We start from the raw sequence: 42458 nt of genomic DNA on the forward strand, positions 1-42458 counted from the left end.
CGCCGACCACGATCGGGGTCCGGCCCAGCTCGCGCGCCCGCATGGCGACCACGCCGCGCTCCGGATCCCCGTCCAGCACGCACCCCCAGCGGCCGCGGTCCACCGAGACCACCATGGCCGCTTCGGCATCCAGATGTTGCGGCCGGGTCTTGGTGCGCGGTCGCGAGCCCTTGCCCGGGCGCACCCGGACATCGGACTCGTCGTACTCGCGGCGCCTCAGCGTCCTGCTCCCGGCTCGCCGGCGTGGTCCGCTCCGGCCAGCATGCTCTCCCACAACTCGACGAATCCGGGCAGCGTCTTGGCGGTGGTGCCGATGTCCTCGATCTCGACACCCGGCGTCACCAGGCCGATGATCGCGCCCGCGGTGGCCATCCGGTGGTCGGCGTAGGAGTGCCACTGCCCGCCGGTGAGCGGGTTCGGCACGATGGCCAGCCCGTCCTCGGTCTCGGTGGCCTTGCCCCCGAGCCGGTTGATCTCGGTGGCCAGCGCCGCGAGCCGGTCGGTCTCGTGGCCGCGCAGGTGCGCGATGCCGCGCAGCCGTGACGGCGAATCCGCCAGGGCCGCAAGGGCGGCCACGGTCGGGGTGAGCTCGCCCACGTCGTGCAGGTCGATGTCGATGCCCGCCAGGCGTTCCGGACCGCGCACGGTCAGCACGTTCTCGAAGAAGCGCGCCTCCGCGCCCATGCGCACCAGGATCTCGCGGATCACGTCGCCGGGCTGGGTGGTAATCCGCGGCCAGTGCGGAATGCTCACCTCGCCGCCGGTGACGGCCGCCGCGGCCAGGAACGGGGTGGCGTTGGACAGGTCCGGCTCCACGTCCCAGTCCACCGCGCGGATCGGGCCGGGCGCGACGGTCCAGGTCTGGGCCTTGCGCGGATCGTTGGGGGCGTCGACGCGAACGTCGGCCCGGCGCAGCATCTCCACGGTCATCTCGATGTGCGGCATGGACGGCAGCGCCGCGCCGTCGTGGTTCACGGTGACGCCCTGCTCGAACCGCGCCGCCGACAGCAGCAGCCCCGACACGAACTGCGAGGAACCCGACGCGTCGATGGTGACCGGCCCGCCGCGCAGCGCCCCCGTCCCGTGCACCACGAAAGGCAGCCGGTTGCCGTCGATGTCGAGGCCCAGCGCCCGCAGCGCGTCCAGGATCGTGCCCAGCGGCCGCGCCCGCGCCTGCTCGTCGCCGTCGAAGGCGACGTCGCCGCGCGCCAGCGCCGCCACCGGCGGCAGGAACCGCATGACCGTGCCCGCCAGCCCGCAATCGACCATGGCGCTACCGAATTCGGCGGGCGGAGTCACCACCAGCGTGCTGCCGTCACCCTCGATCCCGGCGCCCATGGCCCGCAGCGCCGCGATCATCAGATCGGTGTCCCGGCTGCGCAACGCCCCGGTGATGGTGGACGGCCGATCCGCCAGCGCGGCGAGGATCAGCGCCCGATTGGTAATGGATTTGGACCCGGGCAGGGTCACGGAAGCGTGGACGGGAACTCGGACATGGGGCGCGGGCCAGAAAGTCACAATGCCCATCCTCCCAAATGACCGGGGTCTCGGGGGGCGCACGTCCCGTTCTCGCCCGGACCGCAACCCTCGACGTATACGTATACAAGTACGTATGCTGGGTGGGTGATCGATCCCATCAGCCTGGTAATCGGTGGCGCGCTCGTCGGCGGCGGCTGGCTCACGGGCCGATTCGGTTCCCGCCGCATCAAGCCCGAGCAGCCGAGTCCGGCGCTCTGCGGCTGCGGCCACGACCTGGCCCTGCACGACCGTGAAGCGGGCCACTGCCACGCCGAGAACTTCCGCAAGACCGGGGCGGGCATCAAAGCCTGGGCGCGTTGCAATTGCCGGCGCTACACCGGCCCGACCCCGCTCGAGGAGTTCTTCGCCGCACCGCCGTTGCCGCCGACCACCTGACGCACAACGCCGGTCCCCGTAGGGACCGGCGTTGTCGCGGTGGGTGTTTCGCTTACTTGGCCCGGCCGTGCACCAGGGGCACGATCTTGCGGAGCAGCTTCATGGTGCGGTCGGTGCGGGTGTAGGACAGCAGCGCCATGCCCGGAATCGTGAAGCGCTGCACCGCGATCGAGTGCGGGCGGGCGAATTCCAGCAGGCCGGGGGCGCCGTGGATGCGGCCGATGCCGGAATCGCGGACGCCGCCGAAGGGCAGGCCGGAGATGGCGGCGTAGGACAGCACCGAGTTCACCGAGGTGCAGCCGACCTGCAGGCGCCGGGCGATCTCCATGCCCTGCTTCTTGGAGTAGACCGCCGAGCCCAGGCCGTACTTGCTCTTGTTGGTGAGCTCCACGGCCTCGTCGACGCCGCTGACGGTGCGGATGGTGACGGTCGGGCCGAAGGTCTCCTCGCACACCGCTTCCGAGGACTCGTCCACGTCGACCAGGATGACCGGGTCGATGAAGGAGCCCTTGACGGACTCGGGGCCGCCGAGCACCGCGGTGCCGCCGTTCTTCAGCGCGTCCTCGATGTGCCGGCGCACGATGTCGACCTGGCTCGGCATGGTCATCGGCCCGTAGGAGGCCTTGTCGTCGGAGCCGGGCTTGATGTCGGTGAGGATGCGCTTGACCTCGGCCACGAACTCGGTGGCGATGGACTTGTCCACGTAGACGCGCTCGACGCCCGCGCAGGTCTGGCCGGAGTTGGCGGTGGCGCCCCAGGCGACGGCGTCGGCGGCGGCCTTGATGTCGGCGTCGGCGGCCACGATCACCGCGTCCTTGCCGCCGCACTCCAGCAACACCGGGGTGAGCGACTCGGCGGCCGAGGCCATGATCTTCTTACCGGTCGCGGTGGATCCGGTGAACGCCAGCTTGTCGACGCCGGACTTCACCAGCGCGGCGCCGGTGGCCCCGTAGCCGTTGATGGTGATGAACACCCCGTCCGGCAGTTCCGGATTCGCTTCGGCGAACGCCTCGGCCACGAAATTGCCGATGCCGGTGGAGAATTCGCTCGGCTTGAACACCACGCAGTTGCCCGCGGACAGCGCGTAGGCGATGGAGCCGTTGGGTGTGTAGACGGGGTAGTTCCAGGGGCCGATGATGCCGACCACGCCCAGCGGGCGGTACTCCAGGTGCGCGGCGAAGTTGGCCATGAACGCGCCCGGCGCGACCTTGCGCGGCTTGAGTACCTTCTCGGCGTTGGAGGCGGCCCACTTGATGTGCTCGAGCGCCAGCATGAGCTCGAGGAAGGCGTCGTCGACGGGCTTGCCGTTCTCGGCGTGGATGAGCTCGCACAACTCGTCGGACTTCTCGACGAGCTTGCTGCCCCAGCGCAGCACGTGCTTCTTGCGCTCGGCGTAGCTCAGCGCGCCCCAGGTGGCGGCGGCGCTGCGGGCTTTGGCGACGGCAGCGCGCACGGCCGCCTCATCATCGATCCGGTAGGTGGCGAGGGCCTCGCCGGTGGCAGGGTTGACGGAAGTCAGCGTCTCGGCCTGATCGAGCGGGGCGGCTTCGGTTGCAGTCATTGTGCGGCGATCCCTTGATGAGAGTTTGATGAGACGAACGTCTCACACCGTCCAAGTGATGTCAATTGCCATCACATCGATGTCGATTCGATTCGCGGGCGCGGTGGTCCTGGTGGGTGTCGGTGACCGGTGGCAGCATGGTCGGCATGTGCGGTAGATACGCGACCACGACGAATCCCGCGAAGCTGGCCGTCGAGCTCGACGCCATCGACGAGACCGGCGACAAGGGCTTCGACCCCAACTACAACGTGGCCCCCACCAACCAGGTGCTCACCGTCGTCGAACGCCACGACCGCGACCACCCCGAGGACCCGGCCGCCCTGCGCCTCCGGGCCATGCGCTGGGGATTGATCCCACCCTGGACCAAGACCGCCGAGCCGGGCGTCCCGGTGAAGGGCAAACCGCTCTTCAACGCCCGCGCCGACAAGGCCGCCACCACCGCCTCCTTCCGCGACGCGGTGAAGAAGCGCCGCTGCCTGGTACCGATGGACGGCTGGTACGAGTGGATCACCGAGGCGGGCGGCGCCGGCAAGGCCGTCAAGCGCCCGTACTTCATGTCCCGCGCCGACGGCGGCCGCCTCTATATGGCGGGCCTGTGGTCGGTCTGGCGCGACCGCGAGCTCGGTGACGCCGCACAGCCGCTGCTGTCCTGCACGATCCTGACCACCGACGCCGTCGGCGATCTCAGCAAGGTCCACGACCGCATGCCGCTGCCCATGCCGCGCGAACACTGGGCGGCCTGGCTGGATCCGGATCACCCGGCCCCGGAGGAACTGCTGGAAACGCCTGCCGCCGCGGCGGTTTCGGACATCGTGATCCGTGCGGTGCCGTCGCTGGTGAACAGCGTCAAGAACAACGGCCCGGACCTGTTGGCGACCGTCGACGAACAGGCCGGTCAGATCAGCCTGATCTGACCGGCTACCCGCGAGAGAGTCCCGAGCGGTCGGATCAGCCGCACTTCACCGTCGGGATGCCGATATTCAGCACGCACTTCAAGGTGTCGGCCATGGAGTCGATCATCTTGGTGACGATCCCGCCGCCGAGCTTCTCGGCCTTGTCGACCTTCTCATCCTTCTTGGGTGCGGCCCCTCCACCGGGGGCTCCCGGATCCGGGAAGCTCGGGCCCTGCGGCGCGACGGGCACCGGGACCGGCGCGGCCGTCGCGGTCACGATGGTCACCGGGCCCGCGCTCAGCGCCAGCGCGAGTACTCCGGCGGCGGCAATTGTGTGAATACGCCGATGGCGAGACATAAACCGCATCACATCCTCGGTTCGAATCGGACCTTGCGGACTGCACACGTTCACAACGATCTCACTGCTCGCTCCCCAGTAACTCACAGAAAACCGCGGGGATAGTGAAATGACAGTGCCCCCGCCGCGTCTCCGCGGCAGGGGCACTGTCGATTCGGTTGTCGCCGGTCAGACCGTCGCGGGATCCGCCTTCTCGGCGGCCTCGTCCCGGGCCTGGATGCCGCCCGCGGTCCGCAGCGGCACCTCCTTCCAGAACAGCACCAGGATGAAGGCGATCAGCGCGACGCCGGTGGCCGCCAGGAACACCCGGTCCATGGACTCGGCGAAGCCCTCCTTGAACGGATGCGCCAGGGTCGGGTCCAGCTTCTGGATGACCGAGCTGTCGTTGAGCACCTGGTTCGCGACCGCCGGATCCTTGGCGACCAGGCCCTGGGCGACCTGCTTGTCGACCGGGTTGTCGCTGGTCATGCCGTCCTTGATGGCCTGCACGTAGGCGGGCTGCTGGGCGGCGGACTCGAGCGAGGTGGTGATGTTCGGGGCGAGCTGGGTGAACAGCACCGACAGGAACACCGCCACACCCAGGGTGCCGCCGATCTGCCGGAAGAAGGTCGCGGCGGCGGTGGACACGCCCATGTCCTTGGGCGGCAACGCGTTCTGCAGCGCCAGGGTCAGCGGCTGCATCAGATTGCCCAGGCCGAAGCCGGTGATGGCCATGAAGATCATGACGATCCACAGCTTGGTATCGGCCGAGACCAGGTGCAGCAGGAACAGGCCCGCGGTGAGCAGCCCCGCGCCGACCGGCGGGAAGTACTTGTACCGTCCGGTCCGCGAGATCAGCTGACCCGCCAGGATCGAGCCGGTCATCATGCCCGCCACCAGCGGCAGCATCAGCAGACCCGCCTTGGTCGGGCTCGCGCCCTGCACCACCTGCAGGTACTGCGGCAGCAGGGTGATGCCGCCGAACATGGCCGCACCGACCACCACCGAGATGAGCACGCCCAGGGCGAAGGTGGAGTTCTTGAACATGCGCAGCGGGATCAGCGCGGCGTCGCCCTGCTTGGCCTCGACCGCGATGAAGGTCAGTACGCCGAACGCGCCGAGGGCGTAGCAGATGATGGCATGTCCACTGGTCCAACCCCATTCGCGGCCCTGCTCGGCGATCACCAGCAGCGGCACCAGGCCGACGATCAGCGCCGAGATACCCATCCAGTCGATGGCGACCTTGTTGCCGGGACGCTTGGGCAGCTTGAGCACGCGGGTCACCACGGCCAGCGCGAGGATGCCGACCGGCACGTTCACCAGGAACACCCAGCGCCAGCCGGTGACGCCCAGGATCTGGTCGGTGCCCGAGAGCAGACCGCCGATGACGGGTCCCACCACGCTGGAGGTGCCGAACACGGCCAGGAAGTAGCCCTGGTAGCGGGCGCGTTCCCGCGGGGACACGATGTCGCCCATGATGGTCAGCGCCAGCGACATCAGACCGCCCGCGCCCAGGCCCTGGAAGGCCCGGAAGGCGGCCAGCTGGTACATCGAGGTCGCCATGGAACAGGCCAGCGAACCGGCCACGAAGATGGTGATGGCGGCCAGATAGAACGGCTTGCGGCCGTACATGTCCGACAGCTTGCCGTAGAGCGGGGTGGCCAGCGTCGAGGTGATCAGGTAGGCGGTGGTGACCCACGCCTGCGCCGAATAGCCCTGCAGCTCATCGGCGATGGTGCGGATGGAGGTCGACACGATGGTCTGATCGAGGGCGGCCAGCAGCATGCCCATCATCAGGCCGCTCATGATCACCAGGATCTGCTTGTGGGTGAAGCCGGCCGAATTGAGTTCCGGCTCCGCCGCTGTGGCTTGGGTTGTCACGAATTGCTCTCCGCGGGTTCGTAATAGGATTTCAGGTCTTTGTGGGCCGCGATATCGGCCAGCATGCGCTGCCGGGTCCCTTCGTAGCCGTCGACGAAGCGATGCAGCAGCCGGGAGAAGACCTCCCGTTCGCCAGGGGTCCAGTCGGTGAGCATGTCGCGCAGCGAGTCGTTGCGGCGGGCCCGGATCTGGGCGGCCACGGTGCGTCCCGCGGGGGTCACGTCGAGCACGCTGGCGCGGCCGTCGGCGGGGTCGGCGCGGCGCTCGATGAGTCCGCGCTTGACCAGGCTCGCGACCTGGCGGCTGATGGTCGAGGCGTCGGAGTAGAGGGCCTCGGCGAGCGCGCCCGAGCGTTTCGGGCCGCCGTGGATCAGCTGGAACAGGATGCTGAACGCGGCCGGTTCGATCTCGCCCCCGGTGAGCGCCGAGATCTGCGCGTTGGTGCGATCGCGCAGCTTGGTGAGCCGGGCGATCTCGTAGGCGATGGCATCGACAAGGCCGTCGTCGATGTCGGTGGTGGTCGCCGGGTCATCGTCGGTCACGGTCGGTCTCACCTCCTTGCGTCGGGCAATTGCTTGTAAAAGGCAACTAGTTGTACGGCGCAAGTATTCCGACATAGTTGTCACTTGGCAAGGGGTTTCCGGAGGTTGTGTCTCCACTCACGGCCGAATCGGACAATTCGCCCATAAATCGGCAGGTCAGGCCACCGCGACCGCGGCGGTCACCGCCCCCGTCAGCCGCACCAGATCCGCAGGCGCGAGCTCGATCTCCAGTCCGCGCCTGCCCGCGCTGCACAGCACCCGATCCCACTCCAGCGCCGAGGAATCGACGATCGTCGGCAGGCGCTTCTTCTGTCCCAGCGGCGAAATCCCGCCCAGCACATAGCCGGTCGTGCGCTCGGCCTTCGCCTTGTCGGCCATCGCCGCCTTGCCGCCGCCCAGCGCCGCGGCCGCCGCCTTCAGCGACAGCGTGGTCGGCACCGGCAGCACCGCCACCGCGAGCCCGCCCGAACCCAGCTCGATCACCAGCGTCTTGAAGATCTGCCCGGCGCTCACCCCGACCTCGGCCGCCAGCGCGTCCACCGCCTCCGCGCCGTACGAATCACTGCGCGGGTCATGGGCATACGCGTGCACCCGATGCTCCACCTTCGCCTGAACCAGGGCTTTGATCGCGGGAGTAGAAGCGGCCATGCGGCTCACCCTAGACACCGCGCGCAAGCCGATTTCAGAGTGTGGGAACAGGCGGAGCGTTCACCCTGTTGCATGCGATACGCGCTTCTCGGCAACCGTCGGGCCCACGGACGGGAAGCACTCGATCCCATGACCAAGGAGGAGTCGGTGTCCGTTCTGCTCGAGGAGCGACCAACCGGTTTCCGGGCCGAATCCCTGTTCGCGGTAGATTCAATTGCTACGGCGATCGAAGGGATTAGCGTGACGAGCGACGACGACATGGTCGATCGCCGGCGTGATGACGATGCGGACAGCATCGACGCCGGTGACGACCAAGCGGTCGACTATGACGACGAAGTGAGCGAATCCGGTGCCAGGAGCTCCGAATCGACGGCCGAACTGGCCGCCCGGTTCGAACGCGACGCGCTGCCCCTGCTGGACCAGCTCTACGGCGCGGCCCTGCGCATGACCCGCAACCCGGCCGATGCCGAGGACCTGGTGCAGGAGACCTTCGCCAAGGCCTACCAGGGCTTCAAATCCTTCCGTGAGGGCACCAACCTGCGGGCCTGGCTGTACCGCATCCTCACCAACACCTACATCAACTCGTACCGGAAGAAGCAGCGCCAGCCCGCGCAGTATCCGACCGACGAGATCACCGACTGGCAGCTCGCCGCCACTGCCGAACACACCTCCCAGGGCCTGCGCTCCGCGGAGATGGAGGCGCTCGAGGCCCTGCCGGACGACGACATCAAGGCCGCTCTGCAGTCGCTGCCGGAGGAGTTCCGGATGGCGGTGTACTACGCCGACGTGGAGGGCTTCCCCTACAAGGAAATCGCCGAGATCATGGGTACTCCCATCGGTACTGTCATGTCCCGCCTGCACCGGGGCCGCAAGCAGCTCAAGGGCCTGCTCGCGGACGTGGCGCGGGAACGTGGATTCAACCGGTCGGGCAGCGATGCGGCGCGCGAGGAGGTAACCCAGTGAGCGAGCGCAGCGAGCGGAAGATGGGCACAGCCGACGCGTCGCTCGGGCCGGAGCGAAGCGGAGGCATGAGCGACGAGATGGAAGAACTGGATTGCTCGGCGGTGCTTGCCGATGTCTGGCTGCTCTTGGACAACGAGTGCGACGAGACCGTGAAGGCGCGGCTGCGTGAGCACATCGACCGCTGTTCGCCGTGTGTCGAGGCCTACGGCCTGGAGGAGAAGCTCAAGTCGCTGCTGAACCGCAAGTGCGGCGGCGACCGCGCGCCCGATTCCCTGCGTCAGCGCCTGACCATGGAGATCCGGACCAGCTACACGGTCATCCAGACCCGGGCCGAAACGGCTGAATAAGACATCCCGGATACAGCTGAGCGGCACCCTTCCCGAGTGGGAAGTGGTGCCGCTCAGCAGTTTTCGAGCTTATCGAAGCAGCTCAGGCGTTCGGCCGCTTGCCGTGGTTGGCGGCATTCTTCTTGCGGCCACGCTTCTTACGTCCACGCTTACCCATAGGTAATCTCCCTTCAGTCGGTCGCCATTCTTTCACGGGTGATCTGCTGTACCTTCAGGGGCTACAGGTCACTCGAAACGAGAGGTGTTCATGGCTGAGGAAGTGCTGGCCGAGATGGTGTCGACCGTTCAGGAGATCCTGGTCTCCGTCGGCGACGAAGTGAAGGCCGACGACCCGGTGGTCATGCTCGAGTCGATGAAGATGGAGATCCCGGTCATCGTCGAGGGCCCCGGCACCGTGGCCTCGATCAACGTCAAGCCCGGCGACGTCCTGCAGCCCGGCGACCTCATCGCCGTCATCTCCTGAGTGAGAGCCCCCAGCCGCTCCTGACGCATCCTTGCCGTGTCGCATGGGAACATACACGCGACGTGGGAACAGAGGAGTGTGGGTGAATGTCGACCCTGAGTGAGCTACTGGCCGAGCACACCGATCTACCGGGCGCGGCTGTCGACCATTTGCAGCGGGTGGTGGGGGATTGGCAGCTGCTGGCGGATCTGTCCTTCGCGGATCTGCTGCTCTGGGTGGGGACCGGACCGGTGACCGAGGGCGCGGAGGTGGTCTGCGTCGCCCAGTGCCGCCCCACCACCGCCCCCACCGTGCATCCGGAGGACCTGGTCGGCGGCTACGCCACCAAAGAGTCGAATCCGCACGTGTTCGAGGCCCTGCTGAACGCCGATATCCAGCGCTTCGAGGCCGACACCGCGCTGACCGGGGTCTATCACCCGCATCCCGTGCACGCCATGCGCGAGGCCATTCCGGTGCGGGTCGGCGACGACATCATCGCCGTGCTCGGCCGCGATACCGACACCCAGCGCCGCAAGATGCGGTCCAGTCTCGAGATCGCGTACATGTCCTGTGCCGACGACCTGTGCCAGATGGTCGCCGACGGCACCTGGCCGGCGCTCGAGGACCGCACCGGCTCGCATTCCAGCCCGCGCGCGGGCGACGGCTTCATCCGCCTCGACACCGAGGGCACCGTCGTCTACGCCAGCCCCAACGCGCTGTCGGCGTATCACCGCATGGGTCTGCAGAACGATCTGGTCGGCCAGGACCTGGCCCTGACCACCCGTTCGCTCATCACCGACCCGTTCGACGCGCAGGAGGTGGTCGGCGACATCCAGGCGGCCCTGGCCGGAAAGGGCGGGCGCCGAATGGAAGTCGAGGCGCGCGGCGCCACCGTGCTGCTGCGCACCCTGGTGCTGCGGCCGCACGGTGAGCTCGGCGGCGCCGCCGTGCTGGTCCGCGACGTGACCGAGGTGAAGCGCCGCGACCGCGCGCTGCTGTCCAAGGACGCCACCATCCGCGAGATCCACCACCGGGTGAAGAACAACCTGCAGACGGTGGCCGCGCTGCTGCGCCTGCAGGCCCGTCGCACCGAGAATGAGGAGGCCCGCCTGGCGCTGACCGAATCGGTCCGCCGGGTCACCTCCATCGCGTCCGTGCACGAAATGTTGTCGATGTCGGTTGACGAAGAGGTCGATCTGGACGAGGTGGTGGACCGCCTGCTGCCGATCATGGCCGACGTGGCGACCGTGCACACCGCCCGCATCAAGGTCCGCCGCGCCGGGTCCCTGGGCGTCTTCTCCGCCGAACGCGCCACGCCGCTGGTCATGGTGCTGACCGAGCTGGTGCAGAACGCCATCGAGCACGCCTTCGACGCGGGTGAGAACGGTACGGTCACAATCCGTTCCGAGCGTTCGGCCCGCTGGCTCGACGTCATCATCAGCGACGACGGCCGCGGCCTGCCCGACGGATTCAGCCTGGAAGCCTCCGACCGGTTGGGCCTGCAAATCGTCCGCACACTGGTCACGGCGGAATTGGGCGGCTCGATCGGACTTCACCCCGGAGCCGATGTCGGAACCGACGCGGTGCTGCGAGTTCCGCTCGGCCGGCGCTCCGCGCGCTGAAATATCAACTTCGACGCATAAGTTCGGGCGTGAGCTGAAAAGCCGCGCCCGAACTTTCGTTCGAGGCGCGAATCCCGTTGATCGGGAATTGCCCCGGGAATTCTTGCCGGGGACCGTTTGGGGAGGAACCTCCGAAGACGGTCTCGGGGTTTGAGGGCGAAGCCTCGGAGCGGCCCCGGGGTTAGGGGGGCGGAGCCCCTCGGAGTCCCGTGGTCTTCCCCTTTACACACTGAAGCCCGGCACCTGTGTTGGTGCCGGGCCGAATTGCGCTGCGGCCCCGAGGCTGGGGTGGGCCGTAACGCCTTGTCGTCTAGGTGGTTAGACGACGCTGCGGGTGCGCGTGCGCGCGTTGCGACGCTTCAGCGCGCGACGCTCGTCCTCGCTCATTCCACCCCACACGCCGGCATCCTGGCCCGACTTCAGGGCCCAGGAAAGGCAGTCAGCGGTGACAGGGCAGCGAGCGCAGACCAGCTTGGCATCGGCAATCTGCGCGAGCGCCGGACCACTGTTACCCACCGGGAAGAACAGCTCGGGGTCCTCGTCGCGACAGATGGCCTTGTGGCGCCAGTCCATTCCTCTGCTCCTTTGCTAGGGCGCGCATGGCGCTGCCCCTCGGGTTTGTGGTCCGTTCACTTGTGCGACTCGAATGTTTCCGCACGGTTGCTTGTGAATGCTTTCACGAACACCGTAGATGTCAATAGATACCTGGTGCACCGTGGGGAAGCTCACGCTGTAAGACCCCTACATGGGGGTCCGCCGTGTCATTTGTACTCGGTCGAGCGGGTTTTCGCAGCGCAACAACGAGTTTTCTCAGGTGTGTCGAGCCGGCTAGGGCTTGGGCGCGACCACACCGAGGATATCCGGGACGGCTGTGAAATTCACCATGTTGCGTCGACCGATGAAGTCGCCGTCGATTTGCAACCCGATCGGTTCTTCCGCCGTGACGGTTACGCCCGGTACGTCGTCCTCGCGAAACAATGTGTGGCCCTTGGGATCCCCCTGGGCTGCCAGCAACTGTCTCGCGACCATCAAGGTGGGGAGAACACCCATGGTGCGCATGGCAAACACCCCGAGACCGGATTCGAATGTGGTCCCCGGGTTGGTGACCACAGGCGTGTTGTCGAGATACGTCCAGGGACTGGCGTTGGTAACGAATGCGTAATGCACATCCGTGACCGGTTCGTGACCTGGAATGTCCAAGGTCACTTGCGGGGCACGGCGTTTGGCGCGGAAGAACTGCTTGACCGTGGTGCGCAGATAACGAGCGGGCGTGGCCGCCTTGCCCTTCGCGCGCTTCTCGTCGATGGCCTCGCACACATCCGCGTCCAGGCCCACTCCCGCGCTGAAGCAGAACCAGCGATCGTCGGCCACGCCCAGACCGATGCGGCGGTCCGCGCTGTCGGCCACCAGATCGATCAGCTGATTGGTCGCGGTCACCGGATCCGGCTCGATACCGAGCGAGCGCGCGAACACGTTCGCCGAACCGCCGGGAATGATGCCGAGCCGCGGCAGCCATTCGCGCTGCGGCCGGCCGGGCAGCGGGAGGAAGCCGTTGATGGTCTCGTTCACGGTGCCGTCGCCGCCGTGCACCACGATCAGATCCATCCGATTGTCGGCGGCCCAGCTCGCCAATTCGGCGGCGTGCCCCCGGTGCTCGGTCTGGCGGACGGTGAGTTCGGTGCGGCTTTCCAGTGCGTGGGCGAGCAGATCGCGAGTGGACCGAGTGGTCGAAGTGGCATTCGGGTTCACGATCAGGAGCGTCCGCACGGTGCCATTCTGCCTTCGCTCCGCTCGGGCTGGTTCGCGGCCCCGAAGTCTCGTTCTTCCCTCCTCGGCTCCTCCGCTTCGCTGCCGCTTCCGCTCCAAGCGTGGGGAGGCGGAGCGTGGTCCGGAACGAGACGGTGGCGAACCTTCCAGTGCCACTTCTCAACTGGTCGAACGCCGTGCGGGTGCGTTCGCCAACGACGCTCGGTCGTAGGCTGGGGGCGTGGCTGAGCAGAACCAGGGCGAGAGCAAGTCGGCGGGCGACACCGGGGGCGGGGCCGCGCAGGCCGGGGGCGTGCCCACGACCGTGCGGGTCGCGGGGGCGCTGGTCGCCCTCGAAGGCGCGGCCGGGCTGGTGGCGATGGTCATCCTGATCATCGTCGGCCTGAACGGGGAGGCGCAGAGCGCGAAGAACAGCTATCTCACCGCCGGGTACGCGGCGATCCTCGGCGGCGCGGTGCTGGCGGCGGGGCTCACGCTCATGCGCGGCAAGCGGTGGGGGCGGGCGCTGGCCACGTTGACCCAGCTGTTGCTGCTCGGTGTCGCGTATTACATGTTCACCTCGGGGCGGCCCGAATTCGGGACGCCGCTGGGGTTGCTGGCGCTGGGCACCCTGGGCGCGCTGTTCGCACCCGCCTCGGTCAAATGGATGGCCGAGGGGTACGGCTCGGGCGCGGAGTAGCGCCGCGCGCCCGGCTCAGTGGCCGCTGAGCCGATTTTTGGACGCTCGCCCACTTCCCTGGGTGAGCGAGCGCTTCCCGGGCCTCTCGGGCCCTCAGTCGTCGGCGTGCGTCGCGAGGCGCGCCAGGTGAGCGCCGGAGAGCCGGTAGCCGGTCCATTCGTGCTGATGCTCGGCCCCGATGGACCGGTAGAAGTCGATGCTCGGGGTGTTCCAGGTGAGGACCGACCAGTCCACCCGCGCGTACCCCTGCTCCACGGCCTCGCGGGCCAGCGTCGCCAGCAGGCTCTTGCCCAGGCCGCGCCCGCGCGCCTCCGGCTTGACGTAGAGATCCTCCAGGTAGATCCCGTGCACGCCCTTCCAGGTGGAGTAGTTCAGGAACCAGATGGCGCAGCCCACCACGCCGCGATCGCTCTCGGCGACATGCGCGTACAGCGCGGGCGTGGGCCCGAACAGCGCGGTCCGGAGCTGCTCCTCGGTGAGCGTGCACTCGTCGGGGGCCTTCTCGTACTCGGCCAGATCGTGGACCAGACCCACCAGCGCGGGAACGTCGTCGGGTGTGGCGCGGCGGATCATGCGGAGGTCCCTTCCATCGGTTCGAGCGGCGCGACCAAGTTGTGCGCGAGCACGGTTCGCGCTCGATGATCGTGTCCCAGCACCGTAACCGCGGCCGTGGACAGGAAGAACCGGCGGCCCTCGGTCACCTCGAACTCGGCCCAGCGAGCGATGAGCGCCCGCGAGAAGTGACCGTGCCCGACCAGCACCACGTCGCGGGTGGCGAGTTCGGGAATGACCGTGGCCAGCACGTGGTCGGCGCGTTTACGGACCTGGTCGGCGGTCTCGCCCTCGGGGACCTCCCCGGTCCAGATGGTCCAGCCGGGCGACATCCGCTGGATCTCCGGCGTGGTCAGGCCCTCGTATTCGCCGTAGTCCCACTCGACCAGGTCGTCGTCCACGATGACCCCGGTCAGCCCGGCCAGTTCGGCGGTCCGCAGCGCCCGCTGCCGGGGACTGCTGAGCACCAGCGGATTCGACAGGTCCAGGTCGTACAGCAGTTTTCCGGCCGCCCGAGCCTGAGCCTCACCGATCTCGGTGAGCGGCACATCGGTCCGCCCGGTGTGGCGGCGCGCGGCCGACCAGGCCGTCTCCCCGTGTCGAAGCAATACCAGCCGGAATTCGCCACCGCTCATGAATCGATCATGCGCCACCGCCTCGCCGAATACTCGGCGGGCGACAGATTGCCGTCGGAATTAGCGTCCGGGCCGGCGGTCGGGAGCCGATCCGACCCGGACGTCCCCGGGAGGTTTACCCCGACCGTCGCGAAATCAGCTGTCGCGGTGGCAGACGAGCGCCTCAGGGGCGAGCGCCGACTCCGTACACCTGCGTGCCGCGGCGTTCCAGGAACATGGTGCCCGACACCCCGAGCGAGATGGGTTCCTTGTGGTAGTCGCTGCGCTGCAGTGGGATTCGCGATAGCTGCGCGCCGGTGGCGGGATCCAGGATGGCCAGCCCCTCCGGGATCGGGGCGATCAGCTGGCCGGACATCATCGCGGCGGTGCCGAGCACATTGTGGGTGCCCCACAGCGGGTCCAGGGTGGAGAGGTTCAGCGCGACCAGCGCCTCACCGGTGAAGACGAAGAAGCCCGACGACAGCCGCGCCACCATGGCGGTGTCGGAGAACGCCGGCATCTGGTGTGTGGCAATCAGATTGCCGTTCACGTCGTAGAGCGCGAGAACCGGTGTGGTGGACGGGGTTCCGGGTAGGTAGAGCGCGATCCTGGTGTCGGACACCGCGATCACCTTCGCCCCGTCGACCGCGCCGCCCGGCTCGGTGAGCACGTGCGAGCTGTACTCCTCCGGCGTGGTGCCGTCCTTGGGCGCGGGATTGAGGATGGTCAGCCGCGCGGCCGCCTCGTTCGGGCAGCGTTCCAGCACCGCCACCCGGCTCGGCGCCGACGCCGACGACATCAGCGCGCACCCGCTGCGCGGCTGGGTGTGCGGGTTCACCGGGGCGTCGACATAGCCGTACTCGAGGGTGCGGACCATGTCCGAACGCCACAGTTCCAGCCGCCGCGGACCCTGCGCCAGCATGTAGGTGCTGTCGGGGGCCAGAGTGATCTTGTCGTCCATGTAGCTGGACCGGGCCGCCACCCGAGAGCCGTTCTCGGCGTTCAGCAGTGTGGTCTGACTGCACCCGCGCTGATCCTTGTAGGTGGCGACGACCGTGCCGAACTGGACTTCGGCCGCGCACAGCGGCAGATCCCGCTCGTAGGTCCACACCTGCTCACCGGTGCGGGGATCGCGCCCCGACACCGTGCCGCCGTCGGCGGTGACGGCCACGCCGCCCACCACCAACGACCGCTGGGTCGCCCCGTCGGAGGCGTGCCACAGTTCCGCGACCTGCTGGGGCACCGGATCGGTGGAGATCGGCGCGGGCAGGGTGCGGGTGGCCGTACTGGCGTGGGTACCGCGAACACCGCTGGTCAGCACCACGACCACTGTCGCGATCGCCACCAGAGCGGCGATCGCGACAGCAGTGAGAATATCGGCGCGCGTCCGCCGCTCGGGTGCGAGCACGACAGCGAGAGTAGCCGATCCGGCCGACTAGGCCGAGGCCGCGACCGCGGTGTCGGCCACCGTGACGGCGCCCTCCGCCCCGTCCTCGGTCTTCTTGCGACGCGTCCGCTTCACCGGGGCCGCCTCGGAACCGCTCGCCGCGGTACCCGGCTCGACGGCCTCGACCTCGGACTTCGCCGCCGCCTTCACGGCCTTGCGAACCCGCTTCTTCGGCGCCTCCGCCTCGGCCACGACCTCACCGGTCGCGGCGGTGGACTTCTTCGCCGCGGCCTTGGCCTTGGCGGGCGCGGCCTTCGCGGCGGCGGCCTTCGCCTTGCCGTTGGTGGCCGGCTCCGTCGTGCTGCCGGCGGCTTCGGCCTGGGGGTCGGCGGCAGCGGCGGCGACCTTGCGAGTCCGCTTGGCCGGAGCCTTCTTCGGCGGCTCGACGGTCTCCGCGGCGGGAGCCTCGGCGACGGCGGCGGTCTCGGCCACGGCCTTGCGAGTCCGCTTGCGCGGCGCCGCCTTGGCGACCTCGCCCGATTCCTCGGCCACCACCTCGGTGGTCGCGGCCTTGGCCCGGCTGGCCCGCTTCTTCGGCGCGGTCATCGCGACCTCACCCGAATCAGCCGCGGCCTTGCCCGAATCAGCTTTGACCTTGCCCGAATCAGCCTTGACCTCGGCCGCCGCGGCCGTGTCGGTGGCGACAGCGGAATCCGCTGCGCCGGTGCCGGATTCGGCCACGGCCTTGGTCCGCCGGGTGCGCTTGCGCGGCGCTTCGGCCTCGGGCGCGGCAACCTCGACCGCCTCGGCAGCCTCGGCCTTCGGCGCGGCCTCGGCGACCGCCGAACCCGCGTCGGCGACCGGCGCGACGGCCTTGGCGCCGCGGGTGCGCTTGCGCGGCGCCGTCGTCGCGGCCGCGTCCACACCGGACTCGGTGGTCGCGACAGCGGCGGGTGCCTGGTCCTGCGCGGCAACCGGAGCCGCGCCCTCGGTCACCGCGGTGACGGTGCCCTCGGCCGAGCCCCGCCCGCGGCGGTTCCGGCGACGGTTGCGGCCGCCCTCGGCAGCTGCCTCGCCCGCCGGTTCACCGGCGGCCTCGGTCTCCACCGAGGTGGTGGCCTGGACCGTGCCGGTGGCCTCCGCTCCGTTCGCGCCGCCCTTGCCGCGACGGCGGCGACGGCGACGGCGGCCGGTCTTCTCCGGGTCGCCGGTGGTCGAATCCGTCTCGGCGGCAACGGTTTCAGTGGTGGTGGCGGCCGGAGCCGCGTCACCCTCGGCACGGCCGCCACGGGTGCGGCGACGGTTGCGTTCGCGGGGCGCGCGGCGCTCGCGTTCGACGACGACGGCGTCCTCGTCGCGCGGGGCCGGGCCCTTGCGCACGATGCCGGTGACGCCCTGCGGGATGCCGAGCTCCTCGTACAGGTGCGGGGAGCGGGAGTAGGTCTCCGCCGGTTCCGGAATGCCGAGGCCCAGGGCCTTGTCGATCATGGCCCAGCGGTTCAGCTCGTCCCAGTCGACCAGGGTGACCGCGACGCCGGTCTTGCCCGCGCGGCCGGTGCGGCCGATGCGGTGCACGTAGGTCTTCTCGTCCTCGGGGCACTGGTAGTTGACGACGTGGGTGACGTCGTCGATGTCGATGCCGCGGGCGGCCACGTCGGTGGCGACCAGCACGTCGATCTTGCCTTCGCGGAACTTCTTCAGCGCCTTCTCACGGGCGATCTGCCCGAGGTCGCCGTGTACCGCGCCGACCGCGAAGCCGCGCTCGGCCAGATCGTCGGCGACCTTCTGCGCGGTCCGCTTGGTGCGCGCGAAAATCATTGTCGCGCCGCGGGTCTCGGCCTGCAGAATGCGGGCGACCAGCTCGCTCTTGTCGAGCGCGTGCGCCCGGTAGATCAGCTGGGTGATCCGGTCGTGCACCGCGGATTCGTGGTGCTCCTCGGCGCGGATGTGGGTGGGCCGGCTCAGGAAGGTGCGGGCCAGGGTGATGATCGGGCCCGGCATGGTGGCCGAGAACAGCAGGGTCTGCCGCTGCTCGGGGACCATGTTCAGGATCCGCTCGATATCGGGCAGGAAGCCCAGGTCGAGCATTTCGTCGGCCTCGTCGAGGACGAGCACCTCCACCTTGCCCAGGATCAGGTGATTCTGCTGGGCCAGATCCAGCAGGCGGCCCGGGGTGCCGACGACCACGTCGACGCCGGCGCGCAGCGCCGCGATCTGGGTGTCGTAGGGGCGTCCGCCGTAGATGGCGGTCACGCGCACCGGGGTGCCCTGGTCGTCCTTCAGGTACTTGCTGGCGTTCTCCAGATCCTCGGTGACCTGCATGCAGAGCTCGCGGGTCGGCACGATGATCAGGGCGCGCGGGGTGCCGTCGAGGGTCTTGGTGCCGGAGCCTGCGGTGGCGATCCGGTTCAGTAGCGGCACACCGAAACCGAAGGTCTTACCCATACCGGTGCGGGCCTGGCCGATGAGATCCTCACCGGCCAGCGCGAGCGGCAGGGTGAGTTCCTGAATGGCGAAAGTGCGTTCGATGCCGATGTCGGCGAGGGCCCGGACGATTTCGGGGCGCACGCCCAATTCGGCGAAAGTGGGAGCGAGGTGGGTGTCGTCGAGTTCCGCGGTCAGCAGCGTGTCCGCCACACCCGGTTCCTGCTCTACGGTGATCTTGCTCAGGTTCTTGCCTTTCCTCGTTATCGCGTCTCGCGCGCACGAGGCGTGGGGCGGACCCGGACGGCCCGCGATGACCACTAGATCCGGTTTCTCGCCGCTGCTGGGATGCCTGTCCGGGGGGATGGGCGTCGACCTGGCGCGGCGGTGCAGTGCTGCGGATCGGAGTGCGCGCACATTTTCCATGGACTGGCGGGTATGAATTTCCGCCGTCCGCGGAGATTGTAGCGTGATACGACCTTCGCCCTGTTTTCCGCCACCGCCGATGTGCGGCATTATTACGCTGGTAGGCGCGCTTATCGATATCCGATACGGGTCTGATCCGGGGTTTCGCAGTAGCGTTAATGATTGCGGCGCACCATAATTCGGTCCGGGGGCGGGTGCGGGCCGCGCGACCGGCAGTTGAGTTGCTCACATGTGTGATACGTCGTGTACCACTATCTGTCATGGTGGTGCCGTGAGCTTGGCAGACACCGTGACAACCGCTGCGCGCAACGCGTGGGCCCTGACGTTCGGCGACGGCATCGAGGCCCCCGACCCCACCCCCTCGACGGTGCTGTCCGACGCGCCGCACCGCGAACTGCGCCGCTACGCCGGCGCGGGTCCCGACGATCCGGCCGTGCTGCTGGTGCCGCCGCTGGCCGCGCCCGCCTTCTGCTTCGACCTGCGCCCCGACCAGAGCCTGGCCCGGTTCCTCCTGGACTCCGGCCGCGCCCCCTACCTGGTCGACTACGGCGACATCACCTTCGACGACCGCCGCATGGGCTTCGAGACCTGGATCGACGACATCCTGCCCGAGGCCATCCGCCAGGTGTCCGCCGATCGCGGTGGCCGCCCGGTGGACCTGGTCGGCTGGTCCATCGGCGGCGTGCTGGCCCTGCTGACCGCCGCGGCCGACCAGACGCTGCCCATCCGCTCGATCACCGCGGTGGGCGCGCCCCTGAGCTACGACCACATGTTCGGCGCGCGCGAGCTGCGCTCCCTGGCCCGCCTCGACGGCGGCCGCACCGCGACCACCGCGATCCGCGCCCTCGGCGGGGTCTCGGCGCAGATCACCCGGTTCGCCTACCGCGCCACCGCCTGGAACCGGGAACTCGAGCGCCCGCTGTTCATCGCGAGCAATATCGCCGACACCGCGACCCTGGCCCGGATGGAGACCATCGACCGGTTCCAGAATTCGCTGCCCGGCTATCCGGGACGGTTCTACAACCAGCTGTGGGGTCGCTTCATCCTCAACAACGACATCGGCAAGGGCGGGCTGCGGCTGGGCGAGCGCGAGATCGCGCTGGCCGAGGTCACCCAGCCGGTGTTGCTGGTCGGCGGACCGCAGGACGCGATCACCGCGGCCGCCGCCGTGGAGCACGGGACGAAGACCCTGACCGGATCGCCGGATGTGCGGTACGAGACCGCACCCGGCTCGCACCTCGGCATTCTCCTCGCCCGTGACACCACGTGGACCTATCTGGACAAGTTCCTGCGCGACCTGGCCTGATCGGAGCCCGGCGGGTTGTGAACAGCGCCGGAGTGTTGTGAACAGCTCTGTGGCGCAATGCTTTTCGAGTTGATCGAGAGTGCGCTCGCGACCCGCCCCGCGATGGGTGAATGTGCGGCGTTTCCTGGGGCTAGGGTGGGGACCCATGGGAGCAAACTCGTCCACCGCCCCGGAGCCCACGGGCCACCTCATCGCCGCCGAACACCCGGGTGTCACCGACCTCTTCGCCGTCCTCGCCTACGGCGAGATCTCCGCCTTCTACCGTCTCGCCGAAGAGGCCAAGCTGTCACCCACGCTGCGCGGCAAGGTCGCCGTCGCCAAGATGGCGGGCAACGAGGCCGAGCATTTCCGGACCCTGGAACGCGCCCTCGCCGACCGCGGCACGGACGTCTTCGACGCCATGGCCCCCTTCGTGCGCGCCCTGGACGCCTATCACGCCTCCACCGACCCCTCCACCTGGCTGGAGTCGATGGTCAAGTTCTACGTCGGTGACGGCATCGCCGCCGACTTCTACACCGAGATCGCCGGCGCCCTGGCTCCCGAGGTCGCCGACGTGGTGCGCGACGTGCTGGCCGAGACCAGCCATTCCGAGTTCGTGATCGAGGAGGTGCGCGGCGCGGTCGCGCAGAACCGCTCCGAGCGCGACCGGCTGGCGCTGTGGGGCCGCCGGCTGCTGGGCGAGGCGATCACCCAGGCGCAGTACGTGATGGCGCAGCGCGACGAGCTGACCGAGCTGGTGCTCACCGCGACCGGTGATCTGAACGGCATCGCCACGCTGTTCGAGCACATGCAGAACAGCCACGCCGAGCGCATGCGCGTGCTCGGCCTGGGCTGAGTTTCGCTATCAGCGCAGGCGGTCGGGGCCGATGGCGGTCGCGGCTGCGCTAGCGTGATCGGGACAGGACTACGACTCTAGGTTCGGAGGTTGGCCGTGGAGGTCAAGATCGGCATTTCGGATAGCCCGCGTGAGCTCGTCATCAACAGCTCGCAGACCCCGGCCGAGGTCGAGGCGCTCGTCAGCGGTGCGCTGCAGGGTGAGGGCGGCGTCGTGGCGCTCACCGACGAGAAGGGCCGCAAGTTCCTGATCCAGGCCGCGAAGGTCGCCTACGTCGAGATCGGCGCTCCGTCCTCGGGTCGTGTCGGCTTCGCCGCCGTCTAGTTTCCCGCGCGCGACGCGGTAGATCGCGCGAAAAGAATTGGCCCGCCGACTTTGTCGGCGGGCCAATTCTTTTTGATTCAACGAGAGTTGTTATCTCTCAATCGATCGGGTGCAGCGGAACGTGCTTGAGCCCGCCCCAGCACAGCGCGACCGTGGTGTCGACGGCGTCGTCCTTGGGGATCGGCCGGTCCGCTTCGAGCCAGTACCGGGCGCTGAGCTGGCTGGCGCCGACCAGGCCGACCGCGAGTACGCGGGCCCGGTAGGGGTCCAGACCGGAGTCGTGGGCGACCAGGTCGAACACCGCGTCCACGCAGGCCTCGGTGGCCTGCTCGACCCGGCGCTGCACCTGCGGCTCATTGGTCAGATCCGATTCGAAAACCAGTCGGAAGCCCTGGGTTTCATGGTCGACGAAGTCGAAGTACGCGGCGACGGCGGCGCGCACGCGCTGCTTGTTGTCGGTGGTGGAGCGCAGCGCCTGGCGCACGCTCGACACCAGCACGTCGACGTAGTTCTGCAGCACCGCCAGGTACAGCTCGAGCTTGCTCGAGAAGTGCTGGTAGAGCACCGGTTTGCTGACGCCGGCGCACTGCGAGATCTCATCCATGCCGGCGGCGTGATAGCCGCGTTGCACGAAGACCTCGCTGGCTGCGGCGAGAAGCTGCGCGCGGCGCGCCTCGCGGGGCAGACGGGTGCCGCGCTTGCTCGTCGCCATGGCCTCGGACGACATGCGGTGCGATGTCATCCGGTCCACGAGGTCAGTCATTGCCTATTTCTCCCAGTTGATTCCCGGTGTGAAGGATGTTCACCGGTATCCCACGAACGATACGCGCTCAGGGGGCCGCTGCCGATCCAGGTTCCGAATATTGGTCGCGTGATGCTCGCTTTGATTATGCGAGGCCGATCACAAGTGTGTAGCACATGTTCCGATTTGTGAGGTCTGCCGCATTAGCGTGAGATATCTCGCAGCAATGATCACGGGCTGGGACGGCCGCTCTCGGTGACCGGCCGGGCTGTGAGAGTCTGTCAGGCGTGACCGAGAAGGCCGCCGGCAACAAGCGACGGGGTAGACCCAGCGGGCCGATCTACGATCCGCTCGGTTTGTTCGACGACGACGGCGCATCGGAGACCGGCCCGTCGGCATCTTCTGGGCTCATCGCGCCACCCGATTCGGACCTCCTCGCCGAGGACCGCCCGCTGCCGCATCAGCCGCTGCGCGCCCGCTGGGACCCCACCTCCCCGCCCGCCGACGCCCGCAACCGCCCGCGCCCCGACCGCGAGACCAAGAAGCAGAGTCCGCTGGGCCGGTTCGTGAACACCTACGGCTGGCGGGCCTACGCCCTGCCGGTACTGCTGGTGATCACCGTCGTGGTCGCTGTCGACGCCTTCCGCCACACCGGTGACAGCGATGCCGGGCTGCCCGGATTCGGTCGCTTGAGCGAGTACACCGACAAGCCGGGCCGCATCATCGGCGGCGCACCCAAGGGCGACGGCAAGTACGCCGTCGACCTGCCGACCGGCGCGGTCCCGCCCGGCGGGGCCTACACCGACACCGGCGCGGGCACCTGGCGAGTGATTCCGGGTACCACCGCTCAGGTCGGCACCGGCACCCAGCACGCCTTCACCTACTCCGTCGAGATCGAGAACGGGGTGGACACCGCGTCCCTGGGCGGTGACGCGGCGGTGGCGCAGATGATCGACGCCACCCTCGCCAATCCCAAGTCCTGGACCCATGATCCGCGCTTCGCGCTGCGCCGTGTCGACACCGGCAACCCGGACTTCCGCATCTCGCTGACCTCGCGGGACACCACCCGCAAGTCGTGCGGTTTCGAGATCCCGGTCGACTCCTCCTGCTACAACACCGAACTGGGCCGCGTCGTGCTCTCGGAGGTGCGCTGGGTGCGCGGGGCCCCGGCCTTCGAGGGCGATGTCGGCTCGTATCGGCAGTACCAGATCAATCACGAAGTGGGCCATGCCCTCGGCTACCACGAGCACCAGCCGTGCGAGACCGACGGCGGGCTGGCCCCGGTCATGATGCAGCAGACCTTCGGAACCCGGAACAACGACATCGCGAAGCTGGATCCCGAAGGCGTGGTGCCGATGGACGGCAAGACCTGCCGCTTCAACCCCTGGCCCTACCCCCGCGCCTGAGCCGCCGCCGCCCGCCGGCGGCGGATTCCGGCCGCTGATCACCCCGGTTCGAACGGGACTAGGCTTGGGGAAGAACGGCCCCGGTCGCTGTGTTGCAGAAATGGCCGCGAGTTTCCGGCGAATTCGATTGAGGAGTCCGCAGACGTGTCATCGCATCCCTCCCTGCCGCCCTTGGTGGAGCCGGCGGCGGAGCTGACCCGGGACGAGGTCGCCCGCTACAGCCGCCATCTGATCATCCCGGATCTCGGGGTGGACGGTCAGAAACGCTTGAAGAACGCCAGGGTGCTGGTGATCGGTGCGGGCGGGCTCGGCTCCCCGGCGCTGCTGTACCTGGCCGCCGCCGGTGTCGGCACCCTCGGCATCGTCGAGTTCGACGAGGTCGACGCGTCGAACCTGCAGCGGCAGATCATCCACGGCGAATCCGATATCGGCCGCTCCAAGGCCGACAGCGCCCGCGACTCGATTCTGGAGATCAATTCCGGAATCACGGTGGAGCTGCACAAGATTCGGCTCGAGCCCGACAATGCGATCGAGCTGTTCCGGCAGTACGACCTGATCGTGGATGGCACCGACAACTTCGCCACCCGCTATCTGGTCAACGACGCCGCCGTCCTGGCGGGCAAGCCGTACGTGTGGGGTTCCATCTACCGCTTCGAGGGTCAGGTCTCGGTCTTCTGGGAGGACGCCCCCGACGGCCGCGGCATCAACTACCGCGATCTCTACCCGGAGGCCCCGCCGCCGGGCATGGTCCCGTCGTGCGCCGAGGGCGGCGTACTGGGCGTGCTGTGCGCGTCCATCGGCTCGATCATGGTGACCGAGGCGATCAAGCTGATCACCGGGATCGGCGACCCGCTGCTCGGGCGGCTCATGGTGTACGACGCACTGGACATGAGCTACCGCACCATCAAGCTGCGCCGCGATCCGGAGCGTCAGCCCATCACCGAGCTCATCGACTACGACGCCTTCTGCGGCGTGGTGTCGGAGGAGGGCCAGGCCGCGGCCATCGGCTCCACCATCACCGCCCGTGAGCTCAAGGAGATGCTGGACGCGGGCAAGGACGTGGCCATCATCGATGTGCGCGAGCCCGTGGAATGGGACATCGTCCGGCTCGAGGGCGCGACCCTGATCCCCAAGGACCGCATCCTCTCCGGTGAGGCGCTGTCGGAGCTGCCGCAGAACACCCCGATCGTGCTGCACTGCAAGACCGGTATCCGCTCCGCGGAGGCGCTCGCCGCCCTGAAGAACGCGGGCTTCTCCGATGCCACCCACCTGCAGGGCGGAATCATCGCCTGGGCCAACCAGGTCGACCCCTCCCTGCCGGTCTACTGAGCCCGTCGGACGGGCCCTCGGCGGCAGCGCGGGGGCCTGTTCGACGGCGGTCCGGGAGCCCGGAGGTAACGCCTCGGTCGCCGGTGTTTCACACCATGGTTTCGGCGTGTGGAACGGTCGGCGCGGCAACGGTCGCGAAAACCTGGCCAGCGGTACCGTACGCGCGTGACGATGACTGTTGTGGAACCTCCTGAGCATGTGCGCTCAACCTTCGGGTTGCGCGAGGAACCGCCGGTCCCGTTGGGGAACTGGGATGGCGGCTGGCGGTGTGGCGATGTCGTCTTGAGCCCGGTGACCGATCACGCGCGGGCTGCCTGGTCGGCGAAGGTACGCGAGACGCTGCGGGTGGACGGGCTGCGCCTGGCGCGGCCGGTACGGGCCACCGATGGACGGTATGTCGTATCCGGGTGGCGCGCCGACACCTACCTCGAAGGCGTGCCGGAGCCGCGGCACGACGAAGTGGTGTCGCTGTCGCTGCGGCTGCACCAGGTGACCGCGCAGCTGGAGCGCCCGCGTTTCCTGGCCGCGCAGCCGGTCGCGCCGTGGGCCGACGTGGACGTGTTCGCGGCCGCCGATCGCGCGGCGTGGGAAGCGGTTCCGCTGCGCAGCCTGAAGCTGGGCGGCATGCTGCCGTCCACTTCGCCGGACGGCGACCGCAGCCTGACCCTGATCACCCAGTTGTCGACCCTGCGCAAGCCGGTCACCACGCCCCCGCAGCTGGTGCACGGCGACCTGTTCGGCACCGTGCTGTTCGCCGGCGGTTACGCGCCCGGCCTGACCGACATCACCCCCTACTGGCGTCCGGCGCCGTGGGCGGCGGCGGTCATCGTGGTGGACGCGCTGTCCTGGGGCGGCGCGGACGACGGTCTGATCGAGCGCTGGGCCCAGTTGCCCGAGTGGCCGCAGATGCTGGTGCGCGCGGTCATGTTCCGGTTGGCCGTGCACGCCCTGCACCCGCGCTCGACCCCCGAGGCGTTCCCGGGTCTGGCCCGCACCGCGGATATGACCCGGCTGCTGCTCTAGGGCCGGGTGAGAGCATGCGGAAAGGCCGCACCGGGCGACGAATTCCGGTGCGGCCTTTCCGTTCCCCAGGGGCGGTTGGGGAGTCTTACACGTTCGCGTGGGCGAGCGAGGGCGCCCGGCCGACGGCGAACGAGGACCGCAGGTAGAACCACCAGCACAGCGCGCCCATGGCGAGGTAGGCCGCCACGTAACCCCAGAAGGCCGGATTCATGCTGTGGTAGTGGGTGTTCGACAGTCGCAGCGCCTGCTGCAGGATCCAGCCGCCCGCCGCGCCGACCGCGCCGATCACACCGATGGCCGCGCCCGCCTGCCGTTTGGCCGAGGTCAGTGCCTCGCCGATGTCCTGCCCGGTCTCCGAGGCGTGTCGCCGCGCTTCGGCGGTGAAGATCATCGGGATCATCCGGTAGGTCGAGCCGTTGCCGATGCCGCTGAGCACGAACAGCAGCAGGAACGACGCCAGATAGAGCGGGAAGTTCTTGGCGGACAACGACGCCACGATGAGCGCGGTGGCGAAGGCCATGCCGCCGAAGACGTAGAGCGTGATCCGCGCGCCGCTGAGCTTGTCGGCGATCCACCCGCCGAAGGGGCGGCTGAAGGATCCGACCAGGGCGCCGAGGAAGGCCAGGTTGCCCAGCGTGCTCATCCAGCCGATCTTGGCCAGGCTCGGGAAGTTGGCCTTGAGCAGGGTCGGGAAGGCGAAGGAGAAGCCGATGAAGGAGCCGAAGGTGCCGATGTAGAGGATGGCCATCACCCAGGTGTGGCGGTTGGCCAGCGCCCGCTTATACGACGTGCCATCGGATTTCGCGCCGCTCAGCGAGTCCATGTAGCGCAGCGCGCCGAAGAGGGCGGCGAGGATGAACGGAATCCACACCAGCACCGCGAGAGTGATGCCGAAGCGGTATCCGGCGGCGTCCTTGGCCATGATGTGCGTGCCCAGCGTGATGATGAGCGGTACGAACAATTGTGTCTGTGCCACACCGAGATTGCCGCCCGCGGCATTGATGCCCAGGGCCGCGCCCTTCTTACCCTCGGGGAAGAAGAAGTTGATATTCGCCATGGACGACGAGAAGTTGCCGCCGCCGACACCGGCGATGGCGGCCAGCACCATGAACACCCACATCGGGGTGCCGGGCTGGTTGATGAAATAGGCCAGGCCCAGGGTGGGCAGCAGCAGCATGCCCGCGCTGAACGCGGTGAACGCGCGGCCGCCGAAGCGGGGGATGGCGAAGGTGTAGGGCACCCGCAGCGCCGCGCCGACCAGGGTCGGGGTGGAGGTGAGCAGCAGGGCGTTGTTCACGGCGTCCGGATTGTTCTTGCCCAGGAAGGCGAATCCGGCCGAGCCCATGGCGGTGACGACGCTGGCCCAGAGCACCCAGACGCTGAATCCGAGGTTCTCCGCGAACACCGAGAAGATCAGATTCTTGCGGGCGGTCTGTTTACCCCCGTTTTCCCAGAATTCGGTGTTATCGGGTTCCCAACGGTCGATCCAGCGCCCGCGTTTCTGATACGTGATTTCGGTAGGCTCGATAACTGTTGCCATGAGCGGTTGTCCTCTCGGCTGATGCGACCGCCCTCATCTGCGGTCCCGTCAACCGTAGGAAGCCCGTTTTACGTCCGGGTGTTTTTCCATGACGGAGATGACAATTCGGGCTCACTTGGCCCAGATTCGCATGGTGACCCTTCGGTTACCCGAAATTCTTATCGAGCGTCCGGTATTCAGCCATGAGCGAGTCCAGGAAGCAGTTGGCGGTCCGGGCCGCCCGGTCGGGGTCGCCCTCGATCACCGCGGCCACCAGTTCGGCGTGCTCGTCATGGTAGGTCTCGCCCTCGCGCGCGGATCGGAAACGGATGCCGGCGGCGATGACGGGCAGCAGCGAGTCGTAGAACTCGAGGTACACCGCGTTGTGGCTGGCGACCACGATGGCGCGGTGCAGCTGCACGTCCGCCTCGATGGCGGCGTCGAAGTCGCTGTCCCACAGCCGGGTCCGGTCGTCGAGCAGTCGCCGCAGTTCGGCGATGTCGTGGTCGTCGCGGCGGGCGGCGGCCAGCCGGGCGGCGGTGGTGTCGAGGGCCTGACGCAGTTCGAGCACGTCGCGCTGCTGGGCGTCGGCGAAGTACTCGGTGAGGGTGCCGCCGAGGGTGGAGGTCGAGATGACGTAGGTGCCCGAGCCCTGTCTGCGTTCGAGCATGCCGGCGTGCACAAGGGCCTGCACGGCCTCGCGCACGGTATTGCGGCCGGTGCCGGTGAGTTCGGTGAGTTCGGGCTCGGTGGGGATGCGCGAGCCGACGGCCCAACGGCCGGAACGGATTTCGGCACGAAGCTGCTCGGTCACCTGGGCGATGAGGCTCGTGCGCCGGACTGGTTGCACGGGGGACAGCGTACCTTGCCTCACATTCGTTGCATCACATCATCGGGTCATCCTATGATTTCGTGGTGACTGCGACGATCGATGAGACGATGGCCCCCGGGCGGGGCATGACCCGTACCCCTGCCGAGCCGGGGCGCGTCCATCTCGAATCGCCGAAGCCCGAACTCTCCCGGCGCGCTCTCTTCGAGGGCCGCCTGCTGGTGCTGGTCGCCATCGTCATGTCGGCGCTGACCCTGCGGATCGCGGTCACCGCGTTCACCCCGCTGGCCGCCCGCATCGGCGACGACATCGGCTACTCCACCGCCGTGGTCGGCGTCTTCGGCATGCTGCCGACCGCCATGTTCGCCCTCGGCGGCCTGCTCACCCCCGTGCTCTCGCGCCGATTCGGCCTGGAGATGACCGCGCTGGCGGCCATGCTCATGACCGGCATCGGCTCGGTGCTGCGTGCCCTGGTGCCCGACACCTGGCAGCTGCTGGCCTTCTCGGCCTTCGCGCTGGCCGGTATGGGCATCGGCAATGTGGTGATCCCGCCACTGGTCAAGCGGTACTTCTCGGATCGGCTGGCGCTGCTCAGCTCGGTCTACATCGTGATGGTGCAGCTGGGCACGGTGTTCCCGGCGCTGATCACGGTCCCGATCGCGGACGCGCACGGCTGGCGGTTGTCGCTGGGCATGTGGGCCGCGCTGGCCTTCGCCGCCGCGCTGCCGTGGATCGCGGTGCTGCGCACCCGCCGCGCGAACGCCCGATTCGACACCACCGAGCTGCCGGTGGACGCGGTCGAGTCCACCGGCAAGGTGTGGCGCTCGCCGCTGGCCTGGGGCATGGCCTTCATGTTCGGCATGACCTCGCTGATCACCTATTCGATGTTCACCTGGCTGCCCACGATCTTCAGCGACGCGGGCGCGGACGCGGCGTTCGGCGGCTCGATGGTCGGCATCTTCGCGCTGATCGGGCTGGTCGCGGCCTTGAGCGCGCCGATCGTGGTGGGCCGCACGGCCAATCCGTTCCCGGTGGTGATCGGCTGCGCGGTGTTCTTCTTCATCGGCTTCGGCGGCCTGCTGTTCGCGCCGATGAGCGCCCCGCTGGTGTGGGTGCTGGCGCTGGGCCTGGGCCCGTCGACCTTCCCGATGGCGCTGACGCTGATCAATCTGCGGACCCGCACCGGCGCCGGTTCGGCCGCGCTGTCCGGTTTCACCCAGGGTGTCGGCTACTCGGTGGCGTGCGTGGGCCCGCTGCTGTTCGGCTCCCTGCACACCATGACCGGTGGCTGGCCGGTGCCGTTCGCGTTCCTCACGGTGGCGGTGCTGATCCTGATGGCCGGCGCGTGGGTCGCGTGCAAGCCGCGTTTCCTGGAAGACAGCTGGAACTAGCGGTCACCGGGAACTAGCCGGAATTTCACTTTTCGAGTTGCCGAGTCGTGAGGTTGGGGCCATGCTGTGTGGCAAGGCTCTCACCTCACGGCTCGGAAATTCGTTTTCAGGCGTTTCGTGACCGCCGGAAACCCTTGTGTCACATAGGCGAAACATAAGACCGGATCTCACGCCGTAATCCCGGATTACGTGAGCAACCGTTGATTTGCCGGACATTTCGCGCAGCACGGGCGCAATACCCGTTTTCTACCTTGGGGCCATCCAGATTTCAGGAGGGCCTCTTGTTGACGACGCTGACCCGCAAGCGCGACATCGAGCATTGGGATGCCGAAGATGTCGTGGCTTGGGAAGCCGGTGGTAAGGACATCGCGCGCCGCAATCTGATCTGGTCGGTCTTCGCCGAGCACATCGGGTTCTCGGTGTGGTCGATCTGGTCGGTCATGGTGCTGTTCATGCCGACCGACGTCTTCCACATCGATCCGGCCGGCAAGTTCTTCCTGGGCGCGGTGCCGACCCTGGTCGGCGGCTTCATGCGGATCCCCTACACCGTGCTGACTGCGAAGTTCGGCGGCCGCAACTGGACCATCGTGTCCGCGCTGCTGCTGCTGATCCCGACCCTGCTGACGCTGTACTTCATCAACCAGCCGGGCACCTCCTACACGACCTTCCTGATCGTGGCGGCCTTCGCGGGCCTGGGCGGCGGCAACTTCTCCTCGTCGATGTCCAACATCAACGTGTTCTTCCCACAGCGGCTCAAGGGCTGGGCGCTGGGCATGAACGCGGGCGGCGGCAATATCGGCGTTCCGGTGGTGCAGCTGATCGGCCTGGCGGTCATCGCCACCCTGGGCAACCACTACGGCAACGCCTCGGTGGTGTGCGCGGTGTACCTGGTGCTGATCGCGGTGGCCGCGGTGGGCGCGGCGCTGTACATGGACAACGTCAAGAACCAGAAGGCCGACCTGTCCTACATGCTCAAGGCGCTGCGCGTCCCGCAGTCCTGGGCGATCGCCTTCCTCTACATCGGCACCTTCGGTTCGTTCATCGGCTACAGCTTCGCCTTCGGCCAGGTCCTGCAGATCACCTTCAAGGCCGGTGGCGCGAGTGTCTCCGCCGCCGCGCTGCACGCCGCACAGATCGCCTTCATCGGACCGCTGCTGGGTTCGCTGGCCCGCCCGTACGGCGGCAAGTGGGCCGACCGGATCGGCGGCAGCAAGGTCACGCTGTACACCTTCGTGGCCATGACGCTCGCGGCCGTGGTGGTCGCGGTGTCGTCCACCATGGGCGATCACGCCGGGCACCCGAAGGGCGGCGTGCTGGTGGCCATGATCGTCGGCTTCACCGCGCTGTTCGTCATCTCCGGTATCGGCAACGGTGCGGTCACCAAGATCATCCCGTCGGTGTTCGAGGCCAAATCCCGCTCCCTGGAAGGTGATTCGGCCAGCCGCGCGGCGTGGGCCCGCAACACCTCGGGCGCGCTGATCGGCTTCGTCGGCGCGATCGGCGCGCTGGGCGGCGTCGGCATCAACCTGATGCTGCGCACCTCCTACGCCTCCACCAAGTCCGCGACCACCGCCTTCTGGGTCTTCATGGCCTTCTACGTGCTGTGCGGCGTGGTCTGCTGGGCGGTCTTCATGCGCCGCCCGAGCCTGCGGGCGCTGTCCAGCGATACCGCTGACGCCGATGTGGTCGTCGAGGCGGAGGCGCTGGTCCTCGAGGCCGAATCCGGCTCCGCCGCAACCGATCTTGCGTCCAACCCCGCCTCGTCCACCCCGTCGGCTCGCGCCTGACCCGTCCAGCTCGAAAGGGACACCGTCATGACCCACAGCATCGAACGCAAAACCGCGATCGTCGTCGGCCACGGCATGGTCGGACACCGCTTCGTGGAGGCCCTGCGCTCCCGCGACGAAGCCGGGACCTGGCAGGTCATCGTGCTCAGCGAGGAGAAGCTGGCCGCCTACGACCGCGTCGGACTGTCCTCCTACGTCGGCATCTGGGAGACCTCCGCGCTGGCCCTGCCGGGCAACGGCTACGAGGGCGACGACCTGGTCGAGGTGCGGCTGGGCGTGCGCGCCGACAGCATCGACAAGGCCGCCCGCAAGGTGACCACCTCCACCGGTGACGTGATCGGTTACGACGCACTGGTTCTCGCGACCGGTTCCTACGCCTGGGTGCCGCCGGTGCCGGGCGCCGACGTCGAGGGCTGCTACGTCTACCGCACCCTCGAGGATCTCGACGGCATCCGGGCCACCGCCGAGGCGGCGGGTCCGGGCGCGGTCGGCGTGGTGGTCGGCGGTGGTCTGCTCGGCCTGGAGGCGGCCAACGCGCTGCGCCTGCTGGGCATGACCCCGCACGTGGTCGAGTACAACAACTGGCTGATGCCCGCCCAGGTCGACGAGGGCGGCGGCGCGATCCTGGAGAAGCTGGTCACCGAGCTCGGCCTGGCCGTGCACACCGGTGTCGGCACCGCCTCGATCGAATCCGACGACGCGGCCCCGCCGGCGGAGAAGCTGACCGTCACGCTGTCCGACGAGAGCGAATTGCGGGCCGCCCTGGTGGTTTTCGCCGCCGGTGTGCGTCCCCGCGACGAGATCGCGAAGGCCGCCGGCATCGAGGTCGGCCCGCGCGGCGGTGTCATCACCGACCTGGGCCTGCGCACCTCGGACCCGAGCATCTACGCCATCGGTGAGGTCGCCGCGGTCGAGGGCGTCTGCTACGGCCTGGTGGCCCCGGGGTACAGCACCGCCGAGGTGGTCGCGGACCGCCTGCTCGGCGGCGAGGGCGAGTTCCCGGGCGCCGACATGTCGACCAAGCTGAAGCTGCTCGGCGTGGACGTGGCCTCCTTCGGTGACGCGCACGCCAAGACCGAGGGCGCGCTGTCGGTGGTGCTGCACGACGCCGCCAAGGGCACCTACGCCAAGCTGGTCGTCTCCGACGACGCGCAGACGCTGCTCGGCGGCATCCTGGTGGGTGACGCCACCCAGTACTCGGCGCTGCGTCCGCTGGTCGGCCGCCCGCTGCCCGCCGATCCGGCCGCGCTGATCTCCCCGGCCGGTGCGGAACTGGGCGCGGACGCGCTGCCCGACGACGCGCAGATCTGCTCCTGCAACAATGTCTCGAAGGGTTCCATCTGCGGCGCGATCGCCGACGGCGCCTGCGACGTCCCGGCCATCAAGAGCTGCACCAATGCCGGAACCTCCTGCGGCGGTTGCGTTCCCATGCTCAAGAAGCTGCTGGAGCAGTCGGGCGTGGAGGTCTCCAAGTCGCTGTGCGAGCACTTCTCGCAGTCGCGCGCGGAGCTGTTCCACATCATCCAGTCGACCGGTGTCCGCACCTTCTCGGGCCTGATCGCCAAGTACGGCAAGGGCACCGGCTGCGACATCTGCAAGCCGACGGTGGCCTCCATCCTGGCTTCCACCTCGAGCGATCACATCCTCGACGGCGAGCAGGCCTCGCTGCAGGACACCAACGACCACTTCCTGGCCAACCTGCAGAAGAACGGCACCTACTCGGTCGTCCCGCGGATGCCCGGCGGTGAGGTGACCGCCGACCAGCTCATCACCATCGGTGAGATCGCCAAGGAATTCGACCTGTACGTGAAGGTCACCGGCGGTCAGCGCATCGACCTGTTCGGCGCCCGCGTCGAGCAGCTCCCGCTGATCTGGAAGCGCCTGGTGGACGTGGGCATGGAGTCCGGTCACGCCTACGGCAAGTCGCTGCGCACGGTGAAGTCCTGCGTCGGCTCGACCTGGTGCCGTTACGGCCAGCAGGACTCGGTCGGCATGGCGGTGCTGCTCGAAAAGCGTTACCGCGGTTTGCGTTCCCCGCACAAGTTGAAGCTGGCCGTGTCGGGTTGCGCCCGTGAGTGCGCGGAGGCCCGCGGCAAGGACGTCGGCGTCATCGCCACCGAGAACGGCTGGAACCTCTACGTCGGCGGCAATGGCGGTCTGACCCCGAAGCACGCCGTGCTGCTGGCCGGTGAGCTCGACGACGAGACGCTGATCAAGTACATCGACCGCTACCTGATGTTCTACATCCGCACCGCGGACCGCCTGCAGCGCACCGCACCGTGGCAGGAGGCCCTGGAGGGCGGCATCGACTACCTCAAGGCCGTCGTCTGCGAGGACAGCCTGGGCATCGCCGCCGACCTGGAGGCCGCCATGGCCAAGCACGTGGACGGTTACAAGGACGAGTGGGCCGCCGTGCTCGAGGACGAGGGCAAGTTGTCGCGCTTCGTGTCCTTCGTCAACGCCCCCGAGGAGTCGGACCCGACCATCGGCTTCGACGAGAGCGGCGAGCGCAAGGTGCCCGTCCTGCTCGGCATTCCGGAGCTTCCGGTCGGTGCGGCCCAGGCCACAGAACCCGCCACGCACGGGAAATGACTGCTTAACGACTTGGAAACAGGGCGCCGGTACCAATAGGTAAGGCGTTCGGAGGAGAGTTACCGATGACCGTGATCGACACACCCGGCACCGCAGTCACCACCACCTCGGGGTGGACCCAGGCCTGCCGACAGGACTATCTGATTCCCGGCCGCGGCGTGGCGGTGCTGTTGAAGGGCGGCCGCCAGGCGGCCCTGTTCCTCACCACCGACGGCACGCTGTTCGCGGTCGGCAATATCGACCCGTTCGGGCGCGCGGCGGTCATGTCGCGCGGCTTGGTCGGCGACCGCGGCGGTGTGCCCGTCGTGGCGTCTCCGCTGCTCAAGCAGGCGTTCTCGCTGATCGACGGGCGCTGCCTGGATGACGACGCCATCTCCCTGCCGGTCTACGCGGTGCGCGTGGAGGACGGCGTGGTCGCGGTGTCGAACGACCCCGTGCAATTCGTCGGCGGTACCGCATGACCGAGGTCGACGGCGGTACTCCGCTGGCCGGTTTCACGGTCGGCATCACGGCTGCCCGGCGTGCCGACGAACTCGGCACCCTGCTTGCCCGCCGGGGCGCGAATGTCGTTTCCGCCCCGGCCATCCGGATCATTCCGCTGGCCGACGACAACGAGCTGGAGCGGGTGACGCGACAGCTGGTCGCCGACCCGCCGCAGATCGCGGTCGCCACCACCGGCATCGGTTTCCGCGGCTGGATGGAGGCCGCGGAGGGCTGGGGCCTGGCCGAGGAGCTGCGCTCCACGCTGGCCTCGACCCGCATGCTGGCCCGCGGCCCCAAGGCCAAGGGCGCCATCCGCGCGGCCGAGCTGCGCGAAGAATGGTCTCCCGCTTCGGAATCCAGTGCCGAGGTGCTCGATCACCTGCTGGCGCAGGGCGTCGAGGGGGTGCGGATCGCGGTGCAGCTGCACGGCGCGACCACCGAATGGGAGCCCGTCCCCGACTTCTGCGAGGTGCTGCGCTGCGCCGGAGCCGACGTGGTTCCGGTGCCGGTGTACCGGTGGATCCCGCCGGACGACCGCACCCCGATGGATCGCCTGATCGAGGGGATCGTCACGGCCGGACTGGACTGTGTGACCTTCACCAGCGCCCCGGCCGTGGCCTCACTTCTCATGCGCGCCAAGGAAACCGGTCTGCTGGAGGCGGTACTGCACGCCTTCCGTACCCGGGTGCTGCCCGCCTGCGTCGGCCCGATCACGGCCGCGCCGCTGGAGGAGCTGGGCGTGCCCACCACGAGTCCCGGCCGAGCCCGCCTGGGTGCGCTGGCCCGGCACGTCGCCGAGGAACTGCCCCGGCGCGCCAACCGGATTCAGGCCGCCGGTCACGTCCTGAGCGTCCGCGGCGGCTGTGTCGTGGTCGACGGTCAGGTGCGGCAGCTGGCTCCCGCGCCGATGGCGCTCATGCGTTCGCTGGCCCGGCAGCCGGGCCGCGTGGTCTCCCGCGAGGATCTGCTCGCCGCCCTCCCGGGCGGCGGCGATGACACCCACGCCGTGGAGACCGCCATCGCCCGCCTGCGGGCGGGTCTGGGCACCCCCAAGGCCATCCAGACCGTCGTCAAGCGCGGCTACCGCCTCGCCCTGGACCCGGCCGAGTGCATCGACAACCCGCATGAGGCCGCGAATCCCGTTGCCCGCCAGCCGGGCCCGGCTCGCAGCAACGGTCTGGGCACCCGCCGCGAGGTCCCGCAGTCGCGGATCCCGGGCACCCGGCAGCCGATGGCCGACACCCCGCCCGCCGCGGCTCCCCGCCGTCCGGGCGCCCCGTCGGCGGTCAATGGCGCGGCGCATCCGGCCGCGGCTCCGTCGCCGGTGGCGCGATCCGTTGCCGCGCCGCTGCGATCGGTGCCCGCTCCGGCGGGCCCGGGCACCGGGGCGGCGCGACCGGGCGCGGCCCCGGTGCGATCGGCATCCCCGGCGAATGATGTTCGCCCCATTGGTCTTCCGGTGCAGCCCGGCGGCACGACACCCGTGACCCCGGTCGCGGGTCCGGCGGCCACGTCTGCCCGGTCGGCGGCCACCGCTCGCGCCGTGTCGGCGTCGCGCCCGTCGAATCCCAATGCCACACAGTCGAGTTCGGTGTCACGGCAGGCGTTCCCGCCCCGCTCGTACGGTTCTCCCGGCGCCCTGCCGGGTTCGGGGGCCGTCCGTCCGCCGCGGGGTGCGTGGTGAGCGCCCCCGCGCTGGTGCTGGTCGCCCACGGCACCCGTAGCGCGCGCGGCGTGGAGATGATCGCCGAGCTGGCCGAGGCGGTCGCGCGGGAGCTGGGCGCGTCGGCGCTCGCGCACGCGGCCCGGCTGTCCGGGACAGGTGCCGGTGCCGATTTCGGGGCCGCATCGGCATCGTTGCGTGAATTGGCGATCACGGCCGCGCCGCAGGTGCGGACCGCGTTCGTGGATGTGCTGGGCCCGTCCCCGGCCGAGGTGTTGCGGGATCTGGATCCGGTTCCCGCCGTGGTGGTTCCGGCCTTCCTGGCCTCGGGCTATCACGTGTATCAGGATGTGCCGCGAGAGGTGGCCGCGAGTGCGCACGACGCGGTCGCGGTCACCCAGGCCATGGGTCCGGACCCGGCGCTGGCCGAGGTCATGCACCTGCGGCTGCGGGCGGCGGGCTGGCGGCCGGGGGACGCGGTGGTCTTCGCCGCCGCGGGTTCCTCGGACGCCCGGGCGCGCCAGGATGTGCAGCGGGCCGCCAATCTGCTCTCCGAGCGGGTGGGCACGCCAGCCCACCTGGCCTACATCGCCACCGGCGAGCCCAAGGTCCCCGAGGTGGTGGCCCGGGTCCGGGCCGCGGGCGCGCGCCGGGTCTTCGTGGCCTCGTACCTGCTCGCGCACGGCCTGTTCCATCAGCGCCTGCACGAGGCGGGCGCGGACGGCGTCGCCGAGCCGATCGGCGTGCACCCGTCGGTGGTGCGCCTGCTCGCCGATCGCTATGACGCGGCCGTCGAATCCTTGACGTCCGACATCTCGGCGGCCGACGTCCGAGTTGCCTGATCGGTCCCTTCCGTCCTGTGTGGGGATTAGGGGTTCTGCCCTAATTCCCACGCCGAATTCCCGTACCGCTTGGTGATTTTCGGATTCGCGTGGCAACCTTTACCGCAATTCGGTAAAGACTCTGGAGGATTCCCACGTGAAGAAGCTTGTCGTCGCCGCAGTGATCGCGGGCGGTATCGCCGGCCCGGCCGCCACCGCCGCCGCCGATTTCCCCACGATCTACGACCCGTGGACGGCCTGCATCCAGTCGGGTCAGACGGTCGAGCAGTGCCAGGCGCTGGTCAACAGCACCCAGCCGACCGATCAGGGCGCGGGTCTGGGTTACAGCGGTTCCGCGTTCTCCCGCTGATCTCTAAAACAATTCAATTTCAGATTTCGGGCCGACGTCTTCGGACGCCGGCCCGACGTCTTTCCGCGCACTCGATATCCCGCTCACCGGAATTTGCCAGTTCGGTCCGCGCGCGTGGCGGTCAGGATGGCGGGATGTCGCTCGAACACCCCGCTCGCCGTGCCGGACTCGCCTCGCAGGCGGCGGTGCGCGCCAAGCGTAAGGACGAGTGGCTGGCATTGTTCGCTGACGACGCGCGCGTGGAGGATCCGGTCGGGATCTCGCCCTACGACCCGGTGGGGGAGGGGCACGCGGGGCACGCCGCCATCGCGGCGTTCTGGGATCTGGCGATCGAGCCCAGCCGGATCGAATTCACCTGGACGGATTCCTTCGCCTGCGGCGACGAGGCCGCCTTCACCGGAACCATTCGCAGCACGCGTCCCGAGGTGAGCGTCGAGGTGGATCTGGTGGCCGTCTACCGGGTGAACGCGGACGGGAAAATCATTGCGCTGCGCGCGTTCTGGGAACTGAGCCGCGCCCGCGTCACGCCGGCGTCGGATTAGTCCTTCGGCGTCTGCAGTGCCGGGAACCAGATGTCGGTGAGGACGGCCGCGGCCTCGTCGGCCGAGACGTCGATGGTGCCCTGCATGGCCCAGCGGGTGAAGAAGCGTTCCAGTTGGGCGACCAGGAGTTCGACGCGCAGGCGCGCCTCCTCCTGGCGGTCGGCGGGCCAGCGTGACAGGTAGGAGCTCATGACGCTGGGTAGCGACATGATGCCCTCCTTGGCCACTTCGCGGAATTCGGGTTCGAGCGTGGTGGCCTCGTCCCAGGCGGGGAGCAGGTCCTTGTATTCCTGGAACCAGTCGATGGCCCGGCGCATCCACGCCGCGAATTCCTCGCGCGAGCCGGTGTCGAGCACGTGGTCGAGATCCTCGTAGAAGTTCCGGACGCTGGGCAGCGTGCCCTGTTCGGCGATGGCCCGCAGCACGTCCGGCTTCCCGGTGAAGTGCAGGTAGAAGGTGGCGCGGCTGCAGCCGACGGCGGCGGCGATGTCGTCGACGCGGACCGGCGCGTAGCCCTGCTCGGTGAACAGCTGCTTGGCGGCGTCGATGAGCCGGCTGCGGGTGAGCCGTTTCTGTTCGTCGCGCAGCGAGGTGCGCCGCGGGGTTTCGGGGTGGTCTACATCGGATCGGGTCACGGTTGAATGATAGACGCAAGTTAACTCACTAGACACCGTGTCTAGCGAGTGTTAGCGTGTGTGGCACGTCACGTCCGGCAGGGCTCGTCAGACCCGTCGCCGAATCAGGAGAGTGAATTGGCTGCGAAATCCGCACAGAACCGCGAGCTACCCCGGGTCGCCATTATCGGCGCGGGCCCGTCGGGCATCACCGCCGCGAAGCGCATGGCCGAATACGGCATCCCCTTCGACTGCTACGAAGCCTCCGACGAGGTGGGCGGCAACTGGTACTACAAGAATCCGAACGGCATGTCGGCGTGCTACCAGAGCCTGCACATCGACACCTCCAAGTTCCGTCTGCAGTTCGAGGACTTCCCGGCGCCCGACGAGTGGCCGGACTTCCCGCACCACAGCCAGTTGCACCAGTACTTCAAGGATTACGTCGACCACTTCGGCCTGCGTGATCGAATCCGGTTCAACCACAAGGTGACCGCGGCCGAGCGCGGCGCCGACGGCCTGTGGACGGTCACCACCGATCAGGGCACCGTCGAGACCTACGACGCGCTGATCGTGGCCAACGGCCACCACTGGGATCCGCGCACCCCCGACTACCCGGGCGAGTTCGACGGCACCCTGCTCCACTCGCACGCCTACAACGACCCCTTCGACCCGATCGACATGCGCGGCAAGCGCATCGTCGTGGTCGGCATGGGCAATTCGGGCCTGGATGTGGCCTCGGAACTGTCGCAGAAGTTCATCGCCGAGAAGCTGTGGGTCTCGGCCCGGCGCGGCGTGTGGGTGCTGCCCAAGTATGTCGGCGGCAAGGTCGGCGACACCCAGGTGGTGCCGGCCTGGATGCCGCCGAAGGTGGCGCTCAAGCTCAAGCAGCGCTTCGTGGTCAAGAACCGCGGCCGCATGGAGGATTACGGCCTGCCCAAGCCGGATCACCTGCCCTTCGAGGCGCATCCGTCGGCCAGCGAGGAGTTCCTGCACAAGGTCGGTTGCGGCGATATCGATTTCAAGCCCGCCATCACCAAGCTGGACGGCAAGGTCGTGCACTTCGCGGACGGCTCCACCGAGGAGGTGGACGTGATCGTGTGCGCCACGGGCTATCACATCAGCTTCCCGTTCTTCACCGATCCGGTGCTCAAGCCCGACGAGAGCAACAAGCTGCCGCTGTGGCGTCAGATGCTCAAGCCGGATATCGACAATCTCTTCTATCTCGGTCTGGCACAGCCGATGCCGACGCTGGTGAACTTCGCCGAGCAGCAGTCCAAGCTGGTCGCGGCCTACCTGTCGGGCAACTACCGATTCCCGTCGCAGGCCGACATGAGCGCCGCGGTGACCAAGGCGGAGGCCGAGCGCGCCGAGCGCTACTACAACTCGCCGCGGCATACGATTCAGATCGACTTCGACATCTATGTGCGCGAGTTGAAGAAGGAACTCGCCGACGGTGCGCGCCGTGCCGCGGCGGTGGGCAATGCCCTGCCGGTTCGCAGCCGCGCGCTGGTCGAGGCGTAGGGAAGCGGTCGGAATGAGCAACGTCGCTGGATTCTGTGCCGACGAATTCGAATCTGTCCGTGCGGCTTTCACCGAACAGGTGGAGTCGGGCGCGGAGCTGGGCGCGTCGGTCTGCGTGACCGTGGACGGCGAGGCCGTGGTGGATCTCTGGGGCGGTTACGCCGATCCGGAGAAGACCGCGCGATGGGCCCCGGACACCCTGGTGAACACCTTCTCCATCACCAAGACCATGGTCGCGCTGAGCGTCCTGCTGCTGGTCGACCGCGGTGAGCTGGACGTGCACCAGAAGGTGGCCCACTACTGGCCGGAGTTCGCGGCCAATGGCAAGGCCGATATCGAGGTGCGGCACCTGCTCTCGCACACCTCGGGCGTCTCCAGCTGGGAGGCCCCGATCGTGCTGTCGGACATCTACGACACCGATGCCTCCACGGATCGCCTTGCGGCGCAGGAGCCTTGGTGGGAGCCGGGCACCGCGTCGGGCTATCACGCCATGAACTACGGCCACCTGCTCGGTGCGCTGGTCAAGCGGGTCACCGGGCGTCCGCTGGGCCGGTTCTTCGCCGAGGAGCTGGCGGGCCCGCTGGGCGCGGACTTCCACATCGGCACTGCCACAGCGGATCTGGGCCGGATCGCGACCCTGGTGCCGCCGGAGCTGCCGGACTTCGATCCGGCGCTGCTGCCGCAGGACAGCGTCATGTTCAAGACCCTGTTCCAGCCGCTGCTGGACTTCGCCGAGTGCGGCACCCCGGCGTGGCAGCAGGCGGAGCTGGGCGGCATGGGCGGGCATGGCAATGCTCGTTCCATCGCCCGGTTGCAGTCGCTGATCAGCAATGGCGGCGAGCTGTCCGGCCGGAAGTTCCTGTCGGACAAGACCATCGACCTGATCTTCGAGCAGCAGTCCGACGGCGTGGATTTGGCGATCATGGTGCCGCTGCGGTTCGGAATCGGTTATGGCCTGCCGCAGCCGCAGACCGCCCCGCACGTGCCGGACGGCCGGGTGTGCTGGTGGGCCGGGATCGGCGGCTCGATGGTGGTCAACGACCTGGACCACCGGGTCACCTTCGCCTACGCCATGAACCGGATGGAGGCGGGCCTGATCGGTTCGCCTCGTGCCGACGCCTATCTGAAAGCGACCTTCGATACAGTCCGGGGGTCGGCGTGATCGGTCTCACTCTGGTCACCCGCCACGGTTCGCGCACAAGGATTCGAGGACTTGATTCATGACCAACGCCGTTGACCTCCAGGCTCTCGCCGCCCAAGTCGCCGGAAAGCTGACCGCGCCGGGCGCCCCGTTCGAGATGACGGTCGAGCAGGTGCTGGGCGTTCCGCAGCCGGTGTTCAAGAACCGGCACGCGTCGCTGCTGGACCTGCTGGAAGCCTCCCGGGAACTGGGCGACCTCGACTATCTGGTGTCCGCGCGCACCCGCTACACCTTCGCCGAGCACTACGCCGCCGCGGGCGCGCTGGCCGCCGCGCTGGCCGAGCGCTACGGCGTCGGCAAGGGCGACCGGATCGGCATCCTGGCCGCCAACACCCCCGAATGGGTGCTGACCTTCTGGGCCGCGCAGCGCCTGGGCGCGATCCCGGTGGGCTACAACGCCTGGTGGGTGCCGCGCGAGATCGAGTACGGTCTCGAGCACTCCGCCCCGAAGGTGGTGATCGCCGACGCCAAGCGGGCCGCGCTGGCCGCCGAGACCGGCACCGACATTCCGGTGCTGACCATGGAGACCGACCTGCCCGCGCTGATCGCGGATTTCGCGGGCGGCAATCCGGCCGCCGAGGTGACCGAGGACGATCCGGCGATCATCCTGTACACCTCCGGCACCACCGGCCGCCCCAAGGGCGTGGTGCACACCCAGCGGAACATGGTGGCGGTCGCCGACTACCACCGCTTCATGGACGCGCTGGCCGCCGGCTTCCGCGGTCAGGCCTGGGACGGTTCCCCGGCCGGCCGCCGCTACCTGGCCACCATGCCGCTGTTCCACATCGCGAGCCTGCACAACCTGTCGATCCCGCGCCTCACCACCGGTGACGCCGTGGTCTTCCCGGCCTCGGGCGAGTTCGACGCGGAATCGCTGCTGCAGCTGGTCGAGACCGAGAAGGTCACCAACTGGGCGGCCGTGCCGACGCTGGCGAGCCGCATTCTGGCCGTGGACATCTCGAAGTACGACCTGTCCTCGCTGACCGCGTTCTCCCTGAACTCCGCGCCGTCCTCCCCGGCGCTGGTGCAGCGCCTGCGCGAGAAGTTCCCGGTGGCGCTGCAGGGTCTGACCACCAGCTACGGCTGCACCGAGTCCGGCACCGCCGCGACCGTGGCGACCCCGCCGGAACTGGCCGCCGACAACGAGACCGTGGGCCGCGC

The 42458-nt window shown here is 68.6% G+C and carries 40 protein-coding genes and 2 pseudogenes (1 of these 42 only partly in view); 24 read left to right on the plus strand and 18 right to left on the minus strand.

What is annotated here, in order from left to right:
* Both rsgA and aroA read right to left on the minus strand, forming a co-directional pair.
* Positions 1 to 274: the 5' portion of a ribosome small subunit-dependent GTPase A gene (gene rsgA / locus ACFYTS_RS23450; RefSeq protein WP_387307144.1), read on the minus strand. 788 nt of this gene lie to the left of the window's left edge; only the first 274 of its 1062 coding nucleotides appear in the window; its start codon is at positions 272 to 274; its stop codon lies off the left edge, out of view.
* Positions 217 to 1527: a 3-phosphoshikimate 1-carboxyvinyltransferase gene (gene aroA, locus ACFYTS_RS23455; RefSeq protein ID WP_387307146.1), complete on the minus strand. Its 1311-nt coding sequence runs from the start codon at positions 1525 to 1527 to the stop codon at positions 217 to 219. The genes rsgA and aroA overlap by 58 nt, the downstream gene beginning before the upstream one ends.
* A 96-nt stretch (positions 1528 to 1623) precedes the next feature.
* Here aroA and ACFYTS_RS23460 point away from each other — a divergent pair, with 96 nt between their 5' ends.
* On the plus strand, positions 1624 to 1914 hold the full coding sequence (locus ACFYTS_RS23460) for a hypothetical protein (RefSeq protein WP_387307148.1): 291 nt from the start codon (positions 1624 to 1626) through the stop codon (positions 1912 to 1914).
* A gap of 52 nt (positions 1915 to 1966) precedes the next feature.
* On the opposite strand, the gene ACFYTS_RS23465 is transcribed toward ACFYTS_RS23460, so the two are convergent.
* Positions 1967 to 3475 (minus strand): aldehyde dehydrogenase family protein, encoded by a 1509-nt coding sequence (locus ACFYTS_RS23465; protein WP_357283618.1) that lies wholly within the window; start codon positions 3473 to 3475, stop codon positions 1967 to 1969.
* A 146-nt stretch (positions 3476 to 3621) separates the two neighbouring features.
* Here ACFYTS_RS23465 and ACFYTS_RS23470 point away from each other — a divergent pair, with 146 nt between their 5' ends.
* On the plus strand, positions 3622 to 4389 hold the full coding sequence (locus tag ACFYTS_RS23470; RefSeq protein ID WP_357283732.1) for an SOS response-associated peptidase: 768 nt from the start codon (positions 3622 to 3624) through the stop codon (positions 4387 to 4389).
* 34 nt (positions 4390 to 4423) lie between these two features.
* Here the strand turns inward: ACFYTS_RS23470 and ACFYTS_RS23475 are convergent, their stop codons facing one another.
* The 4 genes from ACFYTS_RS23475 to ybaK all read right to left on the minus strand — a co-directional run bounded on the left by ACFYTS_RS23475 (position 4424) and on the right by ybaK (position 7776).
* The gene (locus tag ACFYTS_RS23475) at positions 4424 to 4726 is read right to left on the minus strand and encodes a hypothetical protein (RefSeq protein WP_387307150.1); all 303 of its coding nucleotides are present in this window, start codon (positions 4724 to 4726) and stop codon (positions 4424 to 4426) included.
* Positions 4727 to 4894: 168 nt separating this feature from the next.
* Complete coding sequence (locus tag ACFYTS_RS23480) at positions 4895 to 6586, minus strand: MDR family MFS transporter (RefSeq protein ID WP_387307152.1); 1692 nt, start codon at positions 6584 to 6586, stop codon at positions 4895 to 4897.
* Entirely contained in the window at positions 6583 to 7128 is a 546-nt protein-coding gene (locus tag ACFYTS_RS23485) for a MarR family winged helix-turn-helix transcriptional regulator (protein ID WP_387307154.1), read from the minus strand. Before ACFYTS_RS23485 ends, ACFYTS_RS23480 begins: the two co-directional genes overlap by 4 nt.
* Before the next feature lie 156 nt (positions 7129 to 7284).
* Entirely contained in the window at positions 7285 to 7776 is a 492-nt protein-coding gene (gene ybaK, locus ACFYTS_RS23490; RefSeq protein WP_387307156.1) for a Cys-tRNA(Pro) deacylase, read from the minus strand.
* Between the two features lie 234 nt (positions 7777 to 8010).
* Between ybaK and ACFYTS_RS23495 the strand changes: the two genes are divergently transcribed.
* Complete coding sequence (locus ACFYTS_RS23495) at positions 8011 to 8739, plus strand: sigma-70 family RNA polymerase sigma factor (RefSeq protein WP_379095821.1); 729 nt, start codon at positions 8011 to 8013, stop codon at positions 8737 to 8739.
* 65 nt (positions 8740 to 8804) lie between these two features.
* Entirely contained in the window at positions 8805 to 9086 is a 282-nt protein-coding gene (rsrA, locus tag ACFYTS_RS23500; RefSeq protein WP_357283734.1) for a mycothiol system anti-sigma-R factor, read from the plus strand.
* Between the two features lie 82 nt (positions 9087 to 9168).
* On the opposite strand, the gene ACFYTS_RS23505 is transcribed toward rsrA, so the two are convergent.
* Positions 9169 to 9243, minus strand: a complete 75-nt coding sequence (locus tag ACFYTS_RS23505) for a 50S ribosomal protein bL37 (RefSeq protein ID WP_153805149.1) — start codon at positions 9241 to 9243, stop codon at positions 9169 to 9171.
* 90 nt (positions 9244 to 9333) lie between these two features.
* On the opposite strand from ACFYTS_RS23505, the gene ACFYTS_RS23510 reads away from it, so the two are divergent.
* Together ACFYTS_RS23510 and ACFYTS_RS23515 are read left to right on the plus strand one after the other, a co-directional pair.
* The gene (locus tag ACFYTS_RS23510) at positions 9334 to 9549 is read left to right on the plus strand and encodes a biotin/lipoyl-binding carrier protein (RefSeq protein WP_213559751.1); all 216 of its coding nucleotides are present in this window, start codon (positions 9334 to 9336) and stop codon (positions 9547 to 9549) included.
* Between the two features lie 86 nt (positions 9550 to 9635).
* Positions 9636 to 11150, plus strand: a complete 1515-nt coding sequence (locus ACFYTS_RS23515) for a histidine kinase N-terminal domain-containing protein (protein WP_357283632.1) — start codon at positions 9636 to 9638, stop codon at positions 11148 to 11150.
* Between the two features lie 318 nt (positions 11151 to 11468).
* Here the strand turns inward: ACFYTS_RS23515 and ACFYTS_RS23520 are convergent, their stop codons facing one another.
* A complete protein-coding gene (locus ACFYTS_RS23520; RefSeq protein WP_033087439.1) occupies positions 11469 to 11723 on the minus strand; it encodes a WhiB family transcriptional regulator in 255 nt (84 codons plus the stop codon).
* A 255-nt stretch (positions 11724 to 11978) separates the two neighbouring features.
* Entirely contained in the window at positions 11979 to 12917 is a 939-nt protein-coding gene (locus tag ACFYTS_RS23525) for a diacylglycerol kinase family protein (protein WP_357283736.1), read from the minus strand.
* Positions 12918 to 13137: 220 nt separating this feature from the next.
* On the opposite strand from ACFYTS_RS23525, the gene ACFYTS_RS23530 reads away from it, so the two are divergent.
* Positions 13138 to 13596 carry a hypothetical protein gene (locus tag ACFYTS_RS23530; protein ID WP_357283635.1) on the plus strand — a complete coding sequence of 153 codons (459 nt, stop codon included), beginning with the start codon at positions 13138 to 13140 and terminating at the stop codon, positions 13594 to 13596.
* A 93-nt stretch (positions 13597 to 13689) separates the two neighbouring features.
* Here ACFYTS_RS23530 and ACFYTS_RS23535 read toward each other — a convergent pair whose 3' ends face one another.
* The 4 genes and pseudogenes from ACFYTS_RS23535 to ACFYTS_RS23550 form a co-directional block, all read right to left on the minus strand.
* On the minus strand, positions 13690 to 14169 hold the full coding sequence (locus tag ACFYTS_RS23535; RefSeq protein ID WP_357283639.1) for a GNAT family N-acetyltransferase: 480 nt from the start codon (positions 14167 to 14169) through the stop codon (positions 13690 to 13692).
* The gene (locus tag ACFYTS_RS23540) at positions 14166 to 14783 is read right to left on the minus strand and encodes an acid phosphatase (protein WP_357283641.1); all 618 of its coding nucleotides are present in this window, start codon (positions 14781 to 14783) and stop codon (positions 14166 to 14168) included. The genes ACFYTS_RS23535 and ACFYTS_RS23540 overlap by 4 nt, the downstream gene beginning before the upstream one ends.
* Positions 14784 to 14946: 163 nt before the next feature.
* On the minus strand, positions 14947 to 16170 hold the full coding sequence (locus tag ACFYTS_RS23545; RefSeq protein ID WP_357283644.1) for a hypothetical protein: 1224 nt from the start codon (positions 16168 to 16170) through the stop codon (positions 14947 to 14949).
* A gap of 1247 nt (positions 16171 to 17417) precedes the next feature.
* A pseudogene (locus tag ACFYTS_RS23550) lies at positions 17418 to 18840 on the minus strand (DEAD/DEAH box helicase); the annotation flags it as partial.
* Between the two features lie 430 nt (positions 18841 to 19270).
* Between ACFYTS_RS23550 and ACFYTS_RS23555 the strand changes: the two are divergent.
* From ACFYTS_RS23555 to ACFYTS_RS23565, 3 genes are all read left to right on the plus strand, one after another.
* Positions 19271 to 20305: an alpha/beta fold hydrolase gene (locus ACFYTS_RS23555; RefSeq protein ID WP_387307161.1), complete on the plus strand. Its 1035-nt coding sequence runs from the start codon at positions 19271 to 19273 to the stop codon at positions 20303 to 20305.
* Between the two features lie 145 nt (positions 20306 to 20450).
* The gene (locus tag ACFYTS_RS23560; protein ID WP_387307163.1) at positions 20451 to 21140 is read left to right on the plus strand and encodes a ferritin-like fold-containing protein; all 690 of its coding nucleotides are present in this window, start codon (positions 20451 to 20453) and stop codon (positions 21138 to 21140) included.
* Positions 21141 to 21236: 96 nt separating this feature from the next.
* Entirely contained in the window at positions 21237 to 21464 is a 228-nt protein-coding gene (locus tag ACFYTS_RS23565; protein ID WP_213559758.1) for a DUF3107 domain-containing protein, read from the plus strand.
* Positions 21465 to 21561: 97 nt separating this feature from the next.
* On the opposite strand, the gene ACFYTS_RS23570 is transcribed toward ACFYTS_RS23565, so the two are convergent.
* Positions 21562 to 22227, minus strand: a complete 666-nt coding sequence (locus ACFYTS_RS23570) for a TetR/AcrR family transcriptional regulator (protein ID WP_357283651.1) — start codon at positions 22225 to 22227, stop codon at positions 21562 to 21564.
* Positions 22228 to 22493: 266 nt separating this feature from the next.
* Between ACFYTS_RS23570 and ACFYTS_RS23575 the strand changes: the two genes are divergently transcribed.
* The 3 genes from ACFYTS_RS23575 to ACFYTS_RS23585 all read left to right on the plus strand — a co-directional run bounded on the left by ACFYTS_RS23575 (position 22494) and on the right by ACFYTS_RS23585 (position 25964).
* Positions 22494 to 23612, plus strand: a complete 1119-nt coding sequence (locus tag ACFYTS_RS23575) for a DUF3152 domain-containing protein (protein ID WP_387307165.1) — start codon at positions 22494 to 22496, stop codon at positions 23610 to 23612.
* 144 nt (positions 23613 to 23756) lie between these two features.
* Positions 23757 to 24941, plus strand: a complete 1185-nt coding sequence (gene moeZ, locus ACFYTS_RS23580; protein ID WP_357283654.1) for an adenylyltransferase/sulfurtransferase MoeZ — start codon at positions 23757 to 23759, stop codon at positions 24939 to 24941.
* Positions 24942 to 25112: 171 nt separating this feature from the next.
* Positions 25113 to 25964 carry a TIGR02569 family protein gene (locus ACFYTS_RS23585; RefSeq protein WP_357283740.1) on the plus strand — a complete coding sequence of 284 codons (852 nt, stop codon included), beginning with the start codon at positions 25113 to 25115 and terminating at the stop codon, positions 25962 to 25964.
* Between the two features lie 85 nt (positions 25965 to 26049).
* On the opposite strand, the gene ACFYTS_RS23590 is transcribed toward ACFYTS_RS23585, so the two are convergent.
* Positions 26050 to 27504, minus strand: coding sequence for a nitrate/nitrite transporter (locus tag ACFYTS_RS23590; RefSeq protein ID WP_357283657.1), 1455 nt, complete (start codon positions 27502 to 27504; stop codon positions 26050 to 26052).
* 145 nt (positions 27505 to 27649) lie between these two features.
* The gene (locus ACFYTS_RS23595; protein ID WP_357283659.1) at positions 27650 to 28333 is read right to left on the minus strand and encodes an FCD domain-containing protein; all 684 of its coding nucleotides are present in this window, start codon (positions 28331 to 28333) and stop codon (positions 27650 to 27652) included.
* A gap of 218 nt (positions 28334 to 28551) precedes the next feature.
* On the opposite strand from ACFYTS_RS23595, the gene ACFYTS_RS23600 reads away from it, so the two are divergent.
* The 8 genes and pseudogenes from ACFYTS_RS23600 (at position 28552) to ACFYTS_RS23635 (ending at position 37961) form a co-directional block, all read left to right on the plus strand.
* Complete coding sequence (locus tag ACFYTS_RS23600) at positions 28552 to 29703, plus strand: MFS transporter (protein ID WP_387307204.1); 1152 nt, start codon at positions 28552 to 28554, stop codon at positions 29701 to 29703.
* Positions 29704 to 29984: 281 nt separating this feature from the next.
* Positions 29985 to 31490, plus strand: coding sequence for a nitrate/nitrite transporter (locus ACFYTS_RS23605; protein ID WP_387307168.1), 1506 nt, complete (start codon positions 29985 to 29987; stop codon positions 31488 to 31490).
* A 27-nt stretch (positions 31491 to 31517) separates the two neighbouring features.
* Entirely contained in the window at positions 31518 to 34082 is a 2565-nt protein-coding gene (gene nirB / locus ACFYTS_RS23610; protein WP_387307170.1) for a nitrite reductase large subunit NirB, read from the plus strand.
* Positions 34083 to 34147: 65 nt separating this feature from the next.
* Positions 34148 to 34543 (plus strand): nitrite reductase small subunit NirD, encoded by a 396-nt coding sequence (gene nirD, locus ACFYTS_RS23615; protein ID WP_357283661.1) that lies wholly within the window; start codon positions 34148 to 34150, stop codon positions 34541 to 34543.
* Positions 34540 to 35694: pseudogene (locus ACFYTS_RS23620) on the plus strand (uroporphyrinogen-III synthase); the annotation flags it as partial. The gene nirD and the pseudogene ACFYTS_RS23620, both read left to right, overlap by 4 nt.
* Positions 35695 to 36245: 551 nt before the next feature.
* Positions 36246 to 37070, plus strand: a complete 825-nt coding sequence (locus ACFYTS_RS23625; protein WP_387307172.1) for a sirohydrochlorin chelatase — start codon at positions 36246 to 36248, stop codon at positions 37068 to 37070.
* Between the two features lie 136 nt (positions 37071 to 37206).
* Entirely contained in the window at positions 37207 to 37419 is a 213-nt protein-coding gene (locus ACFYTS_RS23630) for a hypothetical protein (RefSeq protein ID WP_379094171.1), read from the plus strand.
* A gap of 134 nt (positions 37420 to 37553) precedes the next feature.
* On the plus strand, positions 37554 to 37961 hold the full coding sequence (locus ACFYTS_RS23635) for a nuclear transport factor 2 family protein (RefSeq protein ID WP_387307175.1): 408 nt from the start codon (positions 37554 to 37556) through the stop codon (positions 37959 to 37961).
* Here the strand turns inward: ACFYTS_RS23635 and ACFYTS_RS23640 are convergent.
* Entirely contained in the window at positions 37958 to 38596 is a 639-nt protein-coding gene (locus ACFYTS_RS23640) for a TetR/AcrR family transcriptional regulator (protein WP_357283670.1), read from the minus strand. The genes ACFYTS_RS23635 and ACFYTS_RS23640 overlap by 4 nt on opposite strands.
* 117 nt (positions 38597 to 38713) lie before the next feature.
* Here ACFYTS_RS23640 and ACFYTS_RS23645 point away from each other — a divergent pair, with 117 nt between their 5' ends.
* The 3 genes from ACFYTS_RS23645 to ACFYTS_RS23655 form a co-directional block, all read left to right on the plus strand.
* Positions 38714 to 40096: a flavin-containing monooxygenase gene (locus tag ACFYTS_RS23645; protein ID WP_387307177.1), complete on the plus strand. Its 1383-nt coding sequence runs from the start codon at positions 38714 to 38716 to the stop codon at positions 40094 to 40096.
* 13 nt (positions 40097 to 40109) lie between these two features.
* Positions 40110 to 41258 carry a serine hydrolase domain-containing protein gene (locus tag ACFYTS_RS23650; protein WP_387307179.1) on the plus strand — a complete coding sequence of 383 codons (1149 nt, stop codon included), beginning with the start codon at positions 40110 to 40112 and terminating at the stop codon, positions 41256 to 41258.
* A gap of 58 nt (positions 41259 to 41316) precedes the next feature.
* A partial coding sequence (locus ACFYTS_RS23655) for an AMP-binding protein (RefSeq protein WP_387307181.1) occupies positions 41317 to 42458 on the plus strand: 1142 nt, incomplete at its 3' end.

The organism is Nocardia sp. NPDC004151 (assembly GCF_042874235.1).
GTDB lineage: Bacteria > Actinomycetota > Actinomycetes > Mycobacteriales > Mycobacteriaceae > Nocardia.

Excerpts from the sequence above, each read along its gene's own strand:
- ACFYTS_RS23465 (WP_357283618.1), bottom strand. The coding sequence starts at position 3,475 with ATGACTGCAACCGAAGCCGCCCCGCTCGATCAGGCCGAGACGCTGACT.
- nirB (WP_387307170.1), top strand. The coding sequence starts at position 31,518 with ATGACCCACAGCATCGAACGCAAAACCGCGATCGTCGTCGGCCACGGC.
- ACFYTS_RS23515 (WP_357283632.1), top strand. The coding sequence starts at position 9,636 with ATGTCGACCCTGAGTGAGCTACTGGCCGAGCACACCGATCTACCGGGC.
- rsrA (WP_357283734.1), top strand. The coding sequence starts at position 8,805 with ATGAGCGACGAGATGGAAGAACTGGATTGCTCGGCGGTGCTTGCCGAT.
- ACFYTS_RS23635 (WP_387307175.1), top strand. The coding sequence starts at position 37,554 with ATGTCGCTCGAACACCCCGCTCGCCGTGCCGGACTCGCCTCGCAGGCG.
- ybaK (WP_387307156.1), bottom strand. The coding sequence starts at position 7,776 with ATGGCCGCTTCTACTCCCGCGATCAAAGCCCTGGTTCAGGCGAAGGTG.
- ACFYTS_RS23510 (WP_213559751.1), top strand. The coding sequence starts at position 9,334 with ATGGCTGAGGAAGTGCTGGCCGAGATGGTGTCGACCGTTCAGGAGATC.
- ACFYTS_RS23520 (WP_033087439.1), bottom strand. The coding sequence starts at position 11,723 with ATGGACTGGCGCCACAAGGCCATCTGTCGCGACGAGGACCCCGAGCTG.
- ACFYTS_RS23600 (WP_387307204.1), top strand. The coding sequence starts at position 28,552 with ATGTCGGCGCTGACCCTGCGGATCGCGGTCACCGCGTTCACCCCGCTG.
- ACFYTS_RS23470 (WP_357283732.1), top strand. The coding sequence starts at position 3,622 with ATGTGCGGTAGATACGCGACCACGACGAATCCCGCGAAGCTGGCCGTC.
- nirD (WP_357283661.1), top strand. The coding sequence starts at position 34,148 with ATGACCGTGATCGACACACCCGGCACCGCAGTCACCACCACCTCGGGG.
- ACFYTS_RS23540 (WP_357283641.1), bottom strand. The coding sequence starts at position 14,783 with ATGAGCGGTGGCGAATTCCGGCTGGTATTGCTTCGACACGGGGAGACG.
- ACFYTS_RS23475 (WP_387307150.1), bottom strand. The coding sequence starts at position 4,726 with ATGTCTCGCCATCGGCGTATTCACACAATTGCCGCCGCCGGAGTACTC.
- ACFYTS_RS23570 (WP_357283651.1), bottom strand. The coding sequence starts at position 22,227 with ATGACTGACCTCGTGGACCGGATGACATCGCACCGCATGTCGTCCGAG.
- ACFYTS_RS23590 (WP_357283657.1), bottom strand. The coding sequence starts at position 27,504 with ATGGCAACAGTTATCGAGCCTACCGAAATCACGTATCAGAAACGCGGG.
- ACFYTS_RS23560 (WP_387307163.1), top strand. The coding sequence starts at position 20,451 with ATGGGAGCAAACTCGTCCACCGCCCCGGAGCCCACGGGCCACCTCATC.
- aroA (WP_387307146.1), bottom strand. The coding sequence starts at position 1,527 with ATGGGCATTGTGACTTTCTGGCCCGCGCCCCATGTCCGAGTTCCCGTC.
- ACFYTS_RS23585 (WP_357283740.1), top strand. The coding sequence starts at position 25,113 with ATGACTGTTGTGGAACCTCCTGAGCATGTGCGCTCAACCTTCGGGTTG.
- ACFYTS_RS23535 (WP_357283639.1), bottom strand. The coding sequence starts at position 14,169 with ATGATCCGCCGCGCCACACCCGACGACGTTCCCGCGCTGGTGGGTCTG.
- ACFYTS_RS23650 (WP_387307179.1), top strand. The coding sequence starts at position 40,110 with ATGAGCAACGTCGCTGGATTCTGTGCCGACGAATTCGAATCTGTCCGT.